The following is a 55,258-nucleotide window of genomic DNA, read 5'->3' on the forward strand; positions in this document are numbered from 1 at the left end:
TGCTCGCGGAGGGCGACGAACTCCCGGACCGTACGCGTCTGGTGGATGCCCCCTTCGTCGAGGGGGCGGTGGCCGCGGTCGTCACGGCGGCCACGGGGGCTGACCTCGCGGCGGTGGAGGCGGCGGCCGCGGAGGCGTACACGTACCGGAAGGTCTGAGGAACCTCTGCGGCGAGCCCCTCCGCCGTGTGGCGGACCCACCTGCCGCAGGGCCTGAGAGTTCGTCTCAGGCGAGCCCGTCCGCCGCGGCGGCGAGGGCCGAGCGCATGGTCGCCGTCAGCTCGGCCTCCGCCCTCGCGGGGTCGGGCTCCGCGTCGGCGGTGCGCCAGGCGTAGTACTCGACCGCCGCGCGCAGGGCCGCGTTGAACATCGCCGCCTGGATGGTGGGCCGCAGGTCCTCGGCGGGCAGTCCGGCGCGCTCGGCGAGAGCGCGGGCGAACGCCGGCTCCGCCTCGTCGTACGTCTGGAGCCAGACGGCGCGCAGGCCCGGCTCGGTGCGGGTGAGCCGGACCAGCGCGCCGACCGTGGCCTGTTCCGGGCCTGCGACGAAGTGCTGCTCGGACGCCAGCGTCCGGTCGAAGAGCTGCTCCAGGGGCTGCCCGGAGGGCCAGTCCCGCAGACAGGCGGCGATCACGTCGATGCCCGCCGAGAACAGCGGCCGTACGCAGCTCTCCTTGCTCGGGAAGTAGCGCCAGACGGTGCGTGCCGAGACGCCGACCGCCTGCCCGATCTGCTCGCCGGTGGTGGCCGCGACCCCCTGGGTGACGAACAGGTCCACCGCGGCCCGGGCGATCTCCAGCCGTATCTCGGCCCTGCGCTCCTCGGTCAGGGGCGGTCGTCCCGTGCGTCCGCTGGCTGCGGTCATGTGTTCCTCCGGCTCCGGTGATCGCTCTCCCCGGATTCTCCATCAAGACTTTATGTCACTCACAGACATTAAGTCGTAGAGTGTGACCACACTGGGCACAGAGCCCTCGTAACGCACGGATAGGAACTGCCATGGCCAGTGGACTCGACGGACGCAGCGTCATCGTCACCGGAGCGAGCTCGGGCATCGGGCGCGCCGCCGCCCTGGCCTTCGCCGCGGAAGGCGCCCGGGTCGTGGTGGCGGACCTGAACGCCGAGGGCGCCAAGACCGTGGTCAAGGAGATCGAGGAGGCGGGCGGCACCGCGGTCGCGGTAACGGGCGACCTCAGCGAGCAGGCCGTCGTGAACCAGGTCGTGGAGACCGCCGTCGAGCGCTTCGGCGCGGTGGACGTCCTGGTGAACAACGCCGGGATCATGGACCGCATGTCGGCGCTCGCGGACGTGGACGACGCGGAGTGGGAGCGGGTCATCCGGGTCAACCTGACCGCTCCCTTCCTGCTCACCCGGGCCGCGCTGCCGCACATGCTGGCGGCGGGCAAGGGGGCGATCGTGAACACCGCCTCCGAGGCCGGGCTGCGCGGGAGTGCGGCGGGTGCCGCCTACACGGCCTCGAAGCACGGCGTGGTGGGTCTGACGAAGTCCCTCGCGGTGATGTACCGCAAGCAGGGCATCCGGGCGAACGCCATCGCGCCGGGCGGCACGGCGACCGGCATCGTCGTGGACGCCGACCGCGAGGCGCACGGCCCTGCGGCGCTCGGCCCGCACTTCGTCAACGTCGGCCGCGTGGCCCAGCCCGAGGAGCAGGCCGCGGCCATCGTGTTCCTCGCCTCGGACGCGGCGAGCAACATCAACGGCGTGATCCTTCCGGTCGACGACGGCTGGTCGGCGGTCTGACGCCCCCTCAAGGGCTCACCTGCCGCGCACGAACAGGCGCGCCAGCCGCTCCCCCGTCGCGACGGCGGCGGCATGATCCTCGATCGGCTTCACCTGCGAGTCCTTGAAGACGATGTAGGTGACGCCGGAGGGCGTGCCGCCGCTGCGCGGGTCGGGGCGGATGCCGAGCGCCTTGGCGGTGGCGTAGGACGCCTCGCCGATGATGCGCTGGGGACCCACGTCCCCGACGACCGCGTACTGCACACGGTCGCGGTACACGACGGCCGCGACCGCACCGCCGCGGACGCCGTGGTCACGGTGGTTCCAGATGCGGCTCGCGCCGGGCACAACGATGTACGGCAGGCGTTCGGCGCTCAAGTAACGGCCGTCGGACTGCTGGTAGGCGGTGGTGTCGGAGAAGTGCGGGTCGGTACGGCGGTTGCAGCGGCGGCCGGGCCGGCCGTCGCAGTCGATGTCCATGTCGGCCTTCCAGAAGACGGCGTCCCGGGTGCCGCAGACCGGAATGTTCGCCGGCGCGCCGTCGTCACTGCGGTAACGGCCGCGCGAGACGGGGGTACAGCCCCGCGCCTTGGCCAGCAGGTCGGCGGCACTCACGTCGCCCTCCTGCCGCACCACCGCCTCCTCCGAGGCCTCGCGGAACTCGGCGGCGGGAAGCGTCGTCGGGGCGAGCAGAGCGGCGCTTGCCGCGGCCAGTGTCAGCGACTGGACACGCACGATAAGGGACCCTCTCCTGGGGGACACCGACGGACACTCAGCCAAATCTGATGCCGTTTCAGTCCCGAGGCCACCGTTGGGGGGCCGGACGGTGCACGTCCCCGGATTCCCGGCAGGGGCCGGGGGCCCGAGCCTCGACAGACCCGGCCTCCCGGCCACCCGCACCGGCGCGGGATCAGCGACGACAGCGGTCCGCGCCACCGGCACGAACTACCCAGTCCTCGGGGAGAGTTCGGCCGCGAAGGGCTTCAGCATACGTAACCCGCCCGAGAGACATCCAAGGACCGCCCTCTTGATGTGAGCGCACCAACGGCGCCATATTGGTCCGGACCATTGCCGTGGTGTCCTCCCGGGGAGGCAGAGACGTGCGAGGCGTTCCCGTTCCCCCGCGCCGTGCCGCCGTGTTCTGCGGAGCACTCGCCCTGACCGTCTCCTGCTCGTGGAGCGGCACAGGTGAGGGCGAGACCGGCGGGCTGCCCGCGGCGCCCGGGGGCGTCACCGCCTCCGCGGGCAGTGCGACGAGCGTGCACGTCATGTGGAACGCCGTGTCCACGGACTCCGGCGTCAGCGTCTACGAGGTGTATCGCGGCACCACGAAGGTCGAGGAAGTACCGGGTTCACAGCACATGATGGATGTCACCCGGCTCAGGCCCGCCACCGTGTACGCCTTCACCGTGCGGGCCCGCGACACCGAGGGGCGGCTCGGCCCGCACAGCCGTGAGGTCCGGGCGACGACTCCCGCGGCCGTGGCGGCGGACCACAGGGCCCCGACACGCCCGGGGCGGATCCAGGGCCGGACAGTCGGCAGCCGCGCGGTCCAGCTGTCCTGGTCCGCCTCGACGGACGACCGGGACGTGGTGTCGTACGACATCTATCAAGGCCCGGCGAAGATCCACAGCGTGGGCGGCGGTCAGACGGCGACCGTGGTCACGGGGCTGCGTCCGGGCACCCGCTACTCGTTCACCGTCCGGGCGCGGGACGCGGCCGACAACCTCTCCCCGGCCGGTGGCACCGTCCCTCTCACCACTCCCGGCAGTGACGACGGACGGGACACCGCCCCCACCGACTTCCACGCCACGACCCGGCGCGCCCACGGGGCGTACTACCTCGACCTCGTCTGGGTCCCGCCCCGCACGGACGGCATGGTCACGGAGTACCAGGTCCACCTCGACGGCACCGCGGCCACCTCCCTCGTGTTCGGCGGGACCGCACCGCGCGAGCGGGCGACGTACAGCTTCTATCTGGGGCGCGAGGCCGGGGTCGGCCACCGGGTGCGGATCCGGGCCAGGCTGCCGGACGGCACCTGGGGCGGTTTCTCGGCCGAGCGGACGGTGACCACGGGCGGCGCCACGCACCCGTGACCGCGCCTCAGGTATCCGCCGGACGATGGAATCCGTCACCTGCACGGGTCGGTGCACATGCGGGCCGGGCGATGTGCACGTTGGCTTCGTCTGAGGCAGCACGGGCGTTCCCCGACCCTCGGCGGCGCAAGGGATGTACCGCCAACCGTGCCGCCGGAGGGCAGTCACATGCGTAACTCTCAGCTACTCGTCCGCTCCGGCCTGACCGTGGCGGCCGCCGCCGCGCTGCCAATCGCCCTGACCGCCGGTCCGGCATCCGCCGGCTCCGGGATCTCGGTGAGCACCACCGGCTCCAACGTCTCCGTCACCACAAGCGCGTGCAACACCCAGGTCAGTGGCAGCTGGGGCACCGCCTCGCTGCTCACCAGCAGCCAGGCGAACTTCGCCCAGGGCCGCCAGGTGACCCTGTCGGGGTCGAGCGCCCTGCAGTCGGCCGCCTGGTCGAGCGTGAGCCCCGGCACCTACACCGTCATCGTCATGTGCGCGAACAGCGACACTCCCGCGGGCACCCAGTCGGTCATCGTCTCGGCCGCCTCCACCCCCACGATCTCCGCCACGGCCTCACCCTCCCTCGGTGTCATGGGTGGCCTGGGCGGTGCCGCCAAGGACTACGGCACGCTGACGCTGGCGGCCGGCGGCGGCCTGGTGGCTGTCGGTGGCCTGGCCGCGGCCTGGTTCCTGCGTCGCCGCGCCAGGCCGTACCGCCTCTGACCGCCCCCTACGCCTTCTCACCCGGCAGCTCGGCGAACTCCTCCAGAGCCTCGGCGAGCCACTGCGTCCAGAAGGTCTCCAGCTCGATGCCCGCGCGCAGGACCAGGTGCTGAAGCCTGGCCTGCGCGCTGTCGTTGCCGGGCGGGAAGTCGCGCTTCTCGATCTCCTCGTACTCGGCCAACTGCCGTCGGTGCAGGTCGAGATGGCGGCACAGGTCGGCTTCGAGGCCCGCGGTGCCGACCACGGCCGCCGCGCGCAGTCGCAGCAGCAGCGCGTCGCGGTGCGGCTTGGGGTCCTGTGCCGCCGACGTCCACCGCTCCAGTTCGGCGCGGCCCGCGGGCAGGACCTCGTAGCTCTTCTTCTGCCCGCGGGTCGGCTGCTCGGCGGGCAGCGCGCGGATATGGCCCTCCGCCTCCAGTTTTCCCAGCTCGCGATAGATCTGCTGGTGCGACGCCGACCAGAAGTAGCCGATCGACTTGTCGAACCGGCGGGTCAGATCCAGCCCCGCCGACGGCTTCTCGAGCAGGGCGGTGAGGATCGCGTGCGGCAGTGACATGAAGTCATCCTAGGGACGGTACCCAAGCGCTCCGCCCGAGGTGCCGCGCGGTGCGTCTGCGGCGCCATCGGGGCTGGTCGCGCCCACGCCGCGGAGCCGCATATCGCGACAGCCCCGCGCCTCTTCAGGGCGCTGCCGGAACCGCTCAAAGGGCGGCCGCGACCTCGGTGCCCTGCTTGATGGCGCGCTTGGCGTCCAGCTCGGCCGCCACGTCGGCGCCGCCGATCAGGTGCGCACTGCAGCCGGCGGCGAGCAGCTCCTCGTACAGGCCGCGGCGCGGGTCCTGACCGGTGCACAGGACGATCGTGTCGACCTCCAGGACCGTGCTCTCCTCGCCGACGGTGACGTGCAGTCCTGCGTCGTCGATACGGTCGTAGCGCGCGCCCGGGACCATGGTGACGCCACGGTGCTTGAGCTCGGTGCGGTGGATCCAGCCGGTGGTCTTGCCGAGGCCCGCGCCGACCTTGCTGGTCTTGCGCTGGAGCAGGTGCACGGTGCGGGGCGGGGCGGGGCGCTCGGGGGCGGCAAGGCCGCCCGGTGCCGCGTAGTCCATGTCGACGCCCCACTGGCGGAAGTACGTCGCCGGGTCCTCGCTCGCCTTGTCGCCGCCGTCGGTGAGGAACTCGGCGACGTCGAAGCCGATGCCGCCCGCGCCGAGGATCGCGACCCGGTCGCCGACGGGGGCGCCGTCGCGCAGGACGTCGAGGTAGCCGACGACGCTCGGGTGGTCCACACCCGGGATGTCGGGGGTGCGCGGGGTGACGCCGGTGGCGACGACGACCTCGTCGTAGCCGGAGAGGTCCTCGGTGGACACCCAGGTGTTCAGCCGTACATCCACGCCGTGCGCGTCGAGCTGGTGGCGGAAGTAGCGCAGGGTCTCGTCGAACTCCTGCTTGCCGGGGACCTTTCGGGCGACGTTGAGCTGGCCGCCGATCTCGGCCGCGGCGTCGAAGAGAGTCACGGAGTGGCCGCGCTCGGCCGCCGACACCGCACACGCCAGGCCCGCCGGGCCCGCGCCCACCACCGCCACCTGCTTGCGCATCCGGGTCGGGGACAGCACCAGCTCGGTCTCGTGGCAGGCGCGCGGGTTGACCAGGCAGGAGGTGATCTTCCCGCTGAAGGTGTGGTCGAGGCAGGCCTGGTTGCAGCCGATGCAGGTGTTGATGGCCTCAGCTTTCCCGGCGGCGGCCTTGGCGACGAAGTCGGGGTCGGCGAGCATCGGACGCGCCATCGACACCATGTCCGCGCACCCGTCGGCCAGCAACTCCTCGGCCAGCTCCGGGGTGTTGATGCGGTTGGTGGTGACGAGGGGCACGCCCACCTCGCCCATGAGCCGCTTGGTCACCCAGGTGTACGCGCCACGCGGCACGGAGGTCGCGATCGTGGGGATGCGGGCCTCGTGCCAGCCGATGCCGGTGTTGATGATGGTCGCTCCGGCGGCCTCGACGGCCTTGGCGAGCGTGATCACCTCGTCGAGTGTCGAGCCGCCCGGGACGAGGTCCAGCATGGACAGCCGGTAGACGATGATGAAGTCCTCGCCCACGGCCTCGCGCACCCGCCGGACGATCTCGACGGGGAAGCGCATGCGGTTCTCGTACGAGCCGCCCCAGCGGTCGGTGCGGTGGTTGGTCTGCGCGGCGATGAACTCGTTGATGAGGTAGCCCTCGGAGCCCATGATCTCGACACCGTCGTAACCGGCCTGCCGGGCGAGGCGGGCGGCGCGGGCATAGTCCTCGATCGTCCGCTCGACGTCGGCGTCGGTGAGCTCGCGGGGCGGGAAGGGGCTGATCGGCGCCTGGATCGGGCTGGGGGCGACCAGGTCCTGGTGGTAGGCGTACCGGCCGAAGTGCAGGATCTGCATCGCGATGCGGCCGCCCTCGCGGTGCACGGCCTCGGTGATCGCCCGGTGCTGCTCGGCCTCCGCGTCGGTGGTGAGCTTGGCGCCGCCCTCGTACGGCCGTCCCTCGTCGTTGGGCGCGATGCCACCGGTGACGATCAGGCCCACACCTCCGCGCGCCCGGGCGGCGTAGAACTCCGCCATGCGCTCGAAGCCGCGCTCGGCCTCCTCCAGGCCGACGTGCATCGAGCCCATGAGGACGCGGTTGGGCAGCGTGGTGAAGCCCAGGTCGAGCGGGGTCAGCAGGTGCGGGTAACGGCTCATCGGGCCCCTCCGTGCGCGGCGGTGTGCCCTCTTGTTGTAGAGGACCGCGACGGCTTTGTGCAACTAGTTGCACAACCAGGACGGGGTGATCCGAGCCACGTCAGGGGGTGGGGAAGTCCGCACCGCCGTATGGTCCAGGACGGCCTGGTAGGCGTCGACCGGTGGGAGAGATGTGAGCGGCAGTCCTCGGCAGACGGCCTCCGTCGTGCGGCTCGCGCAGGAGCTGATCCGCCGCCCGAGCCGTGGCGGGATCGACGACTACGGCCCTGTCCTGGCCGTCCTGGAGGAGTGGCTGACGGCACGGGATCTACCGCATCGGCGCCTCTACGACGACACGGGCGGGCTCGTCGGGCTGCTGGCGGAGGTCGCGGGCGGGCGGCCCGGTCCCTGGTGGGCGTTGGACGCCTGCATGGACACCGCTCCCTTCGGCGACGAGGACGCCTGGTCGTTCTCGCCGGTCTGCGGTGATGTCGTGGACGGATGGCTGCTCGGGCGGGGCGCTGCCGACTCCAAGCTCGCCGCGTCGATGTTCTGCCACATCGCGGCCGAGCTGCGGGGCCGGGCCGACGAACTGCGCGGCGGGCTCGCCGTCCTGCTCGACGTCGACGAGCACACCGGCGGGTTCGGCGGTGCGCGCGCCTACCTCTCCGACCCCGCGGTGCCCCGTCCGGCCGGGGTGATGATCGGGTACCCGGGAGTGGACGAGGTCGTGGTGGGCGGGCGAGGGCTGTGGCGGGCCACGGTCGCGGTGCACGCGGCCGCGGGACACTCGGGGTCGAGCAGGGTCACCGTGGGTGCCGTCTCCCGGGCGGCCCATCTCGTACGGCTGCTGGACGAGACCGAACTCCCGGGCGCGGAAGGGGAGTTCCCGTTGCCGCCGAAACTGTCGGTGACCTCCTGCCACGGCGGCCAGGGGTTCTCGGTGGTGCCCGACCTGTGCGAACTGGGCGTGGACGTCCGCACCACCCCCGGCTTCGACGCCCGGGCGGCCGAGGCCCTGGTCCGGGCCGCGGCGGCCGAGCTGGACGCACGGCTGCCGGCCCCGCGGCCGACCGGGATCACCCCGGTGGCCGCCTGGCCGGCGTTCCGGCTGGCCGAGGACGAGCAGCCCGCGGCCGCGCTCCTGGACGCCGCGGCCCGGGAGGGCCTGCCGGTCCGGGCGAAGACCGCGGGCCCGTCGAACATCGGCAACCTGTTGGCGGGCGAGGGCATCGCGGCCACGGCCGGCTTCGGGGTGCCGTACGAAGGGCTGCACGGCGTGGACGAGCGGGCCGGCCTCAAGGACCTGCCCGCAGTCCACGCCATCTACCTACGGGCCGTACTGACCCTCCTGAGCTGAGCCCACCCAAAGGGGCGCGGGGAACGGCGCGACCAGCCCCCACCGGGCCGCAGACACGTCACAGCACCCCAGCGGAGCGCTACCGGCTTTCCAGGCGTACGTGCAGTTCCCGCTCCTGGTCGCCGGAGGCCGAAGCGAGGTCGCGCACCATGAACAGGGAGTCCAGCGTGGTGCGCAGCCGCTCGATCGCCCAGTAGCCGCCCTGCGCGTCGGCCTCGACGGAGGACGAGAGCCGGGCCGGAGGCGGGCATGCGTGGGCGTCGGTGACCTCGAACGTGCCGAGCCACACCATCGGACGGGTCTCGTGGAGCTGCTGCGGCACGTCCTCGGCGCCCCGGTCGGACTCGAAGCACGTGCACAGCGTGTCGAAGACGATCCGGGCGTCCTCCTTGTTGCATCCGCTGATCTCGAGGGACACGGACTCCTCGTGCGATCGCTGGCGATCCATCGTGATCGCTCCTCTCGTGGCGGTGGCGCGGCCGTGCGGGTTCCCCGCGAACCGCGTCACATCCCCAGAAAAGCACCACTGCCCCGACGGGACCAGCGCGGGCATCAGCTCTTCGTGAACCGGTACGTCTTGCTGTCCGTGAGCACACAGAACCCGGGCGACACGACGATCACGCGCAGGGTGCCGTCCCGGCGGTCGTAGTCGATGCCCTCGGCCTCGAAGGTGCCCGTGCAGGAGCTGCGCAGCGGGAGCTGCCGCAACGCGGTGACATGACCTGAGACGTTCGCCGTGCCGTTCGGTTCGGCGGACAGGTCGATCTGGAGCAACGGCTTGGTGATGCCGAACAGCGTGCCCGCCGGGTCGTCGGAGGAGCAGAGCAGCTGGGTCGCGGTGACGAAGTCGCAGCCCTGTACGTCACGTACGGCGTGGTCGAGGTTGACGGTGGACGCCTGCGGGAGGTTCGCGGAGGGCGAGGTGCTCGTGTTGACGCCCGGGGTCGGGAAGACCAGCAGCCGGCTCATGGTGCCGTACTCCCCCGCCAGCATCCACTGACCGCCGGGCGAGATCGCGACCCAGGAGTTGTTCAGCGCCTCCCCGCTGCTGAGCGTGTGGACGTACTCCGACCAGGTGCCGCTCGGGGCCTGCACCCGGAACATCTTCGCGGTGCCCGAGTCCGCCTGGTACGGCTCGACGTAGTAGCCGTCGTAGGAGGCGTCGGGGTCGCCGACGTGGTTCCAGCCGCGGCTGCTCAGGTCGACGGGGATGGTGCCGATGCCCGTGTAGCGGTTCGCGCTGCCGGCCGGGACCTCGACCGAGGTGAGGCCCTGGCTCTCGGTCAGCGGGTCGGCGCGGTCGGAGCCGACCTCGGTCCAGGTATCGGCCGCCGACGCGGGCGGGGCGGCGGACAGGACGGCCGTCGCCGTGAGGGAGACGAGGGTGGCCAGGACCGCGTGACAACGCTGTCGGGCGCGCAGGGGCATGGGAACGACTCCTGGGATGGGGGGTGCGGTGGGGGCTCGGCGGCCAGTTTGGCGCGGCCATGTCGCCATGTACAGGCCAATTTGAAAACAGAGGGTGTCGGATCGCACACGCCCACGCGCACCCGCTTCGCCGGACGGCCGCCGCCGTGTTGAGAGATGGTGGAAGAACGCGACGGCGCAGTCGCGGAGACGGTTGAGCGCGGTAGAACAAGGGGAGTCGGCACGGGGGAACGACGTGCCGCGAGACGGTCGAAGGCGGTTCGTGCAATGGGTGCAGCCGGGATTCCCGTGACCGAGGGCGACGAGCCCCTGCGCGGGACGGTACGACCGAGCGGGCTGCTCGACGTCCTGGGCGTGGCTTCGGTGGTCCTCGACACCGAGGGACGCATCGTGCTGTGGAGCCCGCAGGCCGAGGACTTGTTCGGCTACACGGCGCGGGAGGCCCTGGGGCAGTACGCCGCCCAGCTCATGATCCACGAGCAGCACGTCGACCTGGTCGTCAAGCTGTTCGCCGATGTCATGGACACCGGCCAGGGCTGGGCGGGCGCCTTCCCGATCAAGCACAAGGACGGCAGCACCAAACTGGTGGAGTTCCGCAACATGCGGCTGCTGGACGACCGGGGCGACGTCTACGCTCTGGGGCTCGCCGCCGACCAGTCGACCGTGCGCCGGCTGGAGCGGGACGTGGCGCTGTCCACGCGGCTCGTCGCCCAGTCCCCGACCGGGCTGGCCGTCTTCGACACCGACCTGCGGTACGTCTCCGTCAATCCGGCGCTGGAGCAACTCAACGGCATACCGGCGGAGGAGCACATCGGGCGGACGATCCGAGAGGTCCTGCCGCACCTCGACGTCGATGCCATCGAGTCGGCGGCACATGAGGTGCTGGAGACCGGCCGACCGCTGGTGGACCAGGAGACGGTGGGCCGGACCGCGGCCGATCCGGGCGCGGAACATGCCTGGTCGATCTCGCTCTACCGGCTGGAGGACGCGATCGGAACCGTGCTGGGGTTGGCCGGGTCGGTCGTGGACGTCACCGAGCAGCACCGGGCGGCGGTCGAGGCCGAAGCCGCACGGCGCCGTCTGGCCCTCGTCGCCGACGCCTCCGCCCGGATCGGCACCACGCTGGACCTGGAGCGCACCGCCCGCGAGCTGGTCGGTGTAGCCGTGCCGGAGCTCGCCGACGTCGCGGCCGTGGACCTCCTGGAAGCCGTGGTCCAGGGCAGACCCAGCACGCTCGGCCCCGCCGAGGCAGCCGTGATCCGTGCCCTGGCCGTCGATGCGGACCGCGTCCCGGACGCCCTGAGCGCGGCCGACCCGCCCGGCGAGGTGGCCCGGTACGCTCCCGACCGCCTGGTCACCGAGTGCGTACGCACGGGGCTGCCCGTCCTGCTGGCGGAGGTCGGGACCGAGGACCTCCCCCGCATCGCCCGTTCCCCGGAGGCGGCCACGCTGCTGGCCCGGGCCGGCGTGCACTCCTATCTCGCCGTGCCGCTGATCGCGCGCGGCGAGGTGATCGGCGCCCTCGATCTCAAGCGGACGCGCAATCCGGTGCCGTTCGGCGAGGACGATCTGCTGCTGGCGCGTGAGCTGGCGGCCCGCGCGGCCGTGCAGATCGACAACGCGCGCTGGTACCAGAACGCCCGCGACACCGCCCTCACCCTGCAGCGCAGCCTGCTGCCCAGCCACCCCGCGGTGACCGGCGGCCTCGAGGTCGCCTCCCGCTACCAGCCCGCGGGCGCCACCGCCGAGGTCGGCGGCGACTGGTTCGACGTGATTCCGCTGGACGGCGGCAAGACCGCGCTGGTCGTCGGCGATGTCATGGGCAGCGGCATCAACGCCGCCGCGACGATGGGCCGACTGCGCACCGCGACCAACACCCTCGCCTCCCTCGACCTCGATCCGGCCAAGCTCCTGGAACACCTCGACCGGATCACCGAGGGCCTGGACCACTCGATCGCCACCTGCGTGTACGCCGTCTACGATCCGCGGCTCGGCCACTGCCGGATCGCCAACGCCGGCCACCTGCCACCGGCCCGGCTGCGTCCCGGCCGTCCGCCGGAACTGCTCGAACTGCCCACCGGGGCCCCGCTGGGCGTGGGCGGTGTCGCCTTCTCCACGACCATCGTCGACCTCGCGCCCGGCGACCGGCTCGTGCTCTACACGGACGGCCTCGTCGAGACGCGTCAACACCCGCTCGACGAACGCCTCGACGCTCTTCTCGCTCTCCTCGAGGGTCCGGACCGCCCGCTGCAGGAGCTCTGCGACCTGCTGCTGCGCACGCTGCACCAGCCGGACAACTCCGACGACGTGGCCCTGCTGATCGCCCGGGTGCAGACGCCTGTGGCTGAAGGGACCGAGGCCCTCAACTCATAGGGATTGATTACCTCTTCCTTAAGGTTCGTTGCCCACAATCGGACCAAGGCTTGGCGTGGAGATGCCGGGTGCCGTGGCCGAGGGGAGCGAGCCGTGACGCACGAACCGGATCAGGAACACACCCCGATCGACCAGGAGGTCCTGACTGGGCCGGGCGGAGCCGAACCGAAACGGTCGGCCCTTCACGAGCGGTGGCGGGGGCAGTCCGTACGCACGCGTGCGGTGATCGCGGCGACCACGGTCGCCGTACTCGCCGCCGGCGGCACGGTGGCCTATGCCGCAACCTCGACGGGCTCCAGCGGCGAGGCCGGAACCTCCGCGTCCGCCTCGGGCTCGGCCTCGCCGGACGACCGTGAACACCGGCACGGCCGCGGTCCGTGGTCCGGTCTCGGCGGCGGTGGCGTGCACGGCGAGGCGACCGTCAAGGATCTCGACGGCGACTGGGTCGTCCGTGTCTGGCAGCGCGGCACCGTGGAGAAGGTGGACGGCGACCAGGTCACCGTCAAGAGCGAGGACGGCGCGGAGTGGACGTGGACGGTGGAGGACGACACCACCGTGCTCGGGGACGACTCCTCCGACTCGGGAACCGACGCTCTCGATGACGGCGAGACGGTCTACGTGACCGGCACCCGCTCCGACGACGACACCAGGAACGCGGCGCAGGTCATCACCGGCGACTGGGAGAAGGACTGGCATCGTGGCCCTGCGGAGCGAGGCCTGCCGGGCTAGAGAGTACGGACCGGTTCGGCCTCGTCGCGGTGTGCCTGCTCCCGTCGTGGCAGCAGGAGCGGAGTGGCCAGGAGCAGCAGACCGGCGACCGCGATCGCCGTACGGCTTCCGACGAAGCCGGCCAGCAGACCCCACAGGGCGGTCAGGGACGCGGTGGAGAGCTTGCCGGTGACCGACCAGGCGGAGAGGGTGCGGACCACCCGGTCCGTCGGGGTCCGGTCCAGTCGGTAGGTGGAGTACACCGGGTTGAACACGCCACAGGACGTGATCACCCCCAGCTCTACGACCATCACCAGCACGAGCCCGGCCGTGCCCGGCCGGACGAAGGCCAGCCCGATCGGCCAGCACGCCCGCAGCGTGCCGGAGACGAGCAGGACGCGGTGCAGTCCGAACCGCGCGGCCAGCGGACGGGCCAGCCGTGAGCCGGCCAGGCCGCCGAGGCAGGGCACCGCGAAGGCGAGGCCGTACTGCCAGGGCGCGAAGCCCAGCGGGCCGAGCATGAGGACGGCGAGCAGCGGCGAGGTCGCCATGAGGAGGCCGTTGTACAGGGCCGTGTTGAAGAACAGCGGGCGCAGTGCCGGACTGGCCAGGATGTACCGCCACCCTTCCAGTAGGGCGCTCGCGCGAAAACCCGTCGGTGCCGCGGTGCGCTCGGGGCGCGGCTCCCCGCCGCCGATCGCGCGGATGCCCAACGCCGAGAGCAGGTAGCTGACGGCGTCGGCCACCAGGGTCGTCACGGGCCCGAACAGACCGATGGCAGCTCCGCCGACAGGAGGTCCGAGCACGGTCGCGGTCCAGGTCGTGGCCTCGAACCGCCCGTTGGCGAGGAGAAGGTCCTCCGGCCGTACGAGCCCCTTGAGAAAGGCGCCGGAGGCCGCGCTGAAGGTGATGTCGGCCGCCGCCACGACCACCGAGACGACCAGGAGTTGGGAGAGGCTGAGCCGGCCGAGCGCGTACCCGGCCGGGACGCTCAGCAGGGCGGCGAACCGGATCAGGTCCATCGCGACCATCACCGGCCGCTTGCGGCGGAACTCCACCCACGGCCCGAGCGGCACCGCCGCCACGGCCCCGACCGCCAGTCCCGCGGCCGCCAGCGCCGCCACCTCGGTCGGCCCGGCGTGCAGCACCAGGACCGCGATCAGGGGGAAGGCGTCGAAGGCGAGCCGCGTACCGAACACGCTGACCCCATACGCCGCCCACAGCCACCCGAACCGCCGCCCCAGCGACCGTTTCCCGCTCAAGCCCGCACCTCCCCCGACAACCACACGTTGATCGGGACCATCAAACCGAGCGGCAGGTGCCCAGATCAAACAACCATCTTGCCCCGCGACTACAACCCTGCGTTGTGCACCTAGGCTGACCGCATGGATCTCGATGCCGTACGCACCTTCGTCGCCGTCGTGGACGCGGGGCGCTTCCAGGAGGCCGCCGCCCATCTCACCATCACGCAGCAGGCCGTCTCCAAGCGGGTCGCCGGGCTGGAGAAGGAGCTCGCGGTGCGACTCTTCGACCGCACCGCGCGCGGCGCCCGACTCACCATCGACGGACAGGCGTTCCTGCCCCACGCCCGCGAACTCCTGAGGGCCGAGGAGCGGGCGGCCGCCTCCGTGCGCCCCGGCAGCCGCGCGCTGCGGGTCGACGTGATCGGGCGGCGGCTCGCGCCGGCGGAACTCCTGCGCGCCTTCCACCGCGCGCATCCCGACGCCGAGCTCGACGTCGTCACCCTCTTCGACGCCGACGCGGCCATCGCCGCGGTCCGCTCCGGGGCCATCGACGCGTCCTTCCGAGCGCTCACCCGGCAGCCCCCGGCCGACCTCGAGGCCACGCGGGTCTACGACGAACCGCTCCAGCTCGTCACGGGCCCCGCCCACGAACTCGCCGCGGCCCGCACCGTACGACCGGGGCTGCTGGCCGGGCACCGCATCTGGATGCCCGGCCTCGTCGCCGGTACCGAGTGGGCCGCCTACTACGACGACCTGGCAGCCGAGTTCGGGCTCACCATCGAGGCGACCGGCCCCGACTTCGGTACCGAGCCGCTCCTCGACACGATCGCCGACTCCGCGACGCTCGCGACCTTCGTCGGCGAGCTGACCCGCCTGGTCTGGCCGGCCCACCAGGACCTGCGGCGCATTCCCGTGCGGGATCCGACGCCGGTCTACCCGCACTCGCTGTTCTGGCGCGGCGACAACCCGCATCCGACGCTCACGGCACTCCGCGCCCACCTCCGCTCGCAGCGGGCCGGCGAGGGAACTTGGGCCCCGCGGTGGGCTTCTTAGGGCTTCGTTCCGATTACGACGTTGGCGTACCACTCCTCCAAGACGGCCAGCTGTGTCGTCAGGCCGCCACGCGTGAACGCCTCGACGGCGGCCGGTGCCTGGCGTTCGCTCGTCTCGACGAGCAGGCAGCCGCCGGGGGCGAGCCACCGGTGTGCCTCGGCCGTGACCCGGCGCAGGACGTCCAGGCCGTCGGCCCCGCCGTCGAGGGCGACGAGCGGTTCGTGATCGCGTGCCTCCGCGGGCAGGAGGCCGACCTCGCCGGTGGGTACGTACGGCACGTTGGCCGCGAGGATGTCGACGCGGCCGAGCAGCCCGCCGGGCAGCGCCTCGAACAGGTCGCCCTCGTGGACGTGACCGCCGGCGGCGGCGACGTTGCGGCGGGCGCAGCGCACCGCGGCCGGCTCGATGTCCGCGGCGTGCAGTTCGACCCGGCCGAGCGCCACGGCCAGTGCGGCTCCCACCGCACCCGAGCCGCAGCACAGGTCCACGACGACGGAGGCGTCCGGCGCCTGGACGAGGGCCTGTTCGACGAGGAATTCCGTACGGCGGCGGGGCACGAAGACACCGGGTGCGACGGCGATGCGCAACCCGCGGAACTCGGCCCAGCCGACGACGAGTTCGAGGGGTCGGCCGGCGACACGGCGGTCCACCATGTCGGCCAGCTCGTCCGGCGTACGGGCGGCGGCCAGGATCAACCGGGCCTCGTCCTCGGCGAAGACACAGCCCGCGGCACGCAGCGCGGCGACGACGGGGTCAGGGGAGGAGAACAACGACGACGAGGGAGAGAGTGAAGGCATGGAAGCCGAAGGCCTTTCGAGAGCCGAAGGGCGCTCCAGCGGTCACCTACCGACGGTGATCCGCGCCAATCCGAGAGGCGAGCACCCGATCTGACACAGCGTTGATGGGTCTCACCTCCTCGGTACCTCACGACTGGGACCGCCCTCAGCCGGACGGCCACTTTACACCGCCGACGCACCCGGGCGGCGGGAAAAAAGCGCAGATGAGTTGTACTGTGCAACAAGAACGGCGAGGGAGGTCCGGTGACAGCAGCCGAGGCGGTGGAGACCATCCAGCGCGAGATGACGGCCTTCGCCCGCCGAGCCCGGGCCTCGGCGGGACGGATGCACCCCGAGCTGTCGCTGGTGTCGTACACGCTGCTCGGGCATCTGGAGGAGCGCGACGGCTGCCGGGCGACCGACCTGGCCGCGCACTACGCCCTGGACAAGTCCACCGTCAGCCGCCAGGTCGGCGCCCTGGAGCGTGCCGGACTCATCGAGCGGCGCCTGGACCCGGAGGACCACCGCGTCCAGGTACTGCACCTGACCGAGGCCGGCCGCCGCATCCTCGCCCAGGTCACCGTGAGCCGCCGGGCGGCCGTCGGGGAGCGGCTCGCGGAGTGGCCGGATGAGGATCTGGAGCGGTTCGCCGGGTATCTCGTGCGCTACAACGCCTGGTCGGCGCCCGCTCCCGAGGACAACTGACCGCCCCAGCCGCTACGACACCGGTACGGCCGCCCGGTGCTCCGGCGCCCGCGCCGCGAGGAACGCGGTCCTACGGCGGAGCCGGAAGCCCAGGGACTCGTAGAGCCGTATGGCATTGGCATTCCCGGCGCCCGTGTGCAGGAACGGGGTCTCGCCGCGCTCCCGGATGCCGTGGGCGACGGCGAGGATCAGGCGGGTCGCCAGGCCCTCGCCGCGGGCGGCGGGGTCGGTGCAGACCGCGCTGATCTCGGTCCAGCCCGGCGGGTGCAGCCGCTCCCCCGCCATGGCGATGAGGGCGCCGTCCCGCCGTATGCCCAGGTAGGTGCCCATCTCGATGGTGCGGGGCAGGAAGGGGCCGGGCTGGGTCCGTTCGATCAGGTCGAGCATCTCGGGCACGTCGGCGGGGCCGAGGCGGATCGCCTCCGGGTCGCGCGCGGCGGCCAGCCCGTCGTCCACGAACTGCACGCCCTCGACCTGGAACGTGATCTCCCAGTCGTCGGGGACCTGTCCGCGGAAGCCCGGCAGTGGCACCTCGGCGCCGGGCCCGGCGAGCGCCGCGAGGTCCGCCCAGTCGTCGGCGTCGGGCTCGTCGGGCAGGGCCAGCCATGGCGACACGTCGACCGGGTAGCGCAATACCCGGCCACGGCGCTCGGCGAAGAGGGCGTGCGGGCCGGTCAGCGAAGCGAGCGCGGGGTTGTCCAGGACGTGGGGTATGCCGTCACTCATCGGGCGACCTCGATCACGACCTTGCCGCGGGCGTGGCCGTCTTCGACGGTGCGCAGCGCCTCGCCGGCCTCGGTCAGCGGGAAGGTCGCGGTGACGTGGGGGTTCAGGTCGCCGTCGATGACCAGTTGAGCGACCGCCTCCAGTACGGCCGCGTTGCGGGCCCGGGTCACGCGGGCGCCGCCGAGCCGCTGTACGTCCGACTCCGGGGCACCGGCGGTGATCAGCTTCGTCCGGTCGGCGAGCAGCTCGACGGCCTCGGTCAGGACGTCGGCGCCGACAAGGTCGTAGACGCCGTCGAGGCCGTCCGGTGCGGCCGCCCGCGCCCGCGCGGCCCAGCCGGGCCCGGAGGGGACGTGGACGGCGCCCAGCGACTCCACGAAGTCCTTCTTGCCCTCGCTCGCGACACCTACGACCCGCAGGCCGAGGGAGCGGGCGATCTGTACGGCGGCCGCGCCGACTCCGCCGCCCGCCCCGGTGACCAGCAGGGTCGCCCCGGACGGCAGATCGAGCTGACGGACGCCGTCGTAGGCGGTCGCGGCGGCGACAGGCAGGGTCGCGGCGTCCGTGAAGGACAGCTCGGCCGGTTTGTGCGCCGCGATGGCGACCGGCAGCAGGGTGTACTCGGCGTAGCCGCCGGTCAGCGCGGTGCCGAAGACCTCGTCCCCGACGGCGAAGCCCTCGACGCCCTCGCCGGTTTCCTCGACGATGCCGGAGACCTCGTTGCCCAGGACTGCGGGAAAGTCCCGCTCGCCGCTCTCGCCGGGCCGGCGGTACCCCGTGCGCTGCTTCCAGTCGACCGGGTTCACACCCGCGGCGCGCACCGCGACCAGGATCTGACCGGGGCCGGGCACGGGCCGGTCCACCTCGACGAGGGCCTCGGTCTCCGGACCGCCGTACCGCGTGAAGACGTACGCCTTGGGCATTGCTCCCACTCTCCTTCGCTGTCGCCGCTGTCACCGCAAGCTGGAGTGGCGGGTGGCTATTCCCGGGGCGCCCGACAGTTCATACGGCCTTAATGATCGGCGGACGGCCCCGTGGTCGGCGCACGTCTGACATGGACGTACGGTTGAACACGTAAGCAATCACCCCTGTCACGCTGGACCCATATGAACGTCACCCGAGGCTTCACCGGGCGCGCCCGCGTCCACAATCCCGGTCTGCCGCCCGGCCAGTACGACGCGGGCGACGACTGGCCCGTCCTGTCCGCGGAGGTCACGCCCGACCTGGCGCCCGCCGACTGGACGTTCCGCGTCGACGGGCTCGTCGAACAGCCGCGTACCTGGAGCTGGGAGCAGGCCCACGAGCTGCCCGCCTCGGCGTACGAGGGCGACATCCACTGCGTGACGAGCTGGTCGAAGTTCGGGGTGCGGTTCGGGGGTGTGTCGCTGGACGCGTTCCTGGATGTGGTGCGGCCCCATGGGTCCGCCACCCATGCCGTCGCCTACTCGCACACCGGTTACACCACGAATCTCCCGCTCGCGGACCTGACCGGCGGACGGGCCTGGATCGCCTGGGAGTACGACGGGAAGCCGCTCGCCTCCGAGCACGGTGGCCCGGCGCGACTGCTGGTGCCGCACCTGTACTTCTGGAAGAGCGCCAAGTGGGTCGCTGGCCTCAGGCTCCTCGACCACGACGAGCCGGGCTTCTGGGAGCAGAACGGCTACCACGCACGGGGTAACCCGTGGGAGGAGCAGCGGTACTCCGGTGACTGAGACCTTCACTCCCTCGACGCGGTTCGCCGTGCCCGGGCGGATCGCCGTGAGCAACCGGGCCGCCGCGGTGTGGCAGACCGCCACGCTGACCGAGATCCGCAGCGAGACCCCGCACGCCTCCACGTTCCGGTTCGCCGTGCCCGCCTGGGCGGGACACCTGCCCGGCCAGCACCTGATGCTGCGGCTGACCGCAGAGGACGGCTACGCGGCCCAGCGTCACTACTCGATCGCGTCCGCCCCCGACGACGCGGGCCATATCGAGCTGACCCTGGACCATGTCGAGGGCGGCGAGGTCTCGGGCTGGTTCCACACCATCGCCAAGCCCGGCGACGAGGTGCAGGTGCGCGGCCCGCTGAGCGGCTTCTTCGCCTGGCCCGGGGACCGGCCCGCGCTGCTGATCGGCGCCGGGTCCGGGGTCGTACCGCTGATGTCGATGGTGCGGCACCACCGGGCGCGCGGACTGTCCCTGCCGCTGCGGCTGCTGGTGTCCGCGCGCAGCCCCGAAGAGCTCATCTACGCGCGGGAGTTCGACGCCGAGACGACGCCCGTGTTCACGCGCAGCGCGTCCGAGGGTGTGCCCGTGGGACGTATGGCGGCCGCACATGTGGCGCCGCTCCTGGCCGAGCGGCCCACTGGTGGGTGGGAGGCCTATGTGTGCGGTTCCAACGCCTTCGCCGAGCACGCCTCACGCCTCCTGGTCGAGGCAGGTCAGCCCGTGGACCGTATCCGGATCGAACGCTTCGGCTGACGGGCTCCGCGACCGGATCGCACGACGCCGGACCTCCCCGGCGTTTCGCCGCACCACTGCTGGGCACTCCTGAGCGACGACGGAAGCCGGTTTCTCCGGCAGCTCCGCGGTGGTGAACGACGACGGTAAGGGGTACCAGAACTGTGTGGGCACTCGCAGGCGTGCGCGGTGCGGAGGTCGACATGCGAACCCGGGTGCGCGGCTGGCGCTGGCGGCGCAATCCGCTCAGGCGCCGGTCGGATGTCGTCGAGGCGTGGACGGTCCTGGCCGTCGCCCTGCTGCTGCTCCTGGGTGCTCCGCTGGCCGGGGCGATCGCGGGCTGGTGGGCCCATGGCGAGGCACGCGCGGTCGCGTCGGAGCAGCGTGCCGAAAGCCATCGGGTCCGTGCCGAGGTCGTCGGCAGGCCCCCCGGGTCGCTGCCCTCGGTGCAGGCCGGCCGTGAGCACTCCTACCGTGTGACGGTCCGCTGGACGGAGCCCGGCGGCGGTGCGCGGACGGCCACGGCACGCGTACCCGCGGGCACCCGCCAGGGCGAGGCGGTCGACGTGTGGTTCGACTCCCGGGGCCGGAGCGTGCCCCCGCCCCCGACTGAGACCGCGGTCTGGCAGCACACCCTCACCATCGGCGCGTGCGCCGCGGGCGGTGCCGTGGCCGTGGTGCTCCTCGGGCACTCCGTCGCACGCGGAGCGGCCACCCGCCGCCGGCTCACCGAGTGGGAACGGGAGTGGGCGCTCACCGAGCCGCAGTGGACCCGACGCCGGGCCTGACCAGGCTCCGTCAGGAGATCCGCTGCATGCGGCGTGCGAGGGTCCCGTGCGTCCGCAGCGCGTCCGCCAGCCCCGGCAGAACGGGTTCGCCCCGGTCGACCAGTACCTTCCCGGCGACCACCGTGGTCCACGCGCGGGCGGGCCCGCAGCGCAGCCACGCCTCCACCGGATCGGTCAACGCGCCGGCAAGCGCGACCTCGTGGAGGTCCCACACGACCAGGTCGGCGCAGGCCCCCGGCCGCAGATGCCCCAGCTCGTCCGCGCGGCCCAGACAGCGCGCCGAACCCCGGGTCGCGAGATCCAGGGCGTCCCGGGCGGTCATCGCGCCGGGCCCGCCCCGGTAGCGCCCGAGGAGCAGCGCGTTGCGGGTCTCCATCCAGAGCGAGGCGTGGTCGGTGGAGGCCGAGCCGTCGCAGCCGAGGCCGACGGGCATGCCCAGCTCGCGCATCTCCCGCACCCGGGCGGTGCCGCCGCCGATCAGCATGTTGGAGCTCGGGCAGTGCGCGACACCGACGCCCGCGGCGGCGAGGCGTTCGAGCTCGGCGTCGTTCGGATAGATGCAGTGGGCGACCCAGGTACGGTCGCTCATCCACCCGGTCTCCTCGAAGTACTCGACGGGACGGCAGCCGTAGGTCTCCAGGCAGTACGTGTCCTCGTCGCGGTCCTCGGCGAGGTGTGTGTGCAGTCGTACGTCGTGGCGCTCGGCGAGTTCGGCGGTCGCCGTCATCAGCTCCTTCGTCACCGAGAACGGTGAGCAGGGAGCGAGGGCGACCCTGATGAGCGCGCCGGGCGAGGGGTCGTGGTGCGCCTTGATGAGGCGCTCGCTGTCGGCGAGGACCTCCTCCTCGGTCTGCGTGACGCTCCTGGGCGGCAGTCCGCCGTCCTCGACGGAACGGGTCATCGAGCCGCGGGTCGCGTGGAAGCGGAAGCCGATGTCACGGGCGGCACTGATCTCGGCGTCGACCAGGCGGGGGCGCGGGTGGACGTAGAGATGGTCGGAGGAGGTGGTGCAGCCGCCCATCAGCAGCTCGGTCATGCCGACGTACGCCGAGACGTGGGCGGCCTCCTCGTCGAGTGCGGCCCACAGTGGGTACAGGGTGGTCAGCCAGTCGAAGAGGGAGCCGTTGACCGCGGGGGCGTAGGAGCGGGTGAGGTTCTGGTAGATGTGGTGGTGCGTGTTGACCAGGCCCGGGGTGACCAGGCGTCCGGCCGCGGAGACGGTCGTACGGGCCCGGGGTTCCGTTCCTGCCGATCCGACGGCGGTGACCCGACCATCCACGACGGCCACCCAGCCGCCCGGGATCTCCCGCTCTCCGTCCACGACGAGCAGCTCGGCATCCCTGACCAGCAGTTCTACTTCGTCGACCGGCATGTCGGCGGCAGATGTCATGCGGTCATCGTAGGCGCGTACCGGGGCAAGGACCTGGCGATACGTCCGACCACCCACGTACGGTGTGATCATCCGCACTCACTCTTCACAAAGGCGGTCCTCGATGGCCCTGTTCGACCTTCCCCTCGACGAGCTCCGCGAGTACCGCAGCGCGTCGACCGAGCCCGAGGACTTCGACGCGTTCTGGTCCAAGACGCTCCAGGAGGCCCGCGAGCACGATCTGGATGCCCGCTTCGAACTCGTCGACACGGGCCTGTCCACGGTGAAGGTGTACGACGTGACGTTCGCCGGATACGGCGGCCACCCGGTGAAGGGCTGGTTCACGATCCCGGCCGAGGTCTCCGCGCCGGTACCGGTGGTCGTGGAGTTCGTCGGCTACGGCGGCGGGCGCGGGCTGCCGCACGAGCATCTGCTGTGGGCGTCCTCGGGCCGGGCGCACTTCGTGATGGACACCCGGGGCCAGGGCAGCGCCTGGGGCGGCGGTGGCGGTACTGCGGACCCCGTGGGCGGTGCGCCCTCGTTCCCCGGCTTCATGACCCAGGGCATCGACGCGCCCGAGAACTACTACTACCGCCGGGTGTTCACGGACGGGGTGCGTGCCGTGGAGGCGGCCCGTTCGCACCCGCTGACCGACCCGGCGCGCACGGTCGCACTCGGCGCGAGCCAGGGGGGCGGCATCTCGATCGCGGTGGGCGGGCTGGTCCCGGACCTGGCGGCTGTCGCCCCGGACGTGCCGTTCCTGTGCGACTACCCGCGCGCGGCGACGATGACGGACCGTCACCCGTACCGGGAGATCGGCCTGTTCCTCAAGACTCACCGCGGCCGTTCCGAGGACGCCCTGCGCACTCTCTCCTACTTCGACGGCGTCCACTTCGCGAGCCGCGGCCGGGCTCCGGCCCTCTTCTCGGCGGCCCTGGAGGACCAGACCTGCCCGCCCTCCACCGTGTTCGCGGCCTTCAACGCCTGGACGCACGCCGACAAGGCGATCGAGGTGTACGACTTCAACGACCATGAGGGCGGCGGCCCCTACCAGGAGGCGGCCAAACTGCGCTGGCTGCGCTCGTACGCCTGAGGGCGTTGTTCTTACGGCAACTCCGTCGCGCCGGGCACCTTCCGTCCAGTCCGACCAGTCGGTACGTTCGTGGAGCCCGGGTCGCAGCGTCGCGGCTCGGGCTTCCGGGAGCGACGGAGGGCCCATGTCCGAGCACGATCCACAGGTTCACGGCCACTGCGACGAGCGCTTCGCGGCCGTACGGACGGCGTTCGAGGAGAACTTCCGCGACCGTGACGAACTGGGCGCCGCGGTCACCGTCACGGTCGACGGCGAGACCGCGGTGGACCTGTGGGGCGGCTGGGCCGACTCGGCGCGCACCCGGCCCTGGGAGCGCGACACGCTGGTCAATGTGTGGTCGACGTCGAAGGGACCGGTCGCACTGTGCGCGCATCTCCTCGCCGACCGGGGACTGCTCGACTTCGACGCACCGGTGGCCGCGTACTGGCCCGAGTTCGCGGCGGCGGGCAAGGAGAAGGTCCTGGTACGGCACCTGCTGTCGCACCGGTCCGGGCTGTCCGGCCTGCGCGAGCCGCACTCGCTCGCCCAGCTCTGCGACTGGGAGTTGACCACACAGCGGCTCGCGGCGACGGAGCCGTGGTGGGAGCCGGGGAGCCGGTCCGGGTATCACGCGTTCACGTACGGCTTCCTGGTCGGGGAGGTCGTACGGCGGATCTCGGGGCTGCTTCCCGGTGCGTTCCTGGAGCGTGAGGTGACCCGGCCGCTCGGGATCGACTTCACCATCGGGCTCCCGGAGAAGGAGTCGGGGCGGGCGGCCGAGCTGGTGCATCCGCCGGCCGCGTCGGCCGGCGAACAGGCGGAGATCTTCAGCCAGTTGGCGCCTGCGGCCCTGGCCGCGCTCATCAACCCCGTGGCGGGCGCGCGTGAGGCCAACACACCCGAGTGGCGGGCCGCCGAGATCCCGGCCGCCAACGGACACGGCACGGCACGAGCCGTCGCCGCGCTCTACGGGATCTTCGCCGGCCGGGGCTCCTACGACGGCCACCGCGTCCTCTCCCCCGAAGCTGCCGAGGGCGTCCGTGAGGGGCAGGGCAGCTGCCGCGACCTGGTGCTCGGCGCCGGTCTGGGGAGAGAGACGGAGATCGGGCTCGGTCTGTGGCTCAGTGGGCCGAACGGCTCGTACGGGCCCAACCCGCGGGCCTTCGGGCACGACGGTTTCGGCGGCTCGTGCGGTCTGGCGGACCCGGAGGAGGGGGTCTCACTCGGGTACGTGATGAACCGGATGGGGCCTCATATCGCCGACGATCCGCGGAAGATGGCACTGGTCGACGCGTTGTACAGCGCCTTGTGACGTCGGCGTGCGACGGCCGGGCTGTGACGTCCGCCGCGGGTCACGGTGCGCGTCCCGCATGTTCGATGCGCAGACCCGGGGCGCGGTCCCAGCCGGTCACCCGCATCATCCGCCGGATGTGGGGGGCGACGCCGATCAGCACAAGGGTGCCGCCGGACGAGTCCAGGCGGAGCGCCGTGAAGACGAGCAGGCGCAGGGTTCCCACGTCGATGAAGTGCAGGTCGTGCAGGTCCAGACGGATACGGACGCCGTCCGTGGAACGGGCGCGGGAACGTGCCGTCTCGGCCTGCAGGGCGCGAGCGACTGCGGTGACGTTCGTGTCGTCGACCTCCCCGGCGAGGGCGAGGCCGGGGGGTGCGAACGTGCGGGTGATGGACAGGAGGCCGTCGCGCCAGACGTCGTCGGCACCGACCCGGCCGTGGTGCAGCCCGTCGAGCAGGACCAGTTCGGCCTCGTCGAAGAGCCGGCAGTCGAACTGGCAGATGCCGAGGACGGGCAGCGACACGAACGCGGAGTCGAGCAGCAACTCGCTGTCGTGCAGCGTCTTGAGCCCCTTGCCGGCCTGCGTGCGCAGGATCTCCATGCACACACGCAGCCCGAGGAAGCCGTCACCGACCGCACGCCGTACCTCCCGGCGGACGACCTCGTCCAGGTCCCACAGGCCGTCAGGGGCGGCGAGGTGGGCGTCGACGCACAGCCGGTCGGCCGCGACCTCGTCGTCGACCCGGCAACCGTACGTCTCGAGGAAGGACAGGGCGACGCCCGCCGGGATCTCGACGGACGTCAGCAGAAGGCCACGCTGTCCGCTGGCCAGGCCGTCGAGCAGGAACGCGGCGAGCACGGTCTCGCGTTCCTCGTCCGTGTCGTAGCCGAGGAGCAGATGGTCTCCGTGACGCATCTGCCCCACGGTTCGCAGGGCGGGTACGACGGCCATGCCCACACCTCCCTCGGTGCGCCGGGCCGCATCCACGCTACGCCCGGTACAGGCCGCCCGTGAGAGGTTAGGGTGACTCTCCGCAGGGCTCCGGGCAAGGGGGGACGATGGCGGCCTCACTGCACAGCGGCAGAACCGGAAATCTTCCCTCCGAGGCCAATGCGTTCGTCGGGAGGCTGCTCGAACTCGCGGAGATCTCAGGGCTGTTGGCCACCGAGCGGCTGGTGACGCTGACGGGAACCGGGGGTGTCGGCAAGTCCCGGCTGGCGTTGCGGGCGGCGCATGCCGCGAAGGCCGGGTTCCCGGGCGGGACCTGGTTCGTGGAGCTGTCGGAGCTGCGGGACCCGGGGCTGCTGACGAACGCCGTGGCGCAGGCGACCCGGCTGACCGAACAGACGCTGCGCCCGCTGATCGAGGCGGTCTGCGGCCATCTCGCGGGGCCGGCGCCGCTGCTCGTGCTCGACACCTGTGAGCATGTGCTCGACGAGTGCGCGAAGGTGGTACAGGAACTCCTCGCGAACCTCCCCGAGTTACGCGTACTGGCCACCAGTCGGCAGCCGCTGGGCGTGCCGGGCGAGCACCTGCTGACGGTGGCGCCCTTGCCGCTGGGCGAGCGCGACGACGCGGTGGCGCTGTTCGTGGCGCGGGCCGCGGCGGCGGTGCCGTCGTTCGCGCTGAGCGAGGTCAACCGGGCGCATGTGGCGGCGGTTTGTGCACGTCTCGACGGGATACCGCTGGCGCTGGAACTCGCGGCCGTCCGGTTGCGCGGATTCCCGCTCGACCGGCTCATGGAGGGTCTCGACTCGCGCTTCGACCTGCTGGTGTCGTCCACGCGGCCGCGCCTGGCCCGGCATCAGACCTTGCGCACCGCCATCGGCTGGAGCCATGAGTTGTGCACTCCGCTGGAGCGGCTGCTGTGGGCGAGGCTGTCGGTGTTCGCGGGTGGGTGGGACGTGGAGGCGGCCGAATTCGTGTGTCACGGCGGGCCGTTGGACGCCGAGGAGATCCTCGTACTGCTCGCCTCGCTCACCGAGAAGTCCATCGTGACCCGGGACGACGACGGTACGGCGGTGCGGTTCCGCATGCTCGACACGGTCCGCTCGTTCGGTGCCGAGTGGCTGGCGGGGCTCGGCGAGGAGGAGGCGGTCAGACGGCGGCACCGGGACTACTTCCGGTGGATCGCGCGGCAGGGCGAGGCGGAGTGGCTCGGTCCCGGCCAGCGGATGTGGGCCGAGCGGCTGACCACGGAGCATGCGAACCTGCGGCTGGCGATCGAGGAGTGTCTGGCGGCACCCGGGCCCGAGACGGCCCTCGAACTGACCGGCACCCTCTGGTACTTCTGGTTCGCCTGTGGTCTCGCGGAGGAGGGCCGCGGCTATCTGGAACGCGCGCTGCGCCGGGCTCCGGAGGGCGGTGGGCCCGAATATCCCCTGTCGGTGTGGGCGCATCGGCTGGTCACGGTCGTACCGGACGACCTGGAGGCCGCCGAGTCGGTGAGCGCCGCCTATGTGTGGCTGGCCGAGGAGCGCCATCTGCCCGTGCCCGCACTGCCGTTGACGGGGGCGAGCCTGGCCGTGCGGGGTGAGTCGGCGCGGTCGGCCGTGCTGTACGGCGGCACCGGGCAGACTCCCGGGGGCGACGGCGGCGCCGAGTTCCACCAGCTGCTGACGCTGGCCCTGGAGGCGTATCTCCTGGCGAGCCAGGCCGCGTTCGAACGGTGCGCGGCGGTCGCCGAGCGGCTGCGCGCGGCCTGCGCCAAGCGCGGTGAGCTGTGGATGCGGGCCTGGGGCGACTTCTTCGTCTCGCTGGCGGGGATCGGTCTGGGCCGGTCGGAGGAGGCACTGCGTCCGGCGCGTGCGGCGCTGGCCGCGAAGTGGCGGGTGCACGATCGGCTCGGCGCCGCCGCGGTGGCCGACCTGCTGGTGGCCGCGCAGGCCTCGCGTGGCGAGGACGAGCTCGCCGCGCGCCTGCTTGGCATCAGCAGACGCCTCTGGCACACGGCGGGCCTGCCGCAGCTGGGGAATCCCGACGCGACCGTCTTCCACCGGGAGTACGAGCGTCGGCTGCGTGTCTCTCTCGGGGACGCGTGCTTCGCCGAAGCGGTGCGTGAGGGCGGTGAGTTGGGGGCGGACGCGGCGATCGGACTGGCCCTGGGCAACGGGATCCTGGAGGCTGACCTCTGATCCCCGGCGGCAGGATCTGCTCGCCTTCGTCAGCGGCTGACGGCCCGATCGCCGCGGATCGCCCGGGATTGCCGACAGGCGTCCGTCCGCCGACCAGACCGCGCTGTCGTCGAGGGCGTCGGTGAAGTGGACCGTGAGCTGCGCGGTGGGCACGGGCCGTGGGGTGTACCAGACGGCGTACAGCGCGGCCGGCAGGACGTCGGTGAGGGTGACCACCGTCGCCACGTCGAGCGGACGGGCGCCCGGGAAGCGCACCCAGGCCACGAGCACGGCCCGGCCACCACCGGCGGGCGGGAGGTCGGCGGTGGCCGGCCGTATCTCCAACTGCCGTGCGAAGGGGGCCAGATGGCCCGGCAGCTCGACGGGGCCGGGCACGCCCGGGGCCGGCTGTTCGTCGTACGGCGGTCCGGGCCGGCCGGGGCCGAACAGGGCCGAGCCGATGACGACCGGCCGCCCGCCCTGGTGGTCGGTGCAGACACAGGCTGCGGTTCGGAAACAAATCCTCTAGGCCGCGCGTCGCGCCACGACCATCCGGACGCGCGGGCTGCCGTCCCGGCGCAGGCCGAACTCGGGGAGGGCGTACAACTCCACCCTCAGGCCGGCCCACTCCAGCTCCCGGCGTACGTCGCCGAGCCGGAACGCCCGGTAGTACATGACGAACGGTGGCCGCCACACCGCGTTGCGCACCCGCATCACCGCGTCGAAGCCGAGCAGCATCCAGTAGGCCCGGGACCAGGGGCGGGGCGGGGCGACGACCGGGAAGGCGAAGCAGCCGCCCGGCCGCAGCACGGCGTGGATCCGGGAGAACAGTCCGGGCAGTTCGCGCGGCAGGAAGTGTCCGAACGCCCCGAAGCTCACAACAAGGTCGAAGGCGGGGCCGAAGGGCAGGGCGCGGGCGTCCGCGCGCACCCAGGAGAGGCGGGGCCCGGCCGACCGTGTGCGCTCGCGCGCGACGGCGAGCATGCCGGCACTGAAGTCCACCCCGGTGACGCTGCTCCGGCACACCCGCGTCAGGACTTCCGCCCCGGCGCCGGTGCCACAGCACAGGTCGAGCCCGTCCTCGAAGGGCCCCATCCGTCGCAGCGCGGACGCCACGGCGTCGAGCACCGAGTCCGGCGTACGGAAGGGCGTGTGGTCGAACTTGGGGGCGAGCAGGTCGTAACCGCGCTCGACGGACGACAGCGCCTGGACGGCGAGTTCGCGGAGACTGGGGCCTTCGGGGCTGAACATCCGCGTCAGCTTAGGGGAACACGCCTGCCCAGGATCGCGAGAACGCGCTCGCACCAGCGGACGTTCTCCGACTCGAAGGCGATCCCGCCCATCAGGGTGAGATAGGGGCCGATGCGGTCGGCTTCGCGCAGGTACTCCTCCTCGGTGCGGCCGTCGAGGAGCCGGTCGCGGACGCGTTCGTAGCGGGCGAGCTTCCCGCGCGCCCATGACATGCGTTCCTCGACCAGGGCACGGGTCACCTCGGGGTCGGTGCCGTCCATCGCTTGGATCTTGATGAGGAGTTCGTCGCGGAGCGCGGTGGGCCGCCGGGTCGGCTCGGCGGCGAAGGCGGTGAGTTCGCCCCGGCCCGCGTCGGTGAGGGTGAACAGCCGTTTATTGGGCCGGCGTTCCTGCTGCACCACCCGCGCCTCGATCAGCCCGTCCTGCGCGAGGCGCTCCAGCTCGCGATAGAGCTGCTGCGGCGTCGCGGGCCAGAAGTTCGCCAGCGACACGTCGAAGACCTTGGACAGTTCGTAGCCCGAGGCCTCTCCCTCCAGCAGGGCGGCGAGGACGGCGTACTTGAGCGACATATGGACACGCTAGCAGTAGGTGATTAATCTACTCCACACCTACTCAACAAATTGAGTATCCCATCGACTATGGAGGGCTCGATGCGCGCATTCCGAGAAGCGATCGAGGCGCAGGACCTCGACGCCGCCGAGGCGTTGCTGGCCGAGGACGTGGTCTTCACGAGTCCGGTCGTGTTCAAGCCGTACGAGGGCAAGGCCATCACGGCGGCGATCCTGCGCGGTGTCGCGCGGGTCTTCGAGGACTTCCGCTACGTGAGTGAGCTGAGCAGCGAGGACGGCCGCGACCACGCCCTGGTCTTCGCCACCCGGGTGGGCGACCGTGGAGTCGACGGCTGCGACTTCATCCACCTCGACGAGAACGGCCTGATCGACCGGTTCACGGTCATGGTCCGTCCGCTGTCCGGAGCGCAGGCCCTGTCGGCGGCCATGGGCGCACAGTTCGAGCAGATCGCGAAGGAGGCGGAGGCGCGGCTCGGGTGAGGGCGCGCCTCCGCCTCGGCATCACACGAGGGCCAGCGTGATGGCTCCCGTACAGGGCGGGCCCGGGGGTCAGCTCCGTCGCGGTGCCGTCGACGGTCATGGCCACCGACTTGCCGCGCGGCGCCCGGACGGTGGCGTCGGCGGCGAGGGTGAGCGAGGTCAGATAGGAGGTGCCGGTGACCGTCCACGCGGAGCCGCTGTTCAGTCGCACGACCACGCCGCAGGCTCACGCGGGTGGTCGCGGAGAGTTCGTACGTCTCTCCGGAGCCGATCGTGATCCGCTTGCCGGAAGCCTTGGTGCCGGCGGTGGCGGAGGCCGCCGGGATCAGGACTGCGCCGGCCGTGGCGGTGCCGGCGAGCAGGACCGAGCGTCGGGTGATCAGCGTCATTGCCTGCCTTCCGAGGGGTGGGGCATGCCGTCGCGGAGCGTGACGGTCCCGCCGTCGGCAGCATGGTCACGACGGCGCGGGCGGGGGCATCCGACTGGTGCGCACGAGGGAGTGAATCAGCCTGCCTTACCAGGTAAAAGGGGCCGTGCGCTCACATCTGGGAACCCGATGGCTCGGATCGCACGGCCCACTTCATGGCGATTACACAGGGTGGCAACAGCCCTGGTCAGGACGGTGCGATCATCCCGGCCGACAGATCGATGTCCGCTCCGCACAGGCCGGGCATCGCCAGCATCGCCACCAACGCCCGGGCCACCTCGTCCTCCTCGACGAGCCGGCCGAGCGCGGCCCGTGTGGCGAAGTCGCGTTCGGCCTCCTCGACGGTGCAGCCGGTGAGTTCGGCCGTCAGTCGGAAGTTGCGGTCCATGCGTGGGCCCCGAACCGGGCCCGGGGAAAGGGAGTTGACCGCGACGCCCAGCGGACCGACCTCTCCGGCCAGCGTCCGGGTGAGGCCGATCAGCGCCATCTTGGAGGCGGTGTACGGGGTGCGGTTCAGGAGCGGGCGTTTCCCGCTGACCGAGGCGACGTTGACGACGTCGCCCCGGCCCGCCGCGATCATCGGCGGCAGGAAGGCCCGGCACATGAGGTAGACCCCGCGGACGTTGGCCGCGAACACCTCGTCCCACTCGTCCGGCTCGATGTCGGTGAGCGGCTTCACCGGGCCCGCGACGCCGGCGTTGTTGACGAGCAACGACACATCCTCGTCCGCGAGTTCGGCGGAGAGCCGCCGCACCGACTCCGGGTCGGAGACGTCGCACACCGCCGTACGGGCCTGCCCGCCCTCCTTGACCACCCGGGCCGCCGCGTCCGCGAGGGCCTGTTCGTTGCGCCCCACCAGGACGACCCGGGCCCCGGCATCCGCCAGGGCGAGCGCGAACGCCCGCCCCAGCGGCCCTCCCCCGCCCGTGACGAGCGCCGTACGCCCACTCAGGCTCATGCGGTGTTCCACGGCAGCTCGTCACCGGCGGCCTTCGCGGCGCGTACGTCGCCGGAACGTGCGTGTCCCTCGAACAGCTCGACGCGGGAGGCCCGCCCGCACAGCCGGCCGAGCAGTGCCTGCGACCCGGTGTCGTTGACCTCCTGGTAAGTGACCGTCTTGAGGTACTTCCCCACCCACAGCCCGCCGGTATACCGGGCGGCACCACGTGTGGGCAGCACATGGTTCGTGCCGATGACCTTGTCGCCGAAGGACACGCAGGTGCCCTCGCCGAGGAAGAGGGCGCCGTACTGGGTCATGCGCTCCAGTGCGAGACGCGGCTCGGCGGTGAGCACCTCGACGTGCTCGAAGGCGAACTCGTCGGCGAGCGCGTACAGCTCGTCGAGGGAGTCGACGACATGTACCTGGCCGTGGTCGCGCCAGGCGGGCTCCGCGAAGTCGCGGGTCGGCATGCCGGGCAGGATCCGCTCGACCTCGGCGATGGTCTTCTCGGCCACCTCGCGGGAGGTGGTGATGAGGACGGCCGGGGAGTCCGGGCCGTGCTCGGCCTGGGAGAGCAGGTCGACGGCGCAGACGAACGGGTCGGCCTGCTCGTCGGCGAGGACGAGGATCTCGGTCGGCCCGGCGAACAGGTCGATGCCGATCTCCCCGAAGAGCTGGCGCTTGGCCTCGGCCACGTAGGCGTTTCCGGGTCCGGCGATCAGGTTCACGGGCCGCATCGAGTCCGTCCCGACCGCCATCGCGGCGACCGCCTGCACTCCGCCCAGCAGCCAGATCTCGTCCGCTCCGGCCAGGCGCATCGCGGCGACGGTCGCGGCCGGGATCTCGCCACGGATCGGCGGCGTACAGGCGACGACCCGCGGCACGCCGGCGACCTTGGCGGTGATGATGGTCATGTGGGCGGAGGCGGTGAGCGGGTAGCGGCCGCCCGGGATGTAGGCGCCGGCGGCCTGCACGGGGATGTGCTTCTGCCCGAGCCGCACACCCGGCAGGGTCTCCACCTCGAACTCCCGCAGGGAGTCCAGCTGGTGGCGAGCGAAGGCGCGGACCTGGTCCTGGACGAAGCGGATGTCGGCGATGACCTGCTCGGGCACCGACGCGACGATCTTCTCGACCTCCTCGTCGGAGAGCCGGAAGGAGTCCGGGCTCCACTTGTCGAACTTCTCGGAGTACTCGCGCACGGCCGCGTCACCGCGCTCGCGGATGTCCGCGATGACGCCGGTCACGGTCTCACGCACCTGGGCGAGGGAGGCGGTCACCTCGGCCTTGGGTACGGCGTGCTTCAGGATCTCTGACACAACTGCGGCCTTTCTCAAGCGAGATGGGGAACGGATCAGACGGGCGGCGCTACGAACAGCACGTCGGGGTCGTTGAACTGCTCCTTGGCGACCGACTCGCTCATCGGGTCGGCGGTGCCCCACTGGTCCTGGGTGATCGGGTCGTCGACGTCGTGCCGGCCCGGGTGCCACAGGTCCTCTTCGAGGACGGCGAGTTCGGTGGTGTACTCCACGGTGTTGCCGTGCGGGTCGTGGAAGTACGAGAAGGTGTTGTCGCCCGCGAGATGGCGCCCCGGGCCCCAGGTGAGCCGCGTCCCGGCGCGCAGCGCACGGCCCGTCCCGCGCATGTACTCCTCGACGCCCCGCATCTCGAACGAGGCGTGGTGCAGGGAGACATGGGGGCCGCGGGCGATGGCGAAGGAGTGGTGCAGAGGGCTGCACCGCAGGAAGTACATGAGGTCGCCCATGTGCGTGGAGTACAGGGTGTCGGTGAGCCGGAAGCCCAGGTGCTCGACGTAGAAGTCCCTGAGGCCCTCAGGGTCCTGCGAGTTGACCACGCAGTGCGAGAGCCGTACGGGGATCGCCTCGCGTTCCTCGATCTTGCGGTGCGTGCGGGTGGCGACGTCGGCCGACACCTCGACCACCCGTCCGTCCGGGTCGAAGAACCGGAGACCGTATCCGCCGCCCGGAGTGTCCAACACCCTCGGCTCATGGACGAGTTGCACCCCGGCACGCCCGAGCCGCACCGCCAGCTCGTCGACGGCGGCGGGCGTGGCGGCCCCGAAGGCGACGAGGTCCATCCGCTTCCGCTCGTCCTTGCGGATCCGCACGATGTACTGCTCGGGGCTGCCCTCGGCTGCGAAGAAGGCGAGGCCGCTGTCGTTCGCGACCTCGGTCAGGCCCCAGGTGGAGCCGTAGAACGCGCGCTGCCCCTCGAAGTCCGGTACGGCCAGGTCGACATGGCGCAGATGGGTGATGGGCTGGAAGCTCATGCGTGGCTCCTGACGGTGTTGCGCTGGTGGCCCAGGCCCGTGATCTCCGACTCGACGACGTCACCGGTCTTGAGGAAGACGCCCCAGTGCGCGCCGTTGCCGGCCGGGGAGCCGGTGAGGAGCAGGTCGCCGGGGCGCAGGGTGGTGGTCGTGGAGACGTATGCGATGAGCCGCGGGATGTCGAAGATCATGTCCTTGGTCGACTCGTCCTGGCGCACAACTCCGTTGTGGCGCAGGGTGATCCGCAGGTCGGAGGGGTCGCCGACGAAGGCAGCCGGGACCAGGAAGGGGCCGGTCGGCAGGAAGGTGTCCGCGTTCTTGGCGGTGAACCAGTCGGTGCCGATGGCCTTGAGGTCGGGGCGGTAGAGGCGGTCGCGAGTGGTGAGGTCGTTGGAGATCGTGTAGGCGGCGACGTGGTCGAGCGCGTCCTCGACCGCGATGTTCCGGCCCGACTTCCCGATCACCAGGGCGAGTTCGAGCTCCCAGTCGTGCTGCTCGCCGAGCTCGGGAAGCACGATGTCGTCATAGGGACCACAGATCGCGCGCGGCGAGCCGAGGAAGACGTACGGCACTCCGCTGCGGATCCGTTCGTCCATCATCTTCTCGGCGTCGGCGCGGGCCTCCTCGGGGGTCGCGCCGTGCACGCTCTCCTTCTCGGCGGCAACCAGATCGACCACGTGCTTGCGGTAGTTGGCGCCGCTCTGCAGGACCAGGCCCGGTTCGATCGGGGTCAGGGTGCGCAGGGCGGCCAGGTCGTGCCAGGTGCCGTCGGCCGACTGGGACAGCTCATGGAGGCGGGGCAGCCAGGTGTCCCAGTCCTCGACCAGGGCGCGTACGGAGGGCACCAGGTCGGACAGGTCGCGCACACGCGCCCCGGTCACCAGGCCGGGGAACGCGTCTGAGTCGCCGGCGAAGGTGCCGAGCGCGAAGGGACCGGCGTGGGTGGGAAGTGGGTCGGGCACGGGCGGCTCTCCTCATACGGATGCGGGGGCTCGCCCTCGACGCTAGGCATCCGCGCCGGGCGGCGGAAATGGCGATCCGCGATGCCTGCCATCACCGGCCCGCCGGGCCCGCTCAGCCTTATGAACTGCGGCTCCATCGCCGTACGGGATGCATGACGTCCCCCTTGGCGATGCCTCGATCCGTTGACCCTGCATCGACCGCCCCGCAGGCTCGGAGCACCCAATCCCGAGGAGTTCACCGTGGTCGTCGAGCATGCCCGGCTCACCGTTGAGACCGGCCGGGAGGACGAGTTCCAGGAGGCCTTCGGCAAGGCCCGCGTGGTCCTCGCCGAGGCGGACGGCTTCCGCTGGGCCGAGTTGCTGCGCTGCGACGAGCTGCCGCAGACTTTTCTGCTTCTGGTCGGCTGGGAGTCGGTCGAGGCGCACACGGTCGGCTTCCGCCAGTCCGAGCGGTTCGGCCGCTGGCGTGCCCTGGTCGGCCCGTACTTCGCGGAGCCGCCGGCCGTCGAGCACTACCACGAGCTCGGCCCTCGCTTCTCGGGCTGACCCCCACTTCCTCTACGTTCGCAAGGATCGCCCATGCCCGTACAGAAGGTGCTCGTCGTCGGCGGCGGCATCACCGGAAGCGTGCTGTCCGTCGCGCTCGCCCAGCGTGGCGCCGACGTCGAGCTCGTCGAGATCTCCCCCCAGTGGTTCGGTGTGGGCCACGGCATCACGCTCCAGGGCAACGCGCTCAAGGCGCTGCGGACCGTGGGTGTCCTGGACCGGGTCCTCGAACGGGCCGTGCCGTTCGACATGCTGCGGTTGCTGCGCGCCGACGGCGCGTTGATGGCGGAGTTGCCCACCCCCCATACGGGTGGCCCCGAGCTGCCGTCGACCGCGGGCGCGATGCGCTCGGACCTGCAGAACGCGCTGTGCGACGCGGTGTACGCGCACGGCGTCACCGTCCGCCTCGGACTCACCATTGAGCGTCTGGATCAATCCGCTGATCACGTGGACGTCACCTTCACCGACGGCTCGACCGGCCGCTACGACTTGATGGTGGGTGCCGACGGGATCAACTCACGGATGCGTGAGTTGATCGGCATCACGACCAGGCCCACCCCGGTCGGCATGTCGATCTTCCGCGTGGTCGCGCATCGCCCCGCCGAGATGGTCTGCCATGAGGTCTATTACGGCGGCCCGCGCTACAAGGCGGGCTACAGCCCGATCGCCGAGGACCGCTGCTACGCCTACCTCCTGGACGAGAACCTCGACGCCTCCCTGATCGGCCCGCGGGCGTCCCTGGCGCTGATGCGCGAGCGCGGCGCCGGCTACGGCGGCATGTGGGGCAGGATCATCGCCTCGCTGCCCGACGACACGGCGGTCGACTACCGCTGGATCGAGGCGATTCTCGTCGACGAGCCGTGGTACCGCGGCCGCACGATGGTCATCGGCGACGCCGCCCATGCCTGCCCGCCGCTGATCGCGCAGGGTGCCGCCATGTGCATGGAGGACGCGGTGCTCCTGGCCGAGTACGTCACCGGGGACGAGCCGCTGGAAAAGGCGCTGGAGCAGTTCATGAACCGGCGGCTGCCGCGCGTGCGGATGGTGCTGGAGAACTCGCTCCAGCTGGCCGACTGGGAGATCCACCCGGAGACTCCCGGCGCCGATCCCGGGCGGATCATGTCGCAGACGCTCCAGTCGCTGACGGAGGTCGCGTGAGCACGCCGGTAGTCGACTTCCACGGCCACCTCGCCGTCCCGGCCGCCGACGCCCTGGTCGCGGGCACACCGGGCCTGGCCGCCGAGCTGGCGGCGGAACAGCGCGCGCACTCCCCCGAGTCGCTGACCGTCAACCGGGCCCAACTGCAGCGCCTGGCACCCAGGTTGACGGACGTGACCACGCGACTGGCCGACCTCGACGCCATGGGCGTCGACGTCCAGGTCGTCGGCCCGATGCCCATGCACCATTACTGGGCGGACCGGGAGCTCGCCACACGTCTGGCCCGTACCGTCAACGAGGCCGTCGCCGCGCACTGCGCCGAGGCCCCCGACCGCCTCCACGGCCTCGGCACGGTCCCCCTCCAGCACCCCGATCTCGCGGTGGCCCTGCTGGACCGGGCGGTCGCCGAGTACGGCCTGTACGGGATCAGCGTCTCCACCACCGTCGAGGGCAGGGAGCTGGCCGATCCGGCGCACGACGAGGTGTGGCGGAAGGCGGAGGAGCTGGGCGCGGTCGTCTTCGTGCACCCGTGGGGCTGCTCGCTCGGCGAACGGCTGGCCACCCACTACCTCGGCAACACCGTCGGGCAGCCGGTCGAGACGACCGTCGCCCTCTCGCACCTGATCTTCACCGGCGTCCTGGACCGCTTCCCCCGCCTGAAGCTGGTGGCCGCGCACGGCGGCGGCTATCTGCCGACGTACATCGGGCGCTCCGACCACGCCTGGCACGTACGGCAGGACGCGCGCGGCTGTGCCGAACCGCCGAGCACCTATCTGCGGCGCATGTGGTTCGACGCGCTCGTCTACACCCCGCGCGCCCTGCGCCACCTGGTCGAGGAGGTCGGCGCGGACCGGGTCGTGCTCGGCACGGACCACCCCTTCGACATGGGCGTCGACGACCCGCTGGCCCGCCTGGACGCCGCCGGGCTGGCCCCGGCGGAGCGCGAGGCCGTCGCCGGGGGCAACGCTCTCGACCTGCTGCTGAAAGGACGTACCAGATGACCTCCGGTCCCACCCCCGGTCGCACCCTCGGCCCCGTCGAGGAAGAGCTCGCCAAGGCCCGTTCCGCCTACCGTAATTGGGGCCGCTGGGGTGAGGACGACGTGCTCGGCACGCTCAACTTCCTCGACGACGCGATACGGGCCCACGCGGTGAGCCTGGTCCGGCGCGGGCGGGCCTTCTCGCTCGCCCAGGAGTTCAACGAGTCGGGTCCGCAGCGCGGCTTCCGGGGCCGTATCAACCCGGTCCACTACATGAAGGACACCGGCTCCGACGCGGCCGCCGGCACCCAGGGTTTCCCGCACGGCTTCGGCGGGGCCGACGACCACGTCGTGATGCCGCTGCAGGCCTCCACGCAGTGGGACGGCCTCGGCCACATCTACGACAACAAGCAGGCCTGGAACGGCCGTCCGTGCACGATCGTCAACGGCGACGGCGACTCCGTCACCGGCATCGAGCACATGAGGGACGCGTTCACCGGGCGAGGCGTCCTCCTGGACGTCGGCCGCGCGGTCGGCGACGAACTCGGTGAACTCCCGGACGGATTCCCCATCCTGGAGGAGCATCTGCGCGCCACGATCGACGCGCAGGGCGCGACCTCGACCGTCCGCCGCGGCGACCTCGTGCTCGTCCGGACCGGACAGCTCGGCCGCGTACGGCGGTTGGGCGACTGGGGCGGCTACGCCGCCGGTGACGCGCCCGGCCTCTCCTTCACCACGCTCGGCTGGCTGCACCGCACGGAGATCGCGGCGATCGCCTCGGACACCTGGGGTCTGGAGGTGCGCCCGTACGAGTTCGCCGAGCGCGCGATGTCCCCGCTGCACCAGATCGCGATCCCCAACATGGGCCTGCCGCTCGGCGAGATGTGGGACCTGGAGGGGCTGGCCGAGGACTGTGCGGCCGACGGCGTCTACGAGTTCCTGCTGGTCGCGGCGCCGCTGCCGGTCACCGGCGCGGTGGGTGCACCCGTCAATCCGATCGCCGTGAAGTGAGGACGCCCGTGGACCGATTCACCGGCACACTCCATCTCCCCGACTCCCCGGACTTCGAGGAGGCCTGCCTCGGCCGGGTCTTCAACGCCCGGCGCCCTTCGGACCGTCTGCCGGCCGCCGTACTCGAAGCGAGCACGGAGCAGGACGTCGTCGAAGGCATACGACTCGCCCTGGAACGCGGCTGGCAGGTCGCCGTCCGCTCCGGCGGGCACAGCTGGGCCGCCTGGTCGGTACGGCGGGACGCCCTGCTGATCGATCTCGGGGGCTTCCGCGAGATGGCGTACGACGCACAGACCGGGATCGTGACAGCGACGCCCAGCGTCAAGGGCGGCGACGAACTCAACCCGTATCTGGGTGAGTTCGGGCGCCTCTTCAACGGCGGACACTGTCCCTCCGTCGGCATCGGCGGCTTCCTGCTGCAGGGCGGGCAGGGCTGGAACGCGCGCGGGTGGGGCTGGGCGGCGGAGAACATCGTCGCCCTGGACATCGTCACCGCCGAGGGTGAGCTCGTGCGGGCCGACGAGACGCAGAACAGCGACCTGTTCTGGGCCGCGCGAGGTGCCGGCCCCGGGTTCTTCGGCGTCGTCACCCGCTTCCACCTGCGCACCCACCCGCTGCCGAAGCATCTGGGGCACACGGTGCACGCGTACCCGCTCGCCCTCTTCGACGAGGTCATGACCTGGCTGCACGGCATGCACCACACCGTCTCGGACCTCGTGGAGATCGTCGCGCTCACCCAGACGCCACCCGACCACGACGAACCGGTGCTGCTGGTCACGGGCGTGTCGATGACGGACACGCCGGAGCAGGCCGCCGAGGCGCTCGCGCCGCTGCACGCCAACCCGTACGCGGACCAGGCCCTCTTCCGGATCGAGGCGCAGCCGACCACGCTCGCCGAGCAGCTCCTCAACCAGCGCGCCGCCAACCCCGAAGGCCACCGCTACCTCGTCGACAACGCCTGGCTGACCGGCCCGGCCGACCGGGTCGTCCCCGCGATCCGCAAGGCGTTCACCGAGCACCCCACCCGGCAGACCTTCACCATCTGGTTCTCGATGGCCCCGCTGCGCGAACTGCCGGACATGGCCTTCTCGTTGCAGTCGGAGATCTACTGCGCCACCTACGTCGTCCACGACGAGCCCGAGCGTGACGCCGAGCTGCGCACCTGGCTGGACGGGGCGATGGCGGCGATGCAGCCGGTGACCGCGGGCCAGTACCTGGGTGATTCCGACTTCACCGTACGACAGTTGAGGTTCATGGGCGACGAGCAGTGGCGTCGGCTCCAGGAGATCCGGGCGGTGCGCGACCCCAAGGGCCTCTTCGCCGGCTATCTGAGCACCGGGACCGTCACCAACACCAACCACTGGGAGCAGTGAGCGATGCGTTTCGCGACATACGAGTACGAGGGCGTGGAGCGCGCCGGGGTGGTGCGGGACGGGGTCGTCCATCCGCTGCCCGAGGGAGTCACCGTCCTGACGCTGATCGAGCAGGAGGTGCTGCACGCCGCCGGCACCGAAGCCCTGCGCGAGACCAGCGACTTGACGGTGGATCAGGTACGGCTGCTGCCCCCGCTGAAGCCGCCGTCCATCCGTGACTTCGTCGGTTTCGAGGCGCACATCGAGGGCGTGTCGAAGTCGCTCGACGGGCTGGAGCACGTGCCCGAGGAGTGGTACCGGGCACCCAACTTCTACTTCACCAACCCGCACGCGGCCTACGGCGCCCATGACGACGTGCCGATCCCGGCCGGCTGCTCGGTGCTCGACTTCGAGCTGGAGGTCGGAGCGGTGATCGGCCGCAGTGGCCGCGACCTCACGCCGGAGCAGGCCCGTGAGCACATCGTCGGCTACCTCGTCTTCAACGACTGGTCGGCGCGCGACCTGCAGAAGCCGGAGAAGAACCTCGGGCTCGGCTTCTCCAAGGGCAAGGACTTCGCCAACACGCTCGGCCCCTACCTGGTCACCGCGGACGAGGTGGAGGACCGACGCGACGCGGACGGCTTCCTCGACCTGGAGATGACGGTCACCCTCAACGGCGAGCTGATCGGCCGCGACACTCTGGCCAACGTGTCCTGGACCTTCGAGGAGATGATCGCCTACGCCGCCCGGGACACCTGGGTGCGGCCCGGTGACGTTCTCGGCTCGGGCACGTGCGGCTGGGGCGCGCTGGCGGAGTTCTGGGGGCGGCTCGGGGAGCGCACGCCGCCGCCGCTCACGCCGGGCGACGAGGTGACACTCACCGTGGAGCGGCTCGGCAGCCTCTCCAACCGCGTGGTGCCCGGGCGCACGGACGTATATCTGCCGCGGGCGCGCAAGCGAGGACGCACTCCACGGCCCTAGCAGCGCCTGACCTGCTCGTATTCGCTGGTCGGATGGTTCTTATCGCATCCCTGTGAGTTCACCCCGGCCCCTTCCTCGGGCGCAACACGGAAGTTACGCTCCCGTTCACCAGGCTTCAAAGACGCGGCCGGAAGGGGACACTCATGGGTCTCGGAGCAATCGATCTCAATCTTCTGGTGGCACTGGAAGCCCTCCTGGAGGAAAAGAACGTCACACACGCCGGCATCCGGCTGTCCACCAGCCAGTCCGCGATGAGCGGCTCGCTGGCCCGGCTGCGACGGCACTTCAACGACGATCTGCTGGTGCGTGTGGGCCGGGAGTACGAGCTGACGCCGCTGGCCGAGCGGCTGCTGCCCGTCGTCCAGGCCTCCCTCCACAAGGCGGAGGAGGCACTGTCGCTGACCCGGCACTTCGATCCGGGACGCAGTCTGCAGCGGTTCTCGGTCGTGATGTCCGACTACGTGATGACGGTGCTGGTGGAGCCGCTGCTGCGAGCCCTCGCCGAGGAGGCTCCGGGCGTGCGCATCGACTTCCATCCGATCGTGAACGGGCAGCTGGAGACGGAGACGCACCTGCGCTGCCACGACCTGATGATCGTGCCGCTCGGCTACCAGCTGCCGGGGGTCAGCGAGGCCGTGATGCACGACCGGTTCGTGTGCCTCGTCGACCCGGACAATCCGCGGCTGGTGGACGGGCACCTCACCCTGCGCGACCTGGCGGAGATGCCGCACGCCGCGTGCGCCATAGGCAAGAGCCTCACACCCGCCGACCGCCAGCTGGAGACCCTCGGCATCACGCCCAGGGTGCAGGTCAGCACGCCGGGCTTCAGCGTGCTGCCGTTCCTGGTGAGCGGCACGGACCTGGTGGCCCTCGTGCCCGAGCGGCTGGCCCGCCGCTACGAGGGTCTCGCGCGCTGTGCCGTCGTAGAGGCGCCCTTCCCGGACGTGCCGCTGGTGGAGGCCATGTACTGGCACCACAATCGGCACTCGGATCCGGCGCACCGGTGGCTGCGGGAGACGGTGCGGAAGGTCGGGACCTCCCTCGGGCAGGAGATCGCTCTCGCGGATGACAGCCATGACGAAGACGCGTTTCCGGAGCTGACCGCGGCTTCCTAGCGTGGACGGGACACATCCCGTAGCGAGTGGAGGAGCCGTGAGCCGTACGCGTCTGGCGGGCCGTACCGTCGTCGTCACCGGAGCCGCGCAGGGGCAGGGAGCCGCGGAGGTGGCGGCGGCCGCCCGGGAGGGCGCGACGGTCATCGCGACCGACGTCCTGGACGAGGCGGGCGAGAAGCTGGCCGCGTCCCTGCGCGCCGACGGCCTGGAGGTGCGCTACCGGCACCTGGACGTGTCGTCGCCGGAGGACTGGGCCTCGCTCAAGGGCGAGCTGGAGATCGTGCACGGCCTCGTCAACAACGCGGGGATTGCCATGCGGGCCCGGCTCGGCGAGGTCGAACTCGCCGACTGGAACCGGGCGTTCGCGGTGAACACGACCGGCGCCCTGCTCGGCATCCAGGCCCTGGCCCCGCTGATGCCGGCCGGTTCCTCCATCGTGAACGTCGGCTCGGTCGCCGCCCTCACGGCCCATCACGCGGTCGCGTACACGGCCAGCAAGTGGGCCTTGCGCGGCCTGTCGAAGGTGGCGGCGCTGGAGCTGGCCCCGCACGGGATCCGTACGAACACCGTCCACCCCGGCTACATCGAGACCCCGCTGATGGCGTCCGCGAACCCGGTGTTCGTCCAGGCGCATCTCGCGATGACGCCCCAGGGGCGTGCGGGCTCGGTCGACGAGGTGGCACCGCTGGTCGTCTATCTGCTGTCCGACGAGTCGTCGTACGTGAACGGCGCGGAGATCACGGTCGACGGCGGCTACGCGGCGCACGGCGGGGTGAAGGCGATCACGAACGCACTCGACGCTTCGTGACCACCGGTTCCGGTGCGGGTGGCGTGGGCTGCCTGCGCGGCCCGCGCAGGAACACCAGCGCACAGGCCGTCCCGACGGCAGCGAGGACCAGGCACGCGGCGAACGCCGCCTGGTAACCCGCAGTCAGTGCCGCGAGCCGCTCCGGGCCACTCGTGTACGACACCACGACCGACGTGACGACGGCGACCCCGAAGGCTCCGCCGATCTGGAAGGCGGCGGTGTTCATCCCGGAGGCGACCCCCGACTCCCGCTCCCCCACTCCGGTCAGGGCGGCGATGGATCCGGCGACCGCGCAGGCGCCGAGGCCCGGGCCGAAGAGGAGGAGCCCCGGGAACAGGTCGCGGACGAAGCTGCCGTCCACCGGGATACCGGCCAGCAGCAGGCTGCCCACGCCGACCAACGCCAGGCCGCCGACCGCGACGGGGCACGCGCCGATCCGGGTGACCAGGGCCTGTCCGGCGTACGACCCGACGACGGCCCCGACCGGCATCACGACGTTGGCGAGGCCGAAGGCCAGCGGCGAGTAGCCGAGTACGCCCTGTCCGTACTGGGACAGCGTGTACGACATCCCGAAGGCGCAGGCGCCGAGCAGGAACACCACCAGGTTGGCGCCGCTCACCGAACGGGAGCGCAGCAGACGCAGGGGGACGAGGGGTGCCGAGGACCGTGCCTCGATCCGGGTGAAGAGGAGAGCGAGGGCGACGGTTGCGACGAGCAGGCCGGTCGTCTGCGCCGAGAGCCAGCCGGCGCGGGGCGCCTCGACGACGGCGTACACGCAGGCGACGAGGGCGCCGGTGGCGGTGAGAGCGCCCGCTGGGTCGTAGGAGCGGGCGCGTTCCTCGGTGCGGCTCTCACGCAGCAGGATCGGACTCAGGACCAGCAGGAGCACGGAGACCGGCACGTTCAGGAAGAAGATCCACTGCCAGCCGAGTGCCCCGGTCACGGGGCCGCCGATGAGCAGGGCGGCGGTGGCGCCGAAGCCGCCGCTGCCGGACCAGATGGCGAGGGCCTTGTTGCGTTCGTGGCCCTCCTCGAAGGTGTTCAGCAGGATCGAGAGGGCGGTCGGCGCCATGACAGCGGCCGAGACGCCCTGCACGGCGCGTGCCGCCACCAGGATCCCGGCCGTCCAGGCGAACCCGCACAGCAACGAGGACAGCCCGAACAGCAGCGTGCCGGTCATGAAGACGCGGCGGCGGCCGAGCAGGTCGGCGGTGCGGCCGCCGAGGAGCAGCAGTCCGCCGAAGCTCAGCAGATAGGCGCTCATCACCCACTGGGCGCCGCTCGCCGAGAGGCCGAGGCCGTCTGCGATCGACGGCAGGGCGAGGAGGACGATCTGCGCATCGAGGATCACCATGAACCCGGCCACACAGAGCAGACCGAGGGCGTACCAGCGGCGGGAGTCGGTGGCGGTCATCGGTCAGCCTCCGAGGCGCAGGCCGGCCAGCCAGACGTCCGGGGTGCCGGGACCGTCGGACAGGGGTACCCGGTGCGGCTTCGGGCCGAGCATCAGGCCGAGGAGCCGACGGATCGTGCGGGTCATGGGAGCCTCCGGTGTCTGTCGTGGTCAACTGCTCTCACCCGACCGACGAACGACCCCTACGCGGATCGACACTCCGCGAGCCGCCTTTCGAGGAACCTCCGCTCCGCGTCGTTCTCCACCAGCTCCAGGGCCCGCTCGTACGCCTCGGCCGCCTCCTTCGTACGACCGCTGCGGCGCAGCAGATCGGCGCGGGTGGCCGGCAGCAGGTGATACCCGGCCAGCTCGCCTTCCTGTTCCAACTCGGCCAGCAGGGCCAGGCCAGCCTCCGGGCCGTCGGCCACGCCGACCGCCACGGCCCGGTTGAGGCGGACCACGGCGGAGGGCACGAACCGCAGCAGTTCGCCGTACAGGGCGGCGATGTCCGCCCAGTCGGTCTCCTCGGCCGTGGCGGCGGTGGTGTGGCAGGCGGCGATGGCTGCCTGGATCTGGTACGGCCCCGGGCGGCCGCGGCGCAGCGCGGTCCGCAACAGGGCCTCACCCTCGTCGGCCTCGGCGTGGTTCCACGCCGTGCGGTCCTGGTCCTCCAGTGTCACCAGCTCGCCCGCCGCGTCCACGCGCGTGTCCCGGCGGGCGTCGTGCAGGAGCAGGAGTGCGAGCAGGCCCAGCGCCTCGGGCTCGTCGGGCATGAGACGGGCCAGCACGCGGGCGAGGCGGACGGCCTCAGCGCAGAGGTTCCGGCGGACGAGGTCGGCGCCGGAGGTGGCCGCGTATCCCTCGTTGAACAGGAGGTAGATCACGCCGAGCACCCCGGTCGTACGCTCGGGCAGCAGGTGCGCGGGCGGCACCCGGTACGGGATGCCGGCGTTGCGGATCTTCTTCTTGGCCCGCACCAGTCGCTGCGCCATGGTCGCCTCGGGGACGAGGAAGGCGCGGGCGATCTCCGGTGTGGTCAGCCCCGCGAGCGTGCGCAGGGTGAGGGCGACCCGGGCCTCGATGGGCAGGGCCGGGTGGCAGCAGGTGAAGATCAGCCGCAGCCGGTCGTCGTGGACACCGCTGTCGCCACTGTCGTCTTCGGATTCGTACGGCGGTTCGTCCCGTGCCAGCACCGCCACCTCCCGCAGTTTCGCCGCTCCCACCGCCTCCCGGCGCAGTACGTCCAGGGCGCGGTGGCGGGCGGTCGTGGTCAGCCAGGCGCCGGGGCGGCGCGGGATCCCGTCGCGCCGCCACCGGTCCAGGGCCTGGGCGAAGGCGTCCTGCGCGCACTCCTCGGCGAGGTCCCAGTCGCCGGTCACCCGGATCAGGGTGGCGACGACCTGGCCCCACTCCTCGCGGAACGCGGCGGCGACGGCCTCCTCCACCTCTTCTGCATCGAGTTCCGTCATTCCCAGACCGGCCGCACCTCGACCGAGCCGCCGGCCAGTGCGGCGGGATGCCGGGAGGCGAGCGAGATGGCCTCGTCCAGGTCGGCGACCTCGATGATGTCGATACCGGCGACGTACTCCTTGGATTCGATGAACGGCCCGTCGCTGAGCAGGACTTCGTCGCCCTGGACGCGCACGGTGGTGGCGTCGGTGTGCGGGCGCAGACGCGCTCCGCCCTTCACGATGTCGCGGCTGCGGACCTCGTCGATGTACGAGGCGAAGCGCGGGTCCTCGGCGATCTCCGCGGGGCTGAGCTCCTCGCCGTCGACGGGGGTGCAGATGAACAGGACGTACTTCATGACAGCTCCTTCTCGATTCCGGCGTCGAACGGGACTGACGCGTGCTGGTGGACGATCAGCCACCGATCGGCCGGCAGCCGGTAGCCGGTGGTCACCCGCACGGTGCTGTCCAGCGGCTCCCCCGTGGCCAGGGTGGCTCGCGTCCGCACGAGCGCGTGACTGAACGCGACGCTCTCGTCGACCCGGAGCCGGAACTCCAGCACCTCTCGCTCCACCGGACCGGTCACCGTCGAGAACCACCACTCCTGGGCCTTGCGGAAGGCGTCGAGCCCCCGCTCCTCCAGGCCGGCCATGGGGTGGAACACCTCGACGTCCGGCGCGTAGTGGGCGAGCATCCCCTCGATGTCCCGGTCCCGGGCGGCGCGAGTGAGCTCCGCGTCGATACGGCGGATCTCCCCCTCGGCGTCCTCGTCCTCCCAGAACGGGCGCACCTCCATGGCCCCGATGCCGGCCACGGGATGCTTCGCGGCCGCCTCGATCGCCTCCTCCAGGCTGTCGCACTCGAGGATGTCGAATCCGGCCACGTACTCCTTCGTCTCCGCGAAGGGGCCGTCCGTGCACAGCACCTCGCCGCCGCGCACCCGCACCGTGACGGCCTCGGCGGGCTGGGCGAGACGGTGGCCGTGCAGGCGTACGTCGCGGTCCCCGAGCTCTTCCACCCAGGGCTCGACGGGTGCCATGCCCGAGGCGTCGGCGGTGTCGTCGCCGCAGACGAGCAGCATGTACTTCATGGGTCCTCCCGGTCCTCTTGAGCTTCTTACACCCGACCGACGAACGGGACCGAGCCGAATCGACACCCTCACCCGAAACAAAAAAGAGGCCGGGGCACGGGCCCCGGCCTCTGGATGATCTACCGCCGACTAGACGGAAGCAGGCTGCACCGCCGCCTCCACCGTCGAGCGCGCGGTGTTCTTGCGCACCAGGAACAGGGTGACCACCGCGCCGAGCAGGGAGGCACAGCCGCAGATCACCACACCGAGGGCCATGCCGTGGCCGAGGGCGGTCTGGGCGGCGGCCCTGGCGCTGTCGCTGCCGGCGTTGACGACCGCGAGGGGTCCGGCCGCGGCCTCCATGCCCGCGTCCGCCCCGCTGAGCTTGCCGACCAGCGCCGAGGACGCGGCGCTCATGGCGATCGTGCTGATCACGGCCGGGCCGAGACCCTGGCCGAACTCGCGGACCAGGCTGGTGGCGCCGCTGGCCATGCCGGTCATGTGGATCGGTACGGCGTTGACGGCCGCGGAGGTCAGCGAGGAGACGACGCAGATGAAGCCGATGCCGAGCAGCAGCACCGGGCCGATGAAGGCGGCCAGGGAGGTGGTGGTGATGGGCAGGGCGGCGATCCAGAACTGGCCCGCGGCCATGGGCAGCAGGCCGCCCATGAGGAGCCAGCGTGCGTCCACTCGGGTGAGCATCCTGCTCAGCACGGGTGCCAGCAGGAGCGGGACCAGCTGCAGGATCACGAACGGCATGCCGGCTCGCAGTGCGCTGAGGTGCATCACGGCGCCGAGCCGGATCGAGACGCAGTAGGCGGTGCCGATGAAGCCGAACATCCCCGCGAGCGCGACGACGGCCGCCGCGGCGAAGGACGGGATCTTCAGCAGGTCCAGGTTGAACATGGGCGACACGGAACGCTTCTCGGCGACGACGAAGGCGACGAGGGCCACCACGGCCAGGGTCAGCGAGCCGACGATCGCGGGGCTGCTCCAGCCGCGCTCGCCGCCCTCGATGATGCCCCACAGCAGGGCGGTCAGGCCGACGGCGATGGTGATCTGACCGGGCCAGTCCAGGCTGCGGCCCTCGGGAGCCTTGGAGTCGGTGACCAGCTTCCAGCACGCGCCGGCGACCACGAGGCCCAGCACGACCGGCGGCACGAACGCCCAGCGGAAGTCGGCGACCGTGGCGAGCACACCGGAGGACAGCGGGCCGAGGGCCGAGGCGAGGGAGATGCTGAGCGCCCAGGTGGAGACCGCCTTGGCGCGGTCCTTCCCGTCGGGCGTGGCAGCCGCGATCACCGCGAGGGAGCTGGGGAAGAGCGCGGCGGCACCGATGCCGGCCAGGGCCTGGCCGATCCACAGCATGGTGATGTTCTGCGAGGTGGCGTTGAGGAGTTCACCGAGCGCGAGCACCAGTCCGCCGAGCACCAGCAGGCGCTTACGGCCGAACAGGTCGCCCACCACACCGAAATTCAGCTCGAGAATCGCGGTGGGCAGAATGAAGGCGGAGGTGACCCACGCGACCTGGGAACCCGACGCACCGAATGCGGCCTGAATTTCCCCGTTGATCGGCGAGGGAACGGTAATACACAGCTGCGCGGCTGCAACTGCCAGACAGCAGGCTATGAGGGTGCCCCTGTCGAGTCTGTTGAGAACCTTCGTCATTCCGTACTCCATCTCACGCGGAAAGAGCGGTACTGCGTTCTATGAGTTCGATGAGATTTCCCTCGGGGTCGTTGACCCAGGCCATGCGCACTCCGGGCTCGGGGGACGGCCCGGGTTTCATGACCTCGCCCGCCCCGTGGGCCACCAAGGCCCCGTAGACGGGATCGAGTTCGGGGGTGGTGACCGCGAAGTGGCCGTATCCCTCGGTGAGGACGGCGGTCGGCGGGTCCGGCGCGCGCAGCCCCGGCGAGGAACCGGGCCTGGCGAGCAGTTCGATGCGCCAGCCGTGCGGATGCTCCAGTACGACGCCGCTGAGACCGAGCCCGTCGAGGCGGAACTCGAAGACGGTCTTCAGCCCGAACGCGGCCTTGTACCAGGCGGTTTGGGCAGCCAGATCGCGTACGTTGACGCCCACGTGGTCGAGTCGGGTGGTCACGGTCGCTCAGCCCGCCATGGCACTGTCGCCGCCGTCGACCATGAGGTTGGCGCCGTTCACGAAGGCCGCCTCGTCGGAGCACAGGAAGGCCGCAGCGCGCGCGATGTCCTCGGGTTCACCGACGCGTCCGACGGGGATCCGCGCCTCCAGCTGGGCCTTCGGACCGTCCGGGTCGTCGAGGAAGGGCGCGGTGGCCGAGGTGCGGGTCATGCCGGGCGCGACGGTGTTGACGCGGATGTGGTGCGGGGCGCCGGCCGCGCACAAGTGCATGCTCATCGCCAGCACCCCGCCCTTGGCAGCACCGTGCGGCACCATCGGCATGAAGGGAGCGCCCCGCACGGCGGCCACGGAGGCGACGTTGAGGACGGCGCCACCACCGCGGGCGATCAGGTGCGGCCAGGCCGCCTGCGTACAGAAGTACGGAATGTCCAGCTCGTTCTTGATGGTGAAGTACCAGTCCTCGGCGGGCATGCTCTCGAACGGGCCGTTCCGCAGCGCCGACGCATTGTTGTAGAGGATGTCGATCCCGCCGAAGACCTCGATACCGGCCTCGATCCACTCCCGCGCTCCGGCTTCGGTGGACAGGTCGACGGGTGCGAGGGACCGCATGACTCCGCCGGCCTTCTCGACGAGTTCCACGGTCTCGGCCGAACTGCCCTCGTCGATGTCGCAGCCGAATACGGTGGCGCCTTCCGCGGCGAATATCTGCGCGGCGGCCCGGCCTATTCCGGCTCCTGTTCCACTGATGAAGGCGATTTTTCCGGCCAGTCGACCCATGTTCGCGAAGTCCCTTGTCCCATGCCGCCGAAGTGCGGTGGTGGCAGCGTAGGGAGGGCCTTTCGCCGGAACAAGAAAAGCGTCAGCGATACGCCATCGGGGGTTCGTATGGCTGGTATGCGGCCAGGGGCGACCGTCGTCCCGCTGTCACTCGACGTCCAGCACCGCCTTGCCGCGCAGCCTGCGGCTGCCGAGGGCCTCCACCGCATCCGCGATCTTGCCCCACGGCCCGCGCCAGCCGACCGGTACCCGCAGTTTCCCAGCGGCGGCCAGCGCGAGCAGTCGGTCCAGCTGGGCCTGCCGGTCGGTGAGCCCGCCACCGTTGTAGACCGAGACGATGGTCTTGGGCGTCCTGCTGCCCAGCGTGGACCCGACGGGCAGCACGGCCTCCCGCGCCGCGGCCCAGCCGACGCTCTGCAGACTGCCGCCCGGCGCCAACAGACTGTACGCGGCGACGAGTTGGTCGCCTCCCACGGTGTCGACCACGACGTCGACGGGTGACGTGACCCGATCGACGCCGGCCACCGCCTCGTCCGCCCCGAGCTCCGTGACCCACCGGCGCCCGTCCTCCGAACCGGCCACCCCGATGACGTACGCCCCACCGAGCGCCGCGAGCTGTACCGCGAACCCGCCGACCCCGCCGGACGCCCCGGTCACCAGTACCCGGCGGCCGAGGAGCGGCCCCGCCTGTTCGAGGGCCCGCAGGGCGGTGCCCGCCGCGACCGGCAGGGCGGCGGCCTCCCCGAGGTCGACACCGGCCGGGACCACCGCGACGTCGGCCACATCCATGGCGCGCAGCGCGCCGAACCCGCCGCCCTCCCCGAATCCGACGACCCGGCTTCCCACCGTGGGCCCGCTGCCGTCCGCCGCGGCGGCCACGATGATCCCGGCCGCGTCGAAGCCGATCACCTCGCCCGGCTCGGCGCGCTCCGCGAAGTACAGCTCAGCCGCGTTCAGCGAGGTGTGCCGGACCTCCACGAGGACCTGGCCGGGACCCGGTTCCGGGTCCGGAGCCTCCCCCGGGCTCAGCCGTCCGGGTGCCTCGGGGTTCACGATCAGTGCGCGCATGGGCTTGCCCTTCTCGTCGTAGGCCGCTCGCCCCACGCCAACCGCGGCCGATCCGGACTTCTTCCCGCCGCCGCGGTCCCGTTCGCGGTTGGATGGCGTCATGACCACCGACGAGCACGCACGGCTGATGCGGGCCAACCAGGCGAACTGGGACGCCCGCACACCCGTCCACCTCGCCAGCCGGTTCTACGGCCTCGATCAGGACCTCGACCCCGAGCGCTGGTTCGCCGCCTTCGAGTGGGAGGACCTCGGCGACCTGGCCGGCCGCGACGTGCTCCATCTGCAGTGCCACCTCGGCACCGAGACGATCGCCCTCGCCCGGCGCGGGGCCCGCGCCGTCGGCCTCGACTTCTCCGAGGCGTCGGTGGCGGCCGCGACCGACATCGCGGCGAAGGCGGACGTGGACGTCGACTACGTACAGGCCAATGTGTACGACGCCGTCGAGGCCCTGGGAGGGCGGCGGTTCGACGTTGTCTACACCGGCAAGGGCGCCCTGTGTTACCTGCCCGACCTCGAACGCTGGGCCGGCGTGGTGTCCCAACTCCTGCGTCCGGGCGGCCTGTTGTACGTGGTCGAGTTCCATCCGCTGCTCAACTCGCTGGGCCCGAAGCCCACTCCGGGCGAGGGTCCGGAGCTTCTGCTGCGCCACGACTACCTGGGCGGCGACGGCCCCGTGCACCGGGACGCGACCCACACCTACACCGACGGCCCGGCGGTGGCGGGCGCCACGGAAAGCTACGAGTGGATGCACGGAATAGGAGAGGTCGTGAGCGCGTTGACGGGGGCAGGACTCACCGTCCGGCGCCTTCGCGAGAGCGACGAGCTTCCCTGGCCGCGCTGGCCGCAGATGACGCGGACGCCGTCCGGCTGGTGGCGGCTTCCCGAGCCGCGCATCCCACTCCTGTACGGCCTCCTGGCCGGCCGCTGAGCCGTATCTCACAGACGTGGCCGGACACCCCGTGCTACTGTGCGACTAGCACTCGTGTACGCCCCGTTTCGGGCGCCGGTGCCAGTTCCTCCTCAGTTGGCTGACCCGTCCGTCGCTCTGCGACCGGCACACCAGCATCCCAGCACCACCTCGTGAGCAGGGCCTTTCGTCGTACCCGAGGTGTTGTTTTCCCCGCCGCCCGAAGGCGCACTGTCCGCCTTCCCCGCGCGACTTCTCCCCCTTCCTTCGCATGCCTCATGCCTTCCGTCCTTGAAAGGACACACCATCATGACCACCACACTCGAACACCCCCCTGTACAGCAGCAGACCCCCGCCCGGGTCGCCACCGGTGTCCTCGACATCGACGCGAACGGGAAGGGGCATCTGCGCGCCGAGAGCCTGCTGCCCTCGTCCTCCGACCTCCAGGTCGCCCCCGCACTGATCCGCAAGTACGGCCTGCGCAAGGGCGACCGCGTCGACGGCGTGCGCGGCACCCAGCGCGCTCTGACCGAGGTCGCCCGGGTCAACGGGCGCAAGCCCGAAGAACTGCGCGGCCGCCGCCACTTCCAGGACCTGACGCCGCTGCACCCCAACGAGCGGCTCCGCCTCGAACACCCGGCGGCCGGGCTGACGGGGCGCGTCCTCGACCTGCTCGCACCCGTCGGCAAGGGCCAGCGCGGGCTCATCGTGGCCCCGCCCAAGACCGGAAAGACCGTCATCCTCCAGCAGATCGCGGCCGCCGTCGCCGGCAACCACCCCGACAGCCGCCTGATGGTGGTGCTGCTCGACGAGCGGCCCGAGGAGGTCACCGACATGCGGCGCTCCGTGCGCGGCGAGGTGTACGCCTCGACCTTCGACCAGGGTCCGAAGCAGCACATCGCGCTCGCCGAGCTCGTGATCGAGCGGGCCAAACGGTTCGTCGAGGCGGGCGAGGACGTCGTGATCCTCCTCGACTCCCTGACCCGGCTGTGCCGGGCCCACAACAACGCGGCCTCCTCCAGCGGCCGGACGCTCAGCGGCGGTGTGGACGCGGGCGCGCTGCTCGGGCCCAAGCGGTTCTTCGGCGCCGCCCGCCTGGCCGAGGAGGGCGGCTCGCTCACGATCCTCGCCACCGCACTGGTGGAGACGGGCTCCCGTGCCGACGACTTCTTCTTCGAGGAGCTCAAGGGCACCGGCAACATGGAGCTGCGGCTGAGCCGCGACCCGGCGTCCCGCCGCGTCTTCCCTGCCGTCGACATCAACCCTTCCGGCACCCGCCGCGAGGAACTCCTGCTCTCCCCGGCCGAGTTGACCGCCGTACGCGGCCTGCGCCGGGCCCTGCACACCCGCGACGGCCAGACCAACCTGGAGACCCTTCTGGAGCGCATGCGCGCGACCCCGGACAACGCGACGTTCCTGCGCCGCATCCAGCCGACGCTGCCCACCGGCTGACGGGTCGTTCGCGCATCCCCCGTCCGGGTGTTCACGGGCTTCGTTCGGCCGGGGCAGCGCGGTGTACGGCGAGTCCGTTCCTACGTTTGCGATATGACAATCGGATTGACTTCCCGGGCTGCCGTGTCAACCTGCGCTCTCTGCGTGGCCGGCCTGCTGGCGCTCGCGCCCGCCACGGCGGTGGCCGGGACCGGTACCGATCCGGGTGCGGCCGGTGGACCGCGGGCGGCGACTGCACAACCCTCCCTGCTGTACCGGTCCGGCACGCACGTCCGGCCGCGCCCCGGAGCGCCCGAGGTCCCCGACGTCTCCGCGCGGTCGTGGGTCGTCGCCGACGCACGCACCGGCGAGGTGCTCGCCGCGCACAACGCCCACCGCAAGCTGCCGCCCGCGAGCACCTTGAAGACCCTGTTCGCCCTGACGGTGCTGCCGGCACTCCCGGGCGGCATCCGGCACAAGGTGAAAGAGGCCGAACTGGCGGACATCGGTCCGGGCAGCAGCCTGGTCGGGGTCGCCGAGGGGCGTACGTACCGGGTCGCCGATCTGTGGCGCGGGGTCTTCCTCAACTCCGGCAACGACGCCGTGCACGTGCTGGCCCGGCTGAGCGGCGGCTGGCGCAACGCGGCCACGCGCATGCAGGCCAAGGCCCGGGCCCTGGGCGCCCACGACACGCACGTGCTGTCGCCCGACGGCTACGACACACCGGGCCAGGTGTCGTCGGCGTACGACCTCGCCGTGTTCGGCCGGGCGGGGCTGCGCAACGCCGACTTCGCGCGCTACTGCGGCACCGTCGATGCCAAGTTCCCGGGCGGCGGCGGATGGTCGTACGAGATCCAGAACACCAACCGGCTGCTGACCGGCGAGGACGGCGTGCAGCGGTACCCGGGGCTGATCGGGATCAAGAACGGCTACACCAGCAACGCCGGCAACACGCTTGTCGCCGCCGCCCGCCGGGGCGGGCGCACCCTCGTCGTCACGGTGATGAACCCTCAGTCGGGCGGCGGCTTCGCCGTGTACGAGGAGGCGCGCGAGCTGCTCGACTGGGGGTTCGGCGCCGCCGGGCGGGTGGATCCGGTGGGGTCGCTCGACGCCCTGCGTGTGAGGCCTCGGTCGGGGCCCGAAGTCGTGCCCGCTGCGGCAGCCGTGACGCGGGACGACGGGTCCGGCTGGTCCGAGACCGGGGCGATCGCCGGAGCCGCCGGGCTGGGCGCGGGCGCCGTCGCACTGGTCCTGCGGTACAGGATCGGCCGGCCGACGCGGGGCTGACCGACCGGCAGCCACAGCAGCAGGCCGAGGGTGATCCAGGTGTAGATGTTGCTGCCCAGGAAGCCGTCGACGCCGGACGCGTCGTGGAACCACAGCCACACCACGCTGGTGCACAGCACGGCGTACAGGGCGCCCGCGATCCGCGGGTGCCCGGCGCGGACCAGGACGGTGAAGGACGGCAGCAGCCAGACCAGGTGGTGCACCCAGGTGATCGGGCTGACCAGGCAGGCGGTCAGCCCGGTGAGCGCGAACGCGGCGGTCCAGTCCCCCGCCGCGGCGGCCCGGCGGGCGCGCCCCGCCCAGACGCACAGGACGAGAAGCACCGCCACCGCCCACACCGCGCGGTCCGGTGCGCCCAGCCGGGCCAGGACTCCTTGCAGGGACTGGTTCGAGACGTAGTCCAGGCGGCCCACCCTGGTCGTGTCCCACATCGCCTCGGTCCAGTAGAAGCGCGAGGCGTCCGGGGCCGCGACGGCCGCGAGTGCCGTGGCCGCTCCGGCCACCGCCGTCGCGGTCGCGGCCGCCCGCCATCGCCGGGTGACCAGCAGCAGGCCGATGAAGAGGGCCGGCGTGAGTTTGATCGCGGAGGCGAGACCGATCCCGATCCCCGCCCGGCGTCCACGGCCGCCGGCGAGCAGCCACGCATCGCCGAGCACGAGGGCCAGCAGCAGGACGTTCACCTGACCGAAGCTGAAGGTGTCGCGAAGCGGTTCGAACAGTGCCAGCAGACACGCCCCGAGAGCACAGCCGTACCAGCCGTACCGGCGCCAGGCCGGTCCGATGAGGATGCGCAGCACCACGACCAGCGCCGCCAGGTTGAGCAGCAGGGCCATGGCGATCGCGGTGTGCAGGCCGAGCAGTGCCATCGGCAGCATGGCGACGGCCGCGAACGGCGGATAGGTGAAGCCGTACGCCGTCCCGGGCACCCGGTAGTCGTAGAGCCGTCCGCCGTGATGGACCCAGCTGTCGACGGCACCGTAGTAGACACGCAGGTCGAACCAGTCGCGCAGCAACGGCACGGTCGCCGTGAAGACGGTGACGGCGGCAGCCAGGGCGAGCACCAGGAGCAGCCGCCCGCGGTCGGTGTCGGGCAGTCTCATGCCGTACGTCCCAACTCCGGGGCCTGTGCCGTCTGGTGGGCCTGTATCAGCACGACCAGGGCGAGCGCGCCGCCGGAGACGGCCAGGACCAGTTGCCCGATGTCCGCGGGGCCACCGCT

General features: G+C 71.6%; 55 protein-coding genes and 2 pseudogenes (2 of these 57 only partly in view). 27 read left to right on the top strand and 30 right to left on the bottom strand.

The genetic code is table 11. From position 1 onward, the window contains the following. A protein-coding gene (locus IG08_RS0121155) for a PTS-dependent dihydroxyacetone kinase phosphotransferase subunit DhaM (protein WP_030604677.1) crosses the window boundary here: on the top strand, window positions 1-158 show its 3' portion. The gene continues 253 nt to the left of window position 1, outside the view; the window shows 158 of its 411 coding nt (coding positions 254-411); its start codon lies off the left edge, out of view; its stop codon occupies window positions 156-158. Window positions 159-225: 67 nt separating this feature from the next. Here the strand turns inward: IG08_RS0121155 and IG08_RS0121160 are convergent, their stop codons facing one another. After that, window positions 226-864, bottom strand: a complete 639-nt coding sequence (locus tag IG08_RS0121160; RefSeq protein WP_030604680.1) for a TetR/AcrR family transcriptional regulator — start codon at window positions 862-864, stop codon at window positions 226-228. A gap of 131 nt (window positions 865-995) precedes the next feature. Here IG08_RS0121160 and IG08_RS0121165 point away from each other — a divergent pair, with 131 nt between their 5' ends. Then, on the top strand, window positions 996-1,757 hold the full coding sequence (locus IG08_RS0121165) for an SDR family NAD(P)-dependent oxidoreductase (protein WP_030604683.1): 762 nt from the start codon (window positions 996-998) through the stop codon (window positions 1,755-1,757). 15 nt (window positions 1,758-1,772) lie between these two features. Here the strand turns inward: IG08_RS0121165 and IG08_RS0121170 are convergent, their stop codons facing one another. Beyond that, window positions 1,773-2,471: a glycoside hydrolase family 75 protein gene (locus tag IG08_RS0121170; RefSeq protein WP_030604685.1), complete on the bottom strand. Its 699-nt coding sequence runs from the start codon at window positions 2,469-2,471 to the stop codon at window positions 1,773-1,775. Between the two features lie 365 nt (window positions 2,472-2,836). Between IG08_RS0121170 and IG08_RS0121175 the strand changes: the two genes are divergently transcribed. Beyond that, window positions 2,837-3,832: a fibronectin type III domain-containing protein gene (locus IG08_RS0121175; RefSeq protein WP_030604687.1), complete on the top strand. Its 996-nt coding sequence runs from the start codon at window positions 2,837-2,839 to the stop codon at window positions 3,830-3,832. A gap of 168 nt (window positions 3,833-4,000) precedes the next feature. Then, entirely contained in the window at window positions 4,001-4,543 is a 543-nt protein-coding gene (locus IG08_RS0121180) for a hypothetical protein (protein WP_030604690.1), read from the top strand. Between the two features lie 7 nt (window positions 4,544-4,550). Here the strand turns inward: IG08_RS0121180 and IG08_RS0121185 are convergent, their stop codons facing one another. Both IG08_RS0121185 and IG08_RS0121190 read right to left on the bottom strand, forming a co-directional pair. After that, the gene (locus IG08_RS0121185; protein WP_030604693.1) at window positions 4,551-5,099 is read right to left on the bottom strand and encodes a PadR family transcriptional regulator; all 549 of its coding nucleotides are present in this window, start codon (window positions 5,097-5,099) and stop codon (window positions 4,551-4,553) included. Between the two features lie 145 nt (window positions 5,100-5,244). Further along, a complete protein-coding gene (locus IG08_RS0121190; protein WP_030604697.1) occupies window positions 5,245-7,260 on the bottom strand; it encodes an NADPH-dependent 2,4-dienoyl-CoA reductase in 2,016 nt (671 codons plus the stop codon). Window positions 7,261-7,432: 172 nt separating this feature from the next. Here IG08_RS0121190 and IG08_RS0121195 point away from each other — a divergent pair, with 172 nt between their 5' ends. Further along, the gene (locus tag IG08_RS0121195; protein WP_030604699.1) at window positions 7,433-8,599 is read left to right on the top strand and encodes a M20 family metallopeptidase; all 1,167 of its coding nucleotides are present in this window, start codon (window positions 7,433-7,435) and stop codon (window positions 8,597-8,599) included. A gap of 79 nt (window positions 8,600-8,678) precedes the next feature. Here the strand turns inward: IG08_RS0121195 and IG08_RS0121200 are convergent, their stop codons facing one another. Next, entirely contained in the window at window positions 8,679-9,047 is a 369-nt protein-coding gene (locus tag IG08_RS0121200; RefSeq protein ID WP_030604702.1) for a hypothetical protein, read from the bottom strand. Between the two features lie 104 nt (window positions 9,048-9,151). After that, entirely contained in the window at window positions 9,152-10,027 is an 876-nt protein-coding gene (locus IG08_RS0121205) for a hypothetical protein (RefSeq protein ID WP_030604704.1), read from the bottom strand. A gap of 267 nt (window positions 10,028-10,294) precedes the next feature. On the opposite strand from IG08_RS0121205, the gene IG08_RS0121210 reads away from it, so the two are divergent. Then, window positions 10,295-12,400, top strand: coding sequence for a SpoIIE family protein phosphatase (locus IG08_RS0121210; protein ID WP_030604708.1), 2,106 nt, complete (start codon window positions 10,295-10,297; stop codon window positions 12,398-12,400). A gap of 93 nt (window positions 12,401-12,493) precedes the next feature. After that, window positions 12,494-13,129 (top strand): hypothetical protein, encoded by a 636-nt coding sequence (locus tag IG08_RS0121215; protein WP_052424811.1) that lies wholly within the window; start codon window positions 12,494-12,496, stop codon window positions 13,127-13,129. Here the strand turns inward: IG08_RS0121215 and IG08_RS0121220 are convergent. Further along, window positions 13,126-14,370, bottom strand: a complete 1,245-nt coding sequence (locus IG08_RS0121220; RefSeq protein ID WP_030604715.1) for an MFS transporter — start codon at window positions 14,368-14,370, stop codon at window positions 13,126-13,128. The genes IG08_RS0121215 and IG08_RS0121220 overlap by 4 nt on opposite strands. A gap of 123 nt (window positions 14,371-14,493) precedes the next feature. Between IG08_RS0121220 and IG08_RS0121225 the strand changes: the two genes are divergently transcribed. After that, on the top strand, window positions 14,494-15,405 hold the full coding sequence (locus tag IG08_RS0121225; protein WP_030604716.1) for a LysR family transcriptional regulator: 912 nt from the start codon (window positions 14,494-14,496) through the stop codon (window positions 15,403-15,405). Here the strand turns inward: IG08_RS0121225 and IG08_RS0121230 are convergent. Beyond that, complete coding sequence (locus tag IG08_RS0121230) at window positions 15,402-16,202, bottom strand: putative protein N(5)-glutamine methyltransferase (RefSeq protein ID WP_030604718.1); 801 nt, start codon at window positions 16,200-16,202, stop codon at window positions 15,402-15,404. The genes IG08_RS0121225 and IG08_RS0121230 overlap by 4 nt on opposite strands. A 243-nt stretch (window positions 16,203-16,445) precedes the next feature. Between IG08_RS0121230 and IG08_RS0121235 the strand changes: the two genes are divergently transcribed. After that, entirely contained in the window at window positions 16,446-16,886 is a 441-nt protein-coding gene (locus IG08_RS0121235; protein ID WP_030604719.1) for a MarR family winged helix-turn-helix transcriptional regulator, read from the top strand. Between the two features lie 12 nt (window positions 16,887-16,898). Here the strand turns inward: IG08_RS0121235 and IG08_RS0121240 are convergent, their stop codons facing one another. After that, window positions 16,899-17,612, bottom strand: a complete 714-nt coding sequence (locus IG08_RS0121240; RefSeq protein WP_030604722.1) for a GNAT family N-acetyltransferase — start codon at window positions 17,610-17,612, stop codon at window positions 16,899-16,901. Further along, window positions 17,609-18,535 carry an NADP-dependent oxidoreductase gene (locus tag IG08_RS0121245; protein WP_030604725.1) on the bottom strand — a complete coding sequence of 309 codons (927 nt, stop codon included), beginning with the start codon at window positions 18,533-18,535 and terminating at the stop codon, window positions 17,609-17,611. Before IG08_RS0121245 ends, IG08_RS0121240 begins: the two co-directional genes overlap by 4 nt. Before the next feature lie 183 nt (window positions 18,536-18,718). Here IG08_RS0121245 and IG08_RS0121250 point away from each other — a divergent pair, with 183 nt between their 5' ends. The 3 genes from IG08_RS0121250 to IG08_RS0121260 all read left to right on the top strand — a co-directional run bounded on the left by IG08_RS0121250 (window position 18,719) and on the right by IG08_RS0121260 (window position 20,839). After that, window positions 18,719-19,324 carry a sulfite oxidase-like oxidoreductase gene (locus IG08_RS0121250; protein WP_030604728.1) on the top strand — a complete coding sequence of 202 codons (606 nt, stop codon included), beginning with the start codon at window positions 18,719-18,721 and terminating at the stop codon, window positions 19,322-19,324. Continuing rightward, window positions 19,317-20,072, top strand: a complete 756-nt coding sequence (locus tag IG08_RS0121255) for a ferredoxin reductase (RefSeq protein WP_030604731.1) — start codon at window positions 19,317-19,319, stop codon at window positions 20,070-20,072. The genes IG08_RS0121250 and IG08_RS0121255 overlap by 8 nt, the downstream gene beginning before the upstream one ends. A gap of 182 nt (window positions 20,073-20,254) precedes the next feature. Next, window positions 20,255-20,839, top strand: coding sequence for an Rv1733c family protein (locus IG08_RS0121260; RefSeq protein WP_030604735.1), 585 nt, complete (start codon window positions 20,255-20,257; stop codon window positions 20,837-20,839). 10 nt (window positions 20,840-20,849) lie between these two features. On the opposite strand, the gene IG08_RS0121265 is transcribed toward IG08_RS0121260, so the two are convergent. Next, entirely contained in the window at window positions 20,850-22,229 is a 1,380-nt protein-coding gene (locus tag IG08_RS0121265) for an 8-oxoguanine deaminase (RefSeq protein ID WP_030604739.1), read from the bottom strand. A gap of 103 nt (window positions 22,230-22,332) precedes the next feature. Between IG08_RS0121265 and IG08_RS0121270 the strand changes: the two genes are divergently transcribed. Both IG08_RS0121270 and IG08_RS0121275 read left to right on the top strand, forming a co-directional pair. After that, window positions 22,333-23,301: an acetylxylan esterase gene (locus IG08_RS0121270; protein ID WP_030604742.1), complete on the top strand. Its 969-nt coding sequence runs from the start codon at window positions 22,333-22,335 to the stop codon at window positions 23,299-23,301. A 124-nt stretch (window positions 23,302-23,425) separates the two neighbouring features. Further along, window positions 23,426-24,592 (top strand): EstA family serine hydrolase, encoded by a 1,167-nt coding sequence (locus IG08_RS0121275; RefSeq protein WP_030604744.1) that lies wholly within the window; start codon window positions 23,426-23,428, stop codon window positions 24,590-24,592. Between the two features lie 40 nt (window positions 24,593-24,632). Here IG08_RS0121275 and IG08_RS0121280 read toward each other — a convergent pair whose 3' ends face one another. Then, the gene (locus tag IG08_RS0121280) at window positions 24,633-25,526 is read right to left on the bottom strand and encodes an MEDS domain-containing protein (RefSeq protein WP_030604747.1); all 894 of its coding nucleotides are present in this window, start codon (window positions 25,524-25,526) and stop codon (window positions 24,633-24,635) included. A 107-nt stretch (window positions 25,527-25,633) separates the two neighbouring features. On the opposite strand from IG08_RS0121280, the gene IG08_RS0121285 reads away from it, so the two are divergent. After that, window positions 25,634-27,709 (top strand): ATP-binding protein, encoded by a 2,076-nt coding sequence (locus IG08_RS0121285; protein WP_043454830.1) that lies wholly within the window; start codon window positions 25,634-25,636, stop codon window positions 27,707-27,709. Window positions 27,710-27,883: 174 nt separating this feature from the next. Here IG08_RS0121285 and IG08_RS62835 read toward each other — a convergent pair. From IG08_RS62835 to IG08_RS0121295, 3 genes and pseudogenes are all read right to left on the bottom strand, one after another. Next, window positions 27,884-28,084: pseudogene (locus tag IG08_RS62835) on the bottom strand (thioesterase family protein); the annotation flags it as partial. A gap of 129 nt (window positions 28,085-28,213) precedes the next feature. Further along, window positions 28,214-28,939 (bottom strand): class I SAM-dependent methyltransferase, encoded by a 726-nt coding sequence (locus IG08_RS0121290; protein ID WP_030604753.1) that lies wholly within the window; start codon window positions 28,937-28,939, stop codon window positions 28,214-28,216. Window positions 28,940-28,944: 5 nt separating this feature from the next. Then, window positions 28,945-29,508, bottom strand: a complete 564-nt coding sequence (locus IG08_RS0121295) for a PadR family transcriptional regulator (RefSeq protein WP_030604755.1) — start codon at window positions 29,506-29,508, stop codon at window positions 28,945-28,947. 81 nt (window positions 29,509-29,589) lie between these two features. Here IG08_RS0121295 and IG08_RS0121300 point away from each other — a divergent pair, with 81 nt between their 5' ends. Next, window positions 29,590-29,988 (top strand): nuclear transport factor 2 family protein, encoded by a 399-nt coding sequence (locus IG08_RS0121300; protein WP_030604757.1) that lies wholly within the window; start codon window positions 29,590-29,592, stop codon window positions 29,986-29,988. Window positions 29,989-30,603: 615 nt separating this feature from the next. Here IG08_RS0121300 and IG08_RS0121305 read toward each other — a convergent pair. The 4 genes from IG08_RS0121305 to IG08_RS0121320 are packed head-to-tail and all read right to left on the bottom strand — an operon-like array spanning window position 30,604 to window position 34,605. Continuing rightward, window positions 30,604-31,374, bottom strand: coding sequence for an SDR family NAD(P)-dependent oxidoreductase (locus IG08_RS0121305; RefSeq protein ID WP_030604760.1), 771 nt, complete (start codon window positions 31,372-31,374; stop codon window positions 30,604-30,606). After that, entirely contained in the window at window positions 31,371-32,672 is a 1,302-nt protein-coding gene (hisD, locus tag IG08_RS0121310) for a histidinol dehydrogenase (protein ID WP_030604762.1), read from the bottom strand. Before hisD ends, IG08_RS0121305 begins: the two co-directional genes overlap by 4 nt. 35 nt (window positions 32,673-32,707) lie before the next feature. Next, window positions 32,708-33,643 carry a VOC family protein gene (locus IG08_RS0121315; protein WP_030604764.1) on the bottom strand — a complete coding sequence of 312 codons (936 nt, stop codon included), beginning with the start codon at window positions 33,641-33,643 and terminating at the stop codon, window positions 32,708-32,710. Further along, window positions 33,640-34,605 carry a fumarylacetoacetate hydrolase family protein gene (locus IG08_RS0121320; RefSeq protein ID WP_030604767.1) on the bottom strand — a complete coding sequence of 322 codons (966 nt, stop codon included), beginning with the start codon at window positions 34,603-34,605 and terminating at the stop codon, window positions 33,640-33,642. Before IG08_RS0121320 ends, IG08_RS0121315 begins: the two co-directional genes overlap by 4 nt. A 240-nt stretch (window positions 34,606-34,845) precedes the next feature. On the opposite strand from IG08_RS0121320, the gene IG08_RS0121325 reads away from it, so the two are divergent. The 8 genes from IG08_RS0121325 to IG08_RS0121360 all read left to right on the top strand — a co-directional run bounded on the left by IG08_RS0121325 (window position 34,846) and on the right by IG08_RS0121360 (window position 42,555). Continuing rightward, the gene (locus IG08_RS0121325) at window positions 34,846-35,151 is read left to right on the top strand and encodes an antibiotic biosynthesis monooxygenase family protein (protein WP_030604770.1); all 306 of its coding nucleotides are present in this window, start codon (window positions 34,846-34,848) and stop codon (window positions 35,149-35,151) included. Between the two features lie 33 nt (window positions 35,152-35,184). After that, window positions 35,185-36,309 (top strand): FAD-dependent monooxygenase, encoded by a 1,125-nt coding sequence (locus IG08_RS0121330; protein WP_030604773.1) that lies wholly within the window; start codon window positions 35,185-35,187, stop codon window positions 36,307-36,309. Continuing rightward, the gene (locus IG08_RS0121335; RefSeq protein ID WP_030604776.1) at window positions 36,306-37,310 is read left to right on the top strand and encodes an amidohydrolase family protein; all 1,005 of its coding nucleotides are present in this window, start codon (window positions 36,306-36,308) and stop codon (window positions 37,308-37,310) included. The genes IG08_RS0121330 and IG08_RS0121335 overlap by 4 nt, the downstream gene beginning before the upstream one ends. Further along, on the top strand, window positions 37,307-38,299 hold the full coding sequence (locus tag IG08_RS0121340) for a cyclase family protein (protein ID WP_030604779.1): 993 nt from the start codon (window positions 37,307-37,309) through the stop codon (window positions 38,297-38,299). Before IG08_RS0121335 ends, IG08_RS0121340 begins: the two co-directional genes overlap by 4 nt. Window positions 38,300-38,307: 8 nt before the next feature. Next, window positions 38,308-39,672: an FAD-binding oxidoreductase gene (locus tag IG08_RS0121345; RefSeq protein WP_043454832.1), complete on the top strand. Its 1,365-nt coding sequence runs from the start codon at window positions 38,308-38,310 to the stop codon at window positions 39,670-39,672. Window positions 39,673-39,675: 3 nt separating this feature from the next. After that, on the top strand, window positions 39,676-40,632 hold the full coding sequence (locus tag IG08_RS0121350; RefSeq protein WP_030604784.1) for a fumarylacetoacetate hydrolase family protein: 957 nt from the start codon (window positions 39,676-39,678) through the stop codon (window positions 40,630-40,632). Between the two features lie 143 nt (window positions 40,633-40,775). Beyond that, the gene (locus IG08_RS0121355; RefSeq protein ID WP_030604788.1) at window positions 40,776-41,747 is read left to right on the top strand and encodes a LysR family transcriptional regulator; all 972 of its coding nucleotides are present in this window, start codon (window positions 40,776-40,778) and stop codon (window positions 41,745-41,747) included. 37 nt (window positions 41,748-41,784) lie between these two features. Next, on the top strand, window positions 41,785-42,555 hold the full coding sequence (locus IG08_RS0121360) for an SDR family NAD(P)-dependent oxidoreductase (RefSeq protein WP_030604790.1): 771 nt from the start codon (window positions 41,785-41,787) through the stop codon (window positions 42,553-42,555). Here the strand turns inward: IG08_RS0121360 and IG08_RS0121365 are convergent. The 9 genes from IG08_RS0121365 to IG08_RS0121405 all read right to left on the bottom strand — a co-directional run bounded on the left by IG08_RS0121365 (window position 42,530) and on the right by IG08_RS0121405 (window position 50,516). Next, entirely contained in the window at window positions 42,530-43,969 is a 1,440-nt protein-coding gene (locus tag IG08_RS0121365) for an MFS transporter (protein WP_052424812.1), read from the bottom strand. The two genes, IG08_RS0121360 and IG08_RS0121365, sit on opposite strands and share 26 nt — an antisense overlap. A gap of 3 nt (window positions 43,970-43,972) precedes the next feature. Further along, window positions 43,973-44,095 carry a hypothetical protein gene (locus IG08_RS62515; RefSeq protein ID WP_261726418.1) on the bottom strand — a complete coding sequence of 41 codons (123 nt, stop codon included), beginning with the start codon at window positions 44,093-44,095 and terminating at the stop codon, window positions 43,973-43,975. A gap of 56 nt (window positions 44,096-44,151) precedes the next feature. Continuing rightward, window positions 44,152-45,417 carry an RNA polymerase sigma factor gene (locus tag IG08_RS0121375; protein ID WP_030604793.1) on the bottom strand — a complete coding sequence of 422 codons (1,266 nt, stop codon included), beginning with the start codon at window positions 45,415-45,417 and terminating at the stop codon, window positions 44,152-44,154. Then, entirely contained in the window at window positions 45,414-45,755 is a 342-nt protein-coding gene (locus IG08_RS0121380; RefSeq protein WP_030604796.1) for a YciI family protein, read from the bottom strand. Before IG08_RS0121380 ends, IG08_RS0121375 begins: the two co-directional genes overlap by 4 nt. Further along, window positions 45,752-46,486: a nuclear transport factor 2 family protein gene (locus IG08_RS0121385; protein WP_052424813.1), complete on the bottom strand. Its 735-nt coding sequence runs from the start codon at window positions 46,484-46,486 to the stop codon at window positions 45,752-45,754. Before IG08_RS0121385 ends, IG08_RS0121380 begins: the two co-directional genes overlap by 4 nt. Window positions 46,487-46,615: 129 nt before the next feature. Further along, complete coding sequence (locus IG08_RS0121390; protein ID WP_043454849.1) at window positions 46,616-48,133, bottom strand: MFS transporter; 1,518 nt, start codon at window positions 48,131-48,133, stop codon at window positions 46,616-46,618. A 13-nt stretch (window positions 48,134-48,146) separates the two neighbouring features. Next, a complete protein-coding gene (locus tag IG08_RS0121395) occupies window positions 48,147-48,569 on the bottom strand; it encodes a VOC family protein (protein ID WP_030604804.1) in 423 nt (140 codons plus the stop codon). Window positions 48,570-48,575: 6 nt separating this feature from the next. Beyond that, entirely contained in the window at window positions 48,576-49,346 is a 771-nt protein-coding gene (locus IG08_RS0121400) for an SDR family NAD(P)-dependent oxidoreductase (protein WP_030604806.1), read from the bottom strand. A gap of 147 nt (window positions 49,347-49,493) precedes the next feature. After that, entirely contained in the window at window positions 49,494-50,516 is a 1,023-nt protein-coding gene (locus tag IG08_RS0121405) for a zinc-binding dehydrogenase (RefSeq protein ID WP_315904028.1), read from the bottom strand. Here IG08_RS0121405 and IG08_RS0121410 point away from each other — a divergent pair. The 3 genes and pseudogenes from IG08_RS0121410 to IG08_RS57285 form a co-directional block, all read left to right on the top strand. Next, window positions 50,515-51,342 carry a class I SAM-dependent methyltransferase gene (locus IG08_RS0121410; RefSeq protein ID WP_030604812.1) on the top strand — a complete coding sequence of 276 codons (828 nt, stop codon included), beginning with the start codon at window positions 50,515-50,517 and terminating at the stop codon, window positions 51,340-51,342. The two genes, IG08_RS0121405 and IG08_RS0121410, sit on opposite strands and share 2 nt — an antisense overlap. Window positions 51,343-51,630: 288 nt before the next feature. Then, window positions 51,631-52,773 (top strand): transcription termination factor Rho, encoded by a 1,143-nt coding sequence (gene rho, locus IG08_RS0121415; RefSeq protein WP_030604814.1) that lies wholly within the window; start codon window positions 51,631-51,633, stop codon window positions 52,771-52,773. Between the two features lie 93 nt (window positions 52,774-52,866). Then, window positions 52,867-53,703: pseudogene (locus IG08_RS57285) on the top strand (D-alanyl-D-alanine carboxypeptidase family protein); the annotation flags it as partial. Between the two features lie 59 nt (window positions 53,704-53,762). Here IG08_RS57285 and IG08_RS62840 read toward each other — a convergent pair. Both IG08_RS62840 and mptB read right to left on the bottom strand, forming a co-directional pair. Next, entirely contained in the window at window positions 53,763-55,139 is a 1,377-nt protein-coding gene (locus tag IG08_RS62840) for a glycosyltransferase 87 family protein (RefSeq protein ID WP_030604819.1), read from the bottom strand. Further along, window positions 55,136-55,258, bottom strand: partial view of a polyprenol phosphomannose-dependent alpha 1,6 mannosyltransferase MptB gene (mptB, locus tag IG08_RS0121430; RefSeq protein WP_030604822.1) — the 3' portion only. It continues 1,272 nt past the right edge of the window; only the last 123 of its 1,395 coding nucleotides appear in the window; its start codon lies off the right edge, out of view; the stop codon is at window positions 55,136-55,138. The genes IG08_RS62840 and mptB overlap by 4 nt, the downstream gene beginning before the upstream one ends.

The sequence above is a fragment of the Streptomyces fulvoviolaceus genome (assembly GCF_000718165.1).
Lineage (GTDB): Bacteria > Actinomycetota > Actinomycetes > Streptomycetales > Streptomycetaceae > Streptomyces > Streptomyces fulvoviolaceus.

Bases quoted from the DNA above. Each gene is read 5' to 3' on its own strand.
- IG08_RS0121375 (WP_030604793.1), bottom strand. From the start codon at position 45,417: ATGACGGAACTCGATGCAGAAGAGGTGGAGGAGGCCGTCGCCGCCGCG.
- IG08_RS0121230 (WP_030604718.1), bottom strand. From the start codon at position 16,202: ATGCCTTCACTCTCTCCCTCGTCGTCGTTGTTCTCCTCCCCTGACCCC.
- IG08_RS0121290 (WP_030604753.1), bottom strand. From the start codon at position 28,939: ATGTTCAGCCCCGAAGGCCCCAGTCTCCGCGAACTCGCCGTCCAGGCG.
- IG08_RS0121260 (WP_030604735.1), top strand. From the start codon at position 20,255: ATGCGAACCCGGGTGCGCGGCTGGCGCTGGCGGCGCAATCCGCTCAGG.
- IG08_RS0121190 (WP_030604697.1), bottom strand. From the start codon at position 7,260: ATGAGCCGTTACCCGCACCTGCTGACCCCGCTCGACCTGGGCTTCACC.
- IG08_RS0121160 (WP_030604680.1), bottom strand. From the start codon at position 864: ATGACCGCAGCCAGCGGACGCACGGGACGACCGCCCCTGACCGAGGAG.
- IG08_RS62515 (WP_261726418.1), bottom strand. From the start codon at position 44,095: ATGACCCGCACGATCCGTCGGCTCCTCGGCCTGATGCTCGGCCCGAAG.
- IG08_RS0121305 (WP_030604760.1), bottom strand. From the start codon at position 31,374: ATGAGCCTGAGTGGGCGTACGGCGCTCGTCACGGGCGGGGGAGGGCCG.
- IG08_RS62840 (WP_030604819.1), bottom strand. From the start codon at position 55,139: ATGAGACTGCCCGACACCGACCGCGGGCGGCTGCTCCTGGTGCTCGCC.
- IG08_RS0121165 (WP_030604683.1), top strand. From the start codon at position 996: ATGGCCAGTGGACTCGACGGACGCAGCGTCATCGTCACCGGAGCGAGC.
- IG08_RS0121350 (WP_030604784.1), top strand. From the start codon at position 39,676: ATGCGTTTCGCGACATACGAGTACGAGGGCGTGGAGCGCGCCGGGGTG.
- IG08_RS0121275 (WP_030604744.1), top strand. From the start codon at position 23,426: ATGTCCGAGCACGATCCACAGGTTCACGGCCACTGCGACGAGCGCTTC.
- IG08_RS0121285 (WP_043454830.1), top strand. From the start codon at position 25,634: ATGGCGGCCTCACTGCACAGCGGCAGAACCGGAAATCTTCCCTCCGAG.
- IG08_RS0121400 (WP_030604806.1), bottom strand. From the start codon at position 49,346: ATGGGTCGACTGGCCGGAAAAATCGCCTTCATCAGTGGAACAGGAGCC.
- IG08_RS0121410 (WP_030604812.1), top strand. From the start codon at position 50,515: ATGACCACCGACGAGCACGCACGGCTGATGCGGGCCAACCAGGCGAAC.
- rho (WP_030604814.1), top strand. From the start codon at position 51,631: ATGACCACCACACTCGAACACCCCCCTGTACAGCAGCAGACCCCCGCC.
- IG08_RS0121315 (WP_030604764.1), bottom strand. From the start codon at position 33,643: ATGAGCTTCCAGCCCATCACCCATCTGCGCCATGTCGACCTGGCCGTA.
- IG08_RS0121390 (WP_043454849.1), bottom strand. From the start codon at position 48,133: ATGACGAAGGTTCTCAACAGACTCGACAGGGGCACCCTCATAGCCTGC.
- IG08_RS0121385 (WP_052424813.1), bottom strand. From the start codon at position 46,486: ATGAAGTACATGCTGCTCGTCTGCGGCGACGACACCGCCGACGCCTCG.
- IG08_RS0121330 (WP_030604773.1), top strand. From the start codon at position 35,185: ATGCCCGTACAGAAGGTGCTCGTCGTCGGCGGCGGCATCACCGGAAGC.
- IG08_RS0121295 (WP_030604755.1), bottom strand. From the start codon at position 29,508: ATGTCGCTCAAGTACGCCGTCCTCGCCGCCCTGCTGGAGGGAGAGGCC.
- IG08_RS0121250 (WP_030604728.1), top strand. From the start codon at position 18,719: ATGAACGTCACCCGAGGCTTCACCGGGCGCGCCCGCGTCCACAATCCC.
- IG08_RS0121185 (WP_030604693.1), bottom strand. From the start codon at position 5,099: ATGTCACTGCCGCACGCGATCCTCACCGCCCTGCTCGAGAAGCCGTCG.
- IG08_RS0121225 (WP_030604716.1), top strand. From the start codon at position 14,494: ATGGATCTCGATGCCGTACGCACCTTCGTCGCCGTCGTGGACGCGGGG.
- IG08_RS0121265 (WP_030604739.1), bottom strand. From the start codon at position 22,229: ATGACATCTGCCGCCGACATGCCGGTCGACGAAGTAGAACTGCTGGTC.
- IG08_RS0121245 (WP_030604725.1), bottom strand. From the start codon at position 18,535: ATGCCCAAGGCGTACGTCTTCACGCGGTACGGCGGTCCGGAGACCGAG.
- IG08_RS0121340 (WP_030604779.1), top strand. From the start codon at position 37,307: ATGACCTCCGGTCCCACCCCCGGTCGCACCCTCGGCCCCGTCGAGGAA.
- IG08_RS0121380 (WP_030604796.1), bottom strand. From the start codon at position 45,755: ATGAAGTACGTCCTGTTCATCTGCACCCCCGTCGACGGCGAGGAGCTC.
- IG08_RS0121240 (WP_030604722.1), bottom strand. From the start codon at position 17,612: ATGAGTGACGGCATACCCCACGTCCTGGACAACCCCGCGCTCGCTTCG.
- IG08_RS0121200 (WP_030604702.1), bottom strand. From the start codon at position 9,047: ATGGATCGCCAGCGATCGCACGAGGAGTCCGTGTCCCTCGAGATCAGC.
- IG08_RS0121205 (WP_030604704.1), bottom strand. From the start codon at position 10,027: ATGCCCCTGCGCGCCCGACAGCGTTGTCACGCGGTCCTGGCCACCCTC.
- IG08_RS0121280 (WP_030604747.1), bottom strand. From the start codon at position 25,526: ATGGCCGTCGTACCCGCCCTGCGAACCGTGGGGCAGATGCGTCACGGA.
- IG08_RS0121365 (WP_052424812.1), bottom strand. From the start codon at position 43,969: ATGACCGCCACCGACTCCCGCCGCTGGTACGCCCTCGGTCTGCTCTGT.
- IG08_RS0121180 (WP_030604690.1), top strand. From the start codon at position 4,001: ATGCGTAACTCTCAGCTACTCGTCCGCTCCGGCCTGACCGTGGCGGCC.
- IG08_RS0121405 (WP_315904028.1), bottom strand. From the start codon at position 50,516: ATGACGCCATCCAACCGCGAACGGGACCGCGGCGGCGGGAAGAAGTCC.
- IG08_RS0121300 (WP_030604757.1), top strand. From the start codon at position 29,590: ATGCGCGCATTCCGAGAAGCGATCGAGGCGCAGGACCTCGACGCCGCC.
- IG08_RS0121355 (WP_030604788.1), top strand. From the start codon at position 40,776: ATGGGTCTCGGAGCAATCGATCTCAATCTTCTGGTGGCACTGGAAGCC.
- IG08_RS0121210 (WP_030604708.1), top strand. From the start codon at position 10,295: ATGGGTGCAGCCGGGATTCCCGTGACCGAGGGCGACGAGCCCCTGCGC.
- IG08_RS0121270 (WP_030604742.1), top strand. From the start codon at position 22,333: ATGGCCCTGTTCGACCTTCCCCTCGACGAGCTCCGCGAGTACCGCAGC.